At 60.8% G+C, this 49,880-nt stretch carries 50 protein-coding genes, 1 rRNA gene and 1 pseudogene (1 of these 52 only partly in view); 35 read left to right on the top strand and 17 right to left on the bottom strand.

Annotation, left to right across the window (positions count from 1 at the left end):
• The first annotated feature begins 58 nt into the window (after positions 1–58).
• A 5S ribosomal RNA gene (rrf, locus tag B097_RS0110030) occupies positions 59–176 on the top strand.
• Between the two features lie 590 nt (positions 177–766).
• Here the strand turns inward: rrf and B097_RS0110025 are convergent.
• Entirely contained in the window at positions 767–1,753 is a 987-nt protein-coding gene (locus B097_RS0110025) for a pseudouridine synthase (protein WP_018582395.1), read from the bottom strand.
• Between B097_RS0110025 and B097_RS13595 the strand changes: the two genes are divergently transcribed.
• From B097_RS13595 to B097_RS13855, 9 genes and pseudogenes are all read left to right on the top strand, one after another.
• Entirely contained in the window at positions 1,752–1,898 is a 147-nt protein-coding gene (locus tag B097_RS13595) for a hypothetical protein (protein WP_018582394.1), read from the top strand. The genes B097_RS0110025 and B097_RS13595 overlap by 2 nt on opposite strands.
• A gap of 85 nt (positions 1,899–1,983) precedes the next feature.
• The gene (locus tag B097_RS0110015; protein ID WP_018582393.1) at positions 1,984–2,877 is read left to right on the top strand and encodes a universal stress protein; all 894 of its coding nucleotides are present in this window, start codon (positions 1,984–1,986) and stop codon (positions 2,875–2,877) included.
• A gap of 230 nt (positions 2,878–3,107) precedes the next feature.
• Positions 3,108–3,371, top strand: a complete 264-nt coding sequence (locus B097_RS0110010; protein ID WP_018582392.1) for a GlsB/YeaQ/YmgE family stress response membrane protein — start codon at positions 3,108–3,110, stop codon at positions 3,369–3,371.
• 840 nt (positions 3,372–4,211) lie between these two features.
• The gene (locus B097_RS0110005) at positions 4,212–4,547 is read left to right on the top strand and encodes a hypothetical protein (RefSeq protein ID WP_018582391.1); all 336 of its coding nucleotides are present in this window, start codon (positions 4,212–4,214) and stop codon (positions 4,545–4,547) included.
• Complete coding sequence (locus B097_RS0110000) at positions 4,531–4,935, top strand: hypothetical protein (RefSeq protein ID WP_018582390.1); 405 nt, start codon at positions 4,531–4,533, stop codon at positions 4,933–4,935. Before B097_RS0110005 ends, B097_RS0110000 begins: the two co-directional genes overlap by 17 nt.
• Positions 4,936–4,957: 22 nt before the next feature.
• Positions 4,958–5,434 (top strand): hypothetical protein, encoded by a 477-nt coding sequence (locus tag B097_RS0109995; RefSeq protein WP_018582389.1) that lies wholly within the window; start codon positions 4,958–4,960, stop codon positions 5,432–5,434.
• Between the two features lie 302 nt (positions 5,435–5,736).
• Positions 5,737–6,351 (top strand): hypothetical protein, encoded by a 615-nt coding sequence (locus tag B097_RS0109990; protein WP_018582388.1) that lies wholly within the window; start codon positions 5,737–5,739, stop codon positions 6,349–6,351.
• Between the two features lie 688 nt (positions 6,352–7,039).
• Positions 7,040–7,459: pseudogene (locus tag B097_RS13655) on the top strand (recombinase family protein); the annotation flags it as partial.
• 77 nt (positions 7,460–7,536) lie between these two features.
• A complete protein-coding gene (locus B097_RS13855) occupies positions 7,537–7,668 on the top strand; it encodes a helix-turn-helix domain-containing protein (RefSeq protein WP_342352743.1) in 132 nt (43 codons plus the stop codon).
• A gap of 17 nt (positions 7,669–7,685) precedes the next feature.
• Here the strand turns inward: B097_RS13855 and B097_RS12865 are convergent, their stop codons facing one another.
• Positions 7,686–8,660 (bottom strand): SMI1/KNR4 family protein, encoded by a 975-nt coding sequence (locus tag B097_RS12865; protein ID WP_018582386.1) that lies wholly within the window; start codon positions 8,658–8,660, stop codon positions 7,686–7,688.
• A gap of 623 nt (positions 8,661–9,283) precedes the next feature.
• Positions 9,284–9,976 (bottom strand): hypothetical protein, encoded by a 693-nt coding sequence (locus B097_RS13160; RefSeq protein ID WP_018582383.1) that lies wholly within the window; start codon positions 9,974–9,976, stop codon positions 9,284–9,286.
• 197 nt (positions 9,977–10,173) lie between these two features.
• Between B097_RS13160 and B097_RS0109960 the strand changes: the two genes are divergently transcribed.
• Positions 10,174–10,983, top strand: a complete 810-nt coding sequence (locus B097_RS0109960) for a hypothetical protein (protein ID WP_018582382.1) — start codon at positions 10,174–10,176, stop codon at positions 10,981–10,983.
• 26 nt (positions 10,984–11,009) lie between these two features.
• Here B097_RS0109960 and B097_RS12850 read toward each other — a convergent pair whose 3' ends face one another.
• Positions 11,010–11,471, bottom strand: coding sequence for a TM2 domain-containing protein (locus tag B097_RS12850; protein ID WP_018582381.1), 462 nt, complete (start codon positions 11,469–11,471; stop codon positions 11,010–11,012).
• A 146-nt stretch (positions 11,472–11,617) separates the two neighbouring features.
• Between B097_RS12850 and B097_RS0109950 the strand changes: the two genes are divergently transcribed.
• Entirely contained in the window at positions 11,618–12,229 is a 612-nt protein-coding gene (locus B097_RS0109950) for a TetR/AcrR family transcriptional regulator (protein WP_018582380.1), read from the top strand.
• On the opposite strand, the gene yidC is transcribed toward B097_RS0109950, so the two are convergent.
• Positions 12,217–13,344, bottom strand: coding sequence for a membrane protein insertase YidC (gene yidC, locus B097_RS12845; protein WP_018582379.1), 1,128 nt, complete (start codon positions 13,342–13,344; stop codon positions 12,217–12,219). The two genes, B097_RS0109950 and yidC, sit on opposite strands and share 13 nt — an antisense overlap.
• A gap of 77 nt (positions 13,345–13,421) precedes the next feature.
• Between yidC and B097_RS0109940 the strand changes: the two genes are divergently transcribed.
• Together B097_RS0109940 and B097_RS13590 are read left to right on the top strand one after the other, a co-directional pair.
• Entirely contained in the window at positions 13,422–14,210 is a 789-nt protein-coding gene (locus B097_RS0109940) for a class E sortase (RefSeq protein WP_018582378.1), read from the top strand.
• Positions 14,211–14,363 carry a hypothetical protein gene (locus B097_RS13590; protein ID WP_018582377.1) on the top strand — a complete coding sequence of 51 codons (153 nt, stop codon included), beginning with the start codon at positions 14,211–14,213 and terminating at the stop codon, positions 14,361–14,363. It abuts the gene before it with no gap.
• Positions 14,364–14,367: 4 nt separating this feature from the next.
• Here B097_RS13590 and B097_RS0109930 read toward each other — a convergent pair whose 3' ends face one another.
• Positions 14,368–14,928, bottom strand: a complete 561-nt coding sequence (locus B097_RS0109930; RefSeq protein ID WP_115324678.1) for a DUF2020 domain-containing protein — start codon at positions 14,926–14,928, stop codon at positions 14,368–14,370.
• A gap of 46 nt (positions 14,929–14,974) precedes the next feature.
• Here B097_RS0109930 and B097_RS0109925 point away from each other — a divergent pair, with 46 nt between their 5' ends.
• The gene (locus B097_RS0109925) at positions 14,975–16,240 is read left to right on the top strand and encodes a sensor histidine kinase (protein ID WP_018582375.1); all 1,266 of its coding nucleotides are present in this window, start codon (positions 14,975–14,977) and stop codon (positions 16,238–16,240) included.
• Positions 16,237–16,875 carry a LuxR C-terminal-related transcriptional regulator gene (locus B097_RS0109920; RefSeq protein WP_018582374.1) on the top strand — a complete coding sequence of 213 codons (639 nt, stop codon included), beginning with the start codon at positions 16,237–16,239 and terminating at the stop codon, positions 16,873–16,875. Before B097_RS0109925 ends, B097_RS0109920 begins: the two co-directional genes overlap by 4 nt.
• A 31-nt stretch (positions 16,876–16,906) precedes the next feature.
• Here the strand turns inward: B097_RS0109920 and B097_RS0109915 are convergent, their stop codons facing one another.
• A complete protein-coding gene (locus B097_RS0109915) occupies positions 16,907–17,542 on the bottom strand; it encodes a DUF6474 family protein (RefSeq protein WP_018582373.1) in 636 nt (211 codons plus the stop codon).
• An 89-nt stretch (positions 17,543–17,631) separates the two neighbouring features.
• Between B097_RS0109915 and B097_RS0109910 the strand changes: the two genes are divergently transcribed.
• Complete coding sequence (locus B097_RS0109910) at positions 17,632–19,164, top strand: TM0106 family RecB-like putative nuclease (protein ID WP_237559263.1); 1,533 nt, start codon at positions 17,632–17,634, stop codon at positions 19,162–19,164.
• Positions 19,165–19,177: 13 nt separating this feature from the next.
• Here B097_RS0109910 and B097_RS0109905 read toward each other — a convergent pair whose 3' ends face one another.
• Complete coding sequence (locus B097_RS0109905) at positions 19,178–20,350, bottom strand: MFS transporter (RefSeq protein ID WP_040429567.1); 1,173 nt, start codon at positions 20,348–20,350, stop codon at positions 19,178–19,180.
• A 71-nt stretch (positions 20,351–20,421) separates the two neighbouring features.
• On the opposite strand from B097_RS0109905, the gene B097_RS0109900 reads away from it, so the two are divergent.
• Positions 20,422–21,291, top strand: coding sequence for a LysR family transcriptional regulator (locus tag B097_RS0109900; RefSeq protein ID WP_018582370.1), 870 nt, complete (start codon positions 20,422–20,424; stop codon positions 21,289–21,291).
• A 289-nt stretch (positions 21,292–21,580) separates the two neighbouring features.
• Here B097_RS0109900 and B097_RS0109895 read toward each other — a convergent pair whose 3' ends face one another.
• The gene (locus B097_RS0109895) at positions 21,581–22,183 is read right to left on the bottom strand and encodes a superoxide dismutase (protein WP_018582369.1); all 603 of its coding nucleotides are present in this window, start codon (positions 22,181–22,183) and stop codon (positions 21,581–21,583) included.
• A gap of 179 nt (positions 22,184–22,362) precedes the next feature.
• On the opposite strand from B097_RS0109895, the gene msrA reads away from it, so the two are divergent.
• Both msrA and B097_RS0109885 read left to right on the top strand, forming a co-directional pair.
• Positions 22,363–23,004 carry a peptide-methionine (S)-S-oxide reductase MsrA gene (msrA, locus tag B097_RS0109890; RefSeq protein WP_018582368.1) on the top strand — a complete coding sequence of 214 codons (642 nt, stop codon included), beginning with the start codon at positions 22,363–22,365 and terminating at the stop codon, positions 23,002–23,004.
• 87 nt (positions 23,005–23,091) lie between these two features.
• The gene (locus tag B097_RS0109885; protein WP_040429566.1) at positions 23,092–24,726 is read left to right on the top strand and encodes an alkaline phosphatase D family protein; all 1,635 of its coding nucleotides are present in this window, start codon (positions 23,092–23,094) and stop codon (positions 24,724–24,726) included.
• Here B097_RS0109885 and B097_RS0109880 read toward each other — a convergent pair.
• Complete coding sequence (locus B097_RS0109880; RefSeq protein ID WP_115324677.1) at positions 24,692–26,545, bottom strand: alpha/beta-hydrolase family protein; 1,854 nt, start codon at positions 26,543–26,545, stop codon at positions 24,692–24,694. The two genes, B097_RS0109885 and B097_RS0109880, sit on opposite strands and share 35 nt — an antisense overlap.
• A gap of 192 nt (positions 26,546–26,737) precedes the next feature.
• Between B097_RS0109880 and B097_RS0109875 the strand changes: the two genes are divergently transcribed.
• From B097_RS0109875 to B097_RS0109840, 8 genes are all read left to right on the top strand, one after another.
• On the top strand, positions 26,738–27,682 hold the full coding sequence (locus B097_RS0109875; RefSeq protein WP_018582365.1) for an L-lactate dehydrogenase: 945 nt from the start codon (positions 26,738–26,740) through the stop codon (positions 27,680–27,682).
• 90 nt (positions 27,683–27,772) lie between these two features.
• Complete coding sequence (locus tag B097_RS0109870; protein ID WP_018582364.1) at positions 27,773–29,647, top strand: pyruvate kinase; 1,875 nt, start codon at positions 27,773–27,775, stop codon at positions 29,645–29,647.
• A complete protein-coding gene (locus B097_RS0109865) occupies positions 29,647–30,360 on the top strand; it encodes a glycerophosphodiester phosphodiesterase family protein (RefSeq protein ID WP_018582363.1) in 714 nt (237 codons plus the stop codon). Before B097_RS0109870 ends, B097_RS0109865 begins: the two co-directional genes overlap by 1 nt.
• A gap of 34 nt (positions 30,361–30,394) precedes the next feature.
• Positions 30,395–31,309 carry a DUF5926 family protein gene (locus B097_RS0109860; protein ID WP_018582362.1) on the top strand — a complete coding sequence of 305 codons (915 nt, stop codon included), beginning with the start codon at positions 30,395–30,397 and terminating at the stop codon, positions 31,307–31,309.
• Between the two features lie 116 nt (positions 31,310–31,425).
• Positions 31,426–32,379, top strand: a complete 954-nt coding sequence (locus B097_RS0109855) for a carbohydrate ABC transporter permease (RefSeq protein WP_018582361.1) — start codon at positions 31,426–31,428, stop codon at positions 32,377–32,379.
• On the top strand, positions 32,379–33,308 hold the full coding sequence (locus B097_RS0109850; protein ID WP_018582360.1) for a carbohydrate ABC transporter permease: 930 nt from the start codon (positions 32,379–32,381) through the stop codon (positions 33,306–33,308). Before B097_RS0109855 ends, B097_RS0109850 begins: the two co-directional genes overlap by 1 nt.
• An 87-nt stretch (positions 33,309–33,395) precedes the next feature.
• Positions 33,396–34,736, top strand: coding sequence for an ABC transporter substrate-binding protein (locus tag B097_RS0109845; RefSeq protein WP_018582359.1), 1,341 nt, complete (start codon positions 33,396–33,398; stop codon positions 34,734–34,736).
• 39 nt (positions 34,737–34,775) lie between these two features.
• A complete protein-coding gene (locus B097_RS0109840) occupies positions 34,776–35,909 on the top strand; it encodes an ABC transporter ATP-binding protein (RefSeq protein ID WP_018582358.1) in 1,134 nt (377 codons plus the stop codon).
• Between the two features lie 308 nt (positions 35,910–36,217).
• On the opposite strand, the gene B097_RS0109830 is transcribed toward B097_RS0109840, so the two are convergent.
• Positions 36,218–37,444 carry an LCP family protein gene (locus B097_RS0109830; RefSeq protein WP_081618047.1) on the bottom strand — a complete coding sequence of 409 codons (1,227 nt, stop codon included), beginning with the start codon at positions 37,442–37,444 and terminating at the stop codon, positions 36,218–36,220.
• Between the two features lie 38 nt (positions 37,445–37,482).
• Positions 37,483–38,190 (bottom strand): CPBP family intramembrane glutamic endopeptidase, encoded by a 708-nt coding sequence (locus B097_RS0109820; RefSeq protein ID WP_018582354.1) that lies wholly within the window; start codon positions 38,188–38,190, stop codon positions 37,483–37,485.
• 15 nt (positions 38,191–38,205) lie between these two features.
• Between B097_RS0109820 and pheA the strand changes: the two genes are divergently transcribed.
• A complete protein-coding gene (gene pheA / locus B097_RS0109815) occupies positions 38,206–39,129 on the top strand; it encodes a prephenate dehydratase (RefSeq protein WP_018582353.1) in 924 nt (307 codons plus the stop codon).
• On the top strand, positions 39,130–39,726 hold the full coding sequence (locus tag B097_RS0109810; protein WP_018582352.1) for a histidine phosphatase family protein: 597 nt from the start codon (positions 39,130–39,132) through the stop codon (positions 39,724–39,726). It abuts the gene before it with no gap.
• On the opposite strand, the gene B097_RS0109805 is transcribed toward B097_RS0109810, so the two are convergent.
• From B097_RS0109805 to B097_RS0109795, 3 genes are read right to left on the bottom strand one after another with little or no spacing between them, the layout of a single operon-like run.
• Positions 39,723–40,070: a metallopeptidase family protein gene (locus B097_RS0109805; RefSeq protein WP_018582351.1), complete on the bottom strand. Its 348-nt coding sequence runs from the start codon at positions 40,068–40,070 to the stop codon at positions 39,723–39,725. The two genes, B097_RS0109810 and B097_RS0109805, sit on opposite strands and share 4 nt — an antisense overlap.
• Complete coding sequence (locus B097_RS0109800) at positions 40,067–41,143, bottom strand: septum formation family protein (protein WP_018582350.1); 1,077 nt, start codon at positions 41,141–41,143, stop codon at positions 40,067–40,069. Before B097_RS0109800 ends, B097_RS0109805 begins: the two co-directional genes overlap by 4 nt.
• Positions 41,144–41,152: 9 nt before the next feature.
• Complete coding sequence (locus tag B097_RS0109795) at positions 41,153–41,905, bottom strand: GntR family transcriptional regulator (RefSeq protein ID WP_018582349.1); 753 nt, start codon at positions 41,903–41,905, stop codon at positions 41,153–41,155.
• A gap of 113 nt (positions 41,906–42,018) precedes the next feature.
• On the opposite strand from B097_RS0109795, the gene serS reads away from it, so the two are divergent.
• Genes serS through glpK form a run of 4 tightly spaced genes read left to right on the top strand, consistent with a single transcriptional unit; the run spans position 42,019 to position 46,464 of the window.
• Positions 42,019–43,278 carry a serine--tRNA ligase gene (serS, locus tag B097_RS0109790; protein WP_018582348.1) on the top strand — a complete coding sequence of 420 codons (1,260 nt, stop codon included), beginning with the start codon at positions 42,019–42,021 and terminating at the stop codon, positions 43,276–43,278.
• Complete coding sequence (locus B097_RS0109785; protein ID WP_018582347.1) at positions 43,279–44,145, top strand: lysophospholipid acyltransferase family protein; 867 nt, start codon at positions 43,279–43,281, stop codon at positions 44,143–44,145.
• A gap of 3 nt (positions 44,146–44,148) precedes the next feature.
• Positions 44,149–44,964 (top strand): HAD family hydrolase, encoded by an 816-nt coding sequence (locus B097_RS0109780; RefSeq protein ID WP_018582346.1) that lies wholly within the window; start codon positions 44,149–44,151, stop codon positions 44,962–44,964.
• A 24-nt stretch (positions 44,965–44,988) separates the two neighbouring features.
• Entirely contained in the window at positions 44,989–46,464 is a 1,476-nt protein-coding gene (gene glpK / locus B097_RS0109775; protein WP_018582345.1) for a glycerol kinase GlpK, read from the top strand.
• On the opposite strand, the gene B097_RS0109770 is transcribed toward glpK, so the two are convergent.
• On the bottom strand, positions 46,461–48,401 hold the full coding sequence (locus tag B097_RS0109770; RefSeq protein ID WP_018582344.1) for an N-acetylmuramoyl-L-alanine amidase: 1,941 nt from the start codon (positions 48,399–48,401) through the stop codon (positions 46,461–46,463). The two genes, glpK and B097_RS0109770, sit on opposite strands and share 4 nt — an antisense overlap.
• Positions 48,402–48,567: 166 nt before the next feature.
• On the opposite strand from B097_RS0109770, the gene glf reads away from it, so the two are divergent.
• Complete coding sequence (glf, locus tag B097_RS0109765; RefSeq protein ID WP_018582343.1) at positions 48,568–49,758, top strand: UDP-galactopyranose mutase; 1,191 nt, start codon at positions 48,568–48,570, stop codon at positions 49,756–49,758.
• Here glf and B097_RS12840 read toward each other — a convergent pair.
• On the bottom strand, positions 49,755–49,880 hold the final stretch of the coding sequence (locus B097_RS12840; protein ID WP_147287088.1) for an HNH endonuclease signature motif containing protein. 1,053 nt of this gene lie beyond the right edge of the window; the window shows 126 of its 1,179 coding nt (coding positions 1,054–1,179); its start codon lies off the right edge, out of view; it ends in the stop codon at positions 49,755–49,757. The genes glf and B097_RS12840 overlap by 4 nt on opposite strands.

Genomic DNA, 49,880 nt, shown 5'->3' with positions numbered 1-49,880 from the left:
GACATGAGTAGATGACCGTTCGTCTGTTTGGTTGTCGACACGTTGCCCCTGTGGGTGTGTCGGTGGTTGATGGCGGCGGGGAAACGCCCGGTCCCATTCCGAACCCGGTAGCTAAGCCCGCCCGCGCTGATGGTACTGCATCCGGGAGGATGTGGGAGAGTAGGTTACCGCCGACCTAAAAAGTAGATAGATAAGTAAATAAGTGGGAGTGCCCGTCACCAGGTGTGGTGGCGGGCACTTTCCTATTTCCTGACTTGTCGTTGCGTCGGTGTTGCGTGGGGTGTCAGGTGGCTGCGCCGGTGTGGGGCCCGGGGCGTGTTTGTCGTCTGTGGCGCAGACTGTTGGAGTTGAACTATTGGAACAGGGGCCTTTTGCCTGTTTGAGCGGTGATACGTGCCTGTTCCCATAGTTGAGATCCAACAGTGTGCCGGGGGAGCGATCTTGATCGCTGTGGTGCTTAGGGGGTGGCGAGGCACGCCATCGAGGGAGGGGCGCCTGGGTGGGCGCTGGAAGCCAGTCTTGTGGTGGTGTGGTGCAGTAGCACTGGAGTACTGGGACGAGGACGGGCCCCGTTGCTATCGTGACTGGGCGAGAAGTGTTGAACCTGAACTATTGGAACAGGAAGCTTTTGGCGTGTGCGGGCCGGAGTAGGTGCCTGATCCAACAGTCGAGAACCAACAGTGTGCGACGGGTGGGCAGTTTGCGCGCCCAAACCGTGTAGGGACGGACGCACTCCTACGCGGCGGTTTCTCCCCGGTGAGGAGATCTACTGGGACTTGTAGCCATCTGTCGTGAATGTCCGAGGTTGGCCTGAGAGAGGGTCTCTAAACGACAACTCCACAGACTTGAGCCGCATCGGCACCTCAAAGTCATCCTGTCCAAAGGGGACCCGAGTGTGATAAATCGGGTCGCCCAGAATCGGCACGCCCGCTGCCTTCATCTGGACCCGCAGCTGGTGTGTTCGCCCAGTGATCGGCTCTAGAACGTAACGAGCCAGCGGCGCGGTAACTCCATGCACCGCGAAGGGGGCGGGATCGATCGGCTCGACGTCAAGAAGGTTTGTGAACGAGTTCGGCGGCTCGTCGAGAAGCTGTGCCTCGTCGATCCCATGCTCCTTGTAAATGTGATGCTCCCAGCTGGTTGGGACAGAGATCGGGCGATACTCCGCTACTGCTTCATAGAGTTTGTGTACCTCCCGACGGGCGAACAGTTCTTGGTAGGCCCCGCGGATCTCACGGCGTTTGGTAAACAACAGCAGACCACTGGTCATACGGTCCAGACGGTGTGCAGGCGTCAGCTCTTCGTTGCCGGTGGCTCGGCGCAGCCGCACCGTCGCGGTTTCGGTGATGTGGGCGGCACGGGGCATCGTCGCAAGAAATGGTGGCTTGTCGACGACAAGGATGTACTCGTCTTCGTAGGCCGTTTTGATCTCGTAGGGGACTGGTCTTTCGGGCGCTGGGTGCCGGTAAAAGAACACGTCTGTGTTCTCAGAAAGTACACTTTCGGGGGTAAGAGGAGTGCCGTCTCGAAGCACCACTTTGCCGCGTTCGAAACGCTCAAGAATGGCGTTTTCGTCGTCGTCTGGGTGGCGATATCGCTGCGAATTTATCACTTCAGTCACAAGCGCCACAGCGGTTACAGAAGTGTTCGTCGGAACGCGAACCCGGGAGGCACCAAGGCCGTCCCGTGGGGGTAAGGGAATGCTCTTCCCAGACTTTTTCCTACTCATGGTGTGTACTAACTTATTCGTCATGAACTTTGACGCAATCATTGACTCCGCAGTTGCCTTCTCCTCCAACGGTATCGGCAAGTTGCTGCTGGACTTCTTCACCATGATCTACGACTTCCTCTACCCATCCAATGCGGAGGCTGCTCGGCCGGTAGAAATTCCTGCATAACTGGTACTAACCAGCTGACTGAGGGGTCATGACGTTGTACACTGGAAAGTGAACAAGAAACGAGCCACATGAAAGGGCGATCGTGATGACCCAGGAAGATATTGTCGTTGTAGCCGTTGATGGCTCCGACGCCTCCAACAACGCCGTACGCTGGGCGGCCAACACCGCGATGAAGCGTGGAATCCCGCTTCGTCTGGCCTCTAGCTACACCATGCCCCAGTTCCTGTACGCAGAGGGCATGGTTCCGCCGCAGGAGCTTTTCGATGACCTGCAGCGCGAGACCCTCGACAAGATTGAGGCGGCTCGCGCGGTAGCGCATGAGGTCGCGCCAGATATCAAGATCGGTCACACGATCGCCGAGGGCTCTCCCATCGATATGCTGCTGGAGATGTCTAAGGACGTCACCATGATCGTGATGGGCTCCCGTGGCCTCGGCGGCCTGTCCGGCATGGTGCTGGGGTCCGTCTCTGCGGCAGTAGTTTCTCACGCTGAGTGCCCAGTCGTGGTGGTCCGCGAGGATAACCAAGTGAACGAGACCACCAAGTATGGTCCTATCGTCGTTGGTGTTGATGGTTCCGAGGTCTCCCAGCGCGCTACCGAGGTGGCTTTCGCGGAAGCGGATGCTCGTGGTGCTGAGCTGCTGGCTGTCCACACCTGGATGGATATGCAGGTGCAGGCCTCCATGGCTGGCCTGGCTGCCGCCCAGGAGCAGTGGGAGATGGTGGAGCGCGAGCAGACAGAGATGCTTACTGAGCGCCTTGCTCCGCTCGTCGAAAAGTACCCCAACGTGCAGGTGAAGAAGATCATCTCACGCGACCGTCCGGTACGTACCTTGGTTGAGCAGTCTGAGGGCGCCCAGCTTCTGGTCACTGGTTCTCACGGACGCGGTGGCTTCAAGGGGATGCTGCTTGGCTCCACCTCGCGTGCGCTGTTGCAGTCCGCACCCTGCCCGATGATGGTTGTTCGTCCAGTCGAGTAGATAATGGCTGCGTTGCACGCCACTTTCCGCCCTAGCAAGCTGCTAGGGCGGCTTTTTCGTTTGAAAACTCCTGCGCCACCAGCGCATAAGCCAATCGTTATTGAACGTTGCAATTTTGTTATCGAAATTTCCCGAATACATAAGCACAATGGAATATGTAAGGAAAATCCGCGAGGTTTTGGCTTTCACCGGCCGCGCCGCGCGGGACTATAACGAAAAGGATATTAACTATGTGGGCTTTCATTGTTTGGCTGATTATTGGTGGACTTGCAGGCTGGGTCGCTTCCATGATTATGGGCCGCAACGCTCAGATGGGCATGGTAGCTAATATCGTCGTCGGTATTGTCGGCGCGCTTATCGGTGGCTTTATCGTGCAGCTCTTTGGCTTCAACGCGGAGGGCGGTTGGATCTGGTCCTTCCTGGTCGCGCTGCTCGGCGCGGTGATCCTCCTGTGGATCATTAACCTGTTCACTAAGAACAGCGCGAAGAAGTAAAACTATCACTCAAGAGGATCGCCCCGAGGAACTGAGGTTCTTCGGGGCGATTTTCATTTCTAACCCGCCGCCAAAGCAACCGCGAACGCCGACCAGGCCACCAGCTACGCGATCGACGCCCACGCCTCAGCCAACGCGGCAGCCGACTCCGCCATATCCGCCCGCGCCTCCGCCGCAGCCGCAGGACAAGACGCGGCACTTACCGCCCAAGCAGCAGACGACGCATTCCGCATCGCGGTGGAAAAAGAACTCGCCGAGCAAGCCGAGCTTCAAGCCGGTCTGGATGCGCAAGCAGTAGACGGGGCCGACCCGGAAAACCAGCCTTGCTTCTCGACATCATCAAAGAACGCTTCGGGCCGGCAGCCCTCAGTCTTCTCCTCGACCTTGTCGGAATCACCGACCTGGTCAACTGCTTCAAGGGACAAATCTCCGGGTGCCTCTGGACATTGGTCGGAGTGATTCCAGCAGGAAAAATCGCCAAAGCAGCCCCATCGTGCGCCGACTCATCTCCAAATCAGACGAAATCGTCGACGCGCTGCACTCCCGAAAAGCCCTCAAGGCCGCCAACTCGACGAAATCCGCAACCTGCCGGCGTGCACAGCATTCCGACCTGCTTCATACTCATCTGCGGCTACCTTCCGACCTGCTTTGCAAATACGAGGGGCAGCAGATCTTTCCCTCCAAACGGCCGCCAGCAACAAAGCTTGTAAAATCCCCTCTACTCCTGAGAAAGTATTTCGCGGTGGCCCCTACAGGGATCTCGGAACCCAAACCGCGAATAACATAGGGGTACAGCGCCATCACATACTGGCCAAGAAAGTTATCCTTGATAATCCTGACGTGGCGGCGAAGTTTGGGATAGACCAGTGGAACCCACCGGCTCTCACATTAATTCCAGCGGACCATATCAAGACCAAAAGTTGGGGAAGCTTCTCCTATTTCAATCCCTACCGAAAGGAGCAGGAGCGTCTTCTAAGGGCAGGGAACATCAACGAAATTTTCCAAATTGAGTACGATTTTCTTACTTCACCTCAATTCGAAGGCAGATATGATCAGGCCATCCAAGAGGCCATAGACTACGCTTTTGACCAAGGAATGATCACTAAGAAGCCCATCCCGCGCGCGGCTGGACTTGAAGCTAATGTGAAGGATACTCAAAATGGATTTTGCGTATAGCTTGCCAGCCCCTTTATCTTGGGATGCTGCGACAAAACAGTATCCTTCCCTTGAGGTCGTTCCCTTTAGTATTGGCGATATCACTTACTGGACCGCTCAAGGCGAACTCGAGATCGGTGGTAGCCGACGGTCGCTGAGGGGGTCTCTCGAAGAAGAGGTTTTTACTAGTCTCGAGATTTCGACGCTCTTCCCCAGTGACACGTTCCTGGGCGTCTCTATGGCACTATGCCCCATCCGATTTCAAAACCAGTTGCACGACATGGGCATTGAGTCCCTCAACGACGGTTCTTCTCTCACGCTGCCTGAACACAACATGAGTTTCTATATTTTCGAAAACGAGCTGGCATCAATCTGTTGGACGCTGCCCCAATCCCCAGTCCGGGCCTAACCAAAAAGGAAAGGCGAAACCAGTGAATTTCACTACCACGCTCGGCTTACCTTTTCACTTGGGAAAGACCATCGAGGAAAACTCTGCCCTACTTGACGACTTCTTCTTTAACGAAAAAAATTCCGGTACCGACTTAGAGGGATTCCTCACCCTCACAGGCACCGACGGAGAAGAAGATACGTGGAAAATCGTGTCTACCGTCGAGGACGGTAAGTGCGTGACCGCGCGCGTGGACTTCGACAATGATAACGTCACTTTCCTCGACGTGCCCATCAAACCCGACAACAGCCTAGACGTCGCGGAGACGGCCGTAGCCCTGCAATCCAGGGGTCAACGGGTTATCGCTCAGACATATGACTTAGTCCTGCCCGAGCACTTCATCACCATCGAGCCGCGCAGTAGCATCTGCTACTGGGATAGAACCTACTGGACGCCGGAGGAGTTCCTCAAGGAGACCGTCCAGCCCCGGCGGAATGCCGACCTCCAAGATCAGCGTTAGTGCCGGGTAGCACTCTCGCCTAGATTCTCAAAAGAGAAGTACTTGGCGGCTGCAGCGACATTACCGTGGAATCATATCGCAATCGGACATGGGGATCCGACGGTAAATCAAAGCGGGTTGGAAGAAACTCGCAACTATTATTTTCTCGCCGAGAAGTACGCTGACCTCCCCGAACGGGTCCGGAAGGAGAAAATAGTTGTTAAACGGGGGGCAGGTCCATTTCCCCGCTGGATGCCGGAGCCTATTACACGCCCCAAAACGTCAGCGAAGCTCCCGTCATTGTCACCGACGATGCCCGCCTCTTGGTTCTGGGGGACGCGGAGAAGGTGTGCGCCCAGATCGGAGACTCCTGCCACGGGGTTGTCTACTGGAAGCCCTCGGATATCACTTATTCGGGTTCCGAGTCCGCCTCGCGCGAGGTCGCCAACGATTACACGATCGCCGGGTCAAGTCCTCAAACCATTGACGAGTTCCTCTCCGGGGCCGAGGCCCCGGCCAAGGAAGACCTCTTCCACCTCGACTACATGCAACTTTCTGCCGCGGTGTCGGAGAACCCCCCGGTTGATCCTGACTGGGCTCTCGTTGTCACCGACTCCTCCGCACAGGCCCCGGAGGACTACTTGGTTATGCCGGCGAAAAAGTGGGCGGAAGGATCCGGGAAGGACACGCAGCTATTCCACGGTCCCAGTGGCGACGGCACCGCCGGTTTCATCCCTGGCCGCCTACACGCTGCTGGCAATCTGCGTCATCCTCATCGTCGCCACGATCGGCAAACACTCGAGCCTGCAGCGCTTCTTCTCCCCGCTGCGCCTGCTGGGCAAGACGCGATCGGGTATCCAGGCCACCGCTTTTTGGGCGGTACTGTTTCCTTACCTGACGGCCACTCTCGCGGCTGTGGTGGTCAGGCTTGTGGCTGACCACCGTTGCCCACATTGTCACCACGGGCAGAGTTGGAGCGTGGACACCGTTCATGCCGCTGGGGTTGTGGATCCTGTTCCGGGTCGTGTTTTTGGCAACCAGTGCCGTTTCCTACATACCGGTGTCTCAGCCTGCAGGGGCAGTAGCGGAGGAGTAACGCCGTCTGCACCGTGCACGGGTCCGGCAAGGGGTACCGGCAGCCCCAGATGTATTTCGCCTACCTCGGAGGCTGGTGCCAGGCGGGGGCTGGAGTGCGGGTTAACTCCGGGGCTCACCGACTTTTGAGTTACCGGGTATGTGCTCGTCCTCGCCCTTATTGGAAGTGGGCGAATATTTGCCTAGCGCACCCATGATGAAAACAAAAACTACCGCCGCTAAAACCGCCGCGCCGATTGCTATCAGCCACGTCAACGGGGTCGACAATTCAGTGTGCGCTCTGAGGATATTGATTGAGATTAAAGCGACGACAATTCCGATAACGGAGGTGGTGGGCATTGTGTTTCTCAAGGGTCCTTGCTCTTTTGGCATTTGTTGGTCGGGGTGCGGCCTATCGACCTGACTTGTTTCCAGGTTGCCAGATGAGGAGTGCGGCTTCAGCTAGACGACGGGGCACACACTGCCCTTTTGAGTACACCCTAAGTGAACGATTTTGAATTACAACTTCTCCCTGTTCGGTAGGGTTAGATCATGCCTAATGGAACAGAACCGTCACTACCTCTAGAACTTGACGAACACCAGGACGTTGTTCTGGGGCAGAAAGTCGGTTACGCCCGGGTGAGCTCTTTGGAGCAGAACCTGGACCGCCAACTCGATCAACTCCGCGCGGCGGGGGCGTCGCAGATATATAAGGAGAAGATCAGCGGCTCGACCCGGCATCGTCCCCAGCTGGAGGAAGTGCTGCGGTATCTGCGGAAAGGGGATCAGCTCATTGTCACGAGCATGGATCGCCTCGCCCGCTCACTGGTAGACCTGCACACGATCGTCGAGGACCTTGTAGGCCGCGGGGTCTCGGTGAGGTTTCTGCGCGAGGGGCAGTCCTATTCCGCGAAGGCGGACCCGATCGCCAAACTCATGCTGGGGCTTATGGGTAGTGTCGCCGAGTTTGAGCGCTCCATCATCAAGGAGCGCCAGGCCGAGGGGATCGCCCGTGCCAAGGCGCTAGGGGTCTACAGGGCCGGGCGAAGGTGCTCACCGATGCCCAGGTGGGCCAGGCCCGGGGGTGGGTGGCTGACGGCGTGTCCAAGGCTGAGGTGGCCCGCCGGCTCGGCATAGGGCGCACAACGCTCTACAAATATCTCGCGGGAGGCACTGGGTGATGTGCCCCGCCTGCCCGTTATTTTTCTTCTTCCCGCATTTCTTCAAGGACACCGGTGATGAAGTCCTCATCGAGGACATAACCGCCGGCGGTTTCCTTTAACACGCCTTCGTTCACCCGCCTCTCCCACCAGAGCTCGATTGCGGCGCGGTTCCAAACGAAGCTGTAGCGCTGTCCTACCACCATGAAGGTGGGCGCACCCAGGAGGGTGGGTAGATTCGGCTCCAAGAGTTGCTCACTTTCGGCGAGGTAGGACCAGGTGTCTGGGTGGGGTTGGATATGTTGGGTCGCCCAGTACAGGAGATCCTGGAAACGCCGCCCCTCAGGACTGTTGTACGTCATGCCGGGGCTAAATGAGCGGGTTAATGGAACCGCAGCTTTGCGTAGCAGGTATTCAAGATCGGGGGTGGGGGTCGCGGCGATCGCGCGGGTGAGATCGTCGGAGAGACCCCCGTGCCATACTCCTTTGATGCCCATTCCCTCCTGCCCTGCGCTGGGATGATATTCCTCGGTATCTTCTCCGCTATAAGGTTCGAGTTTGCTGAGGAAGTCGGTGACGGAGTCAGCGACGCGGGTCATGGCTCCACCGGGGTCGGTGTCGAGGTGGAGTACGGCTCCTGCGGGGTGGTCGGGGAGGTCGTAGTTGATGACGAAGCAGTTGTGCATGCCGTCTTCGGTGGTGGCGAACAGGAGGACTTCGTCGGGGATCTCCCATTCCTCCATGAGGAAGGTGGCGTAGGTGGCCAGGTCGAAAGTGCGGGTATCTTCAGTGGTGCCGTTGCCGAAGATGTCCTCGGCGGCTAGGCCTTCCGCCTCACCAGGGAGACCGGGTATTACGCAGTTGTCCAGTTTGAGGGTACCGCCACCGGTTTCCCGGATGAGTGCCCGGTGGTCGGCGGGCAATCGCCTGCCGAGGGCATGCTCGATTTCGGTAAGTCGGGCCTCGTCGGCGGGATCTCCGGTTTTAGTGAACATGTCGAGGTAAACAGTCATAGGTTTTCTCCTTAAAGGCAGTCGGGCAGTGTGGGCCAGCGGGCGACCCCTTTGAAAGGCTCGGGCGGGGTGATCTCAAATTTCATGAAGCTGCCCTACGTGTTAGTTGCCTGTGCTGCTAATCTGCCAGTAGGTCTCTTAGTGATGAAGCCCTTTTCGAGAGCATAATCAATAGTTTCCTCTAGAGCCTGATTGTACCGCCCCCCGGATTCAGAGCCAGTCAAAAAGTCATATTCAATCTGAAATACTTCATCGATCTTCCCCTCCCGGAGAAGCTGACCTTGCATCGCGCGGTACTCGTCGGCCCCTTTAAGGTTACGAAAGCTCCAAGTTTTAGCGTGGTCTTGCGGCAACATTTGAATTGAAGGTGCGTTGTCTGGATTTAATCCAATCTTGTCTGCGGCGTCTCTATTTTTTCGAATTTCCGATGCGGCAAGGAGATGATGCCTTTCATAATCGAAACGATTGTCGTGACTATGGGTGCCAAGATTCCCATAATGGCCACCGCGGAAGGGTTTTTCCGGTATAGAGGGAATTCTGCAGGTCGTGCCACGGGCGGCCGTTTGGAGGGAAAGATCCGCTGCCCCTCGTATTTGCAAAGCAGGGCGGAAGGTAGCCGCAGGTTAGTATGAAGCAGGTCTGAATGCTGGGCACGCCGGTAGGTTGCGGATTTCGTCGAGTTGGCGGCCTTTGAGGGCTTTTCGGGAGTGCAGCGCGTCGACGTTTTCGTCTGATTTGGAGATGAGCCGGCGCACGATGGGGGCTGATTTGGCGATTTTTCCTGCTGGAATCACTCCGACCAATGTCCATAGGCACCCGGAGATTTGTCCCTTGAAGCAGTTGACCAGGTCGGTGATTCCGACAAGGTCGAGGAGAAGGCTGAGGGCTGCCGGCCCGATGCGTTCTTTGAGGATGTCGAGAAGCGGGGCTGGTTTTTCCAGGTCGGCCCCGTCTACTGCCTGCGCATCCAGACCGGCTTGAAGCTCGGCTTGCTCGGCGAGTTCTTTTTCCACCGCGATGCGGAATGCGTCGTCTGCTGCTTGGGCGGCAAGTGCCGCGTCTTGTCCTGCGGCTGCGGCTGAGGCGCGGGCGGATATGGCGGAGTTGGTTGCCGCGTTGGCTGAGGCGCGGGCGTCGATCGCGTAGCTGGTGGCCTGGTCGGCGTTCGCGGTTGCTTCGGAGGCGTCGGCTTCCGCGGAGGCGTCGGCTTGATGTGCTCTTGCCTGCTGCTGCTTGGCGAAGTCGAGTGACTGCTGGGCGGAGGCGGCGAATTCCTGGGGTCGGCCCCCAAGTTCAGTGCATGACGGTAATGACACCCCACCGTGCGGGCAGCTGATCGCACACTACGACCATCACCTACCAACACGGTCAACCTGGCGCGATCAGATACAGATAACGAATGGAATGGGCTACAATGTTCAGCCATTGCCACACCCTCCTTAAAGGGGAAAGTGTTGCAACGACCCTCTGAACTTAAGTTTCTAGTCCTATAACCTAGGTAGACTGAGACACCATGAATGCAGCATCGTATCGTCACCAGCTCAGAATTGCCGAAGTATGTCGCAGCTCAGGAGATATTACGGGCTGTGAACAAGCGCTCCTCGCATTTCTTGACGGCACCATACCGGTGGCGGATTCTTTTTACCTAGCGGAGCAAGAGGATGTGTACACCGATGTTGCGCGGGCTTTGCGGGACCTGATGGTGCTACTGCGAGAGAAAAACGACTACCGTGCGGCTACCACTGTCGCTTTTCGGGCAGTCGAATTCTTCGGGGGGCAGGGCTCGCGTATTTCCGCTGTAACCCCGCGTGCGCGGGCGGACATGTTTTCCGTGGCCGCTCAGTCCTTGCCGGACCACACGCTGCGGAGCCAATTTTTTGCAATGGCTGCCGACGATTATCTCCAGATCGGAGAGATTACTCAGGCCGCCTCTGCATTGATCGGACAATCGCAAGCTCTGGCCCAGGGGCGAAACTTCAGTCAAGCGCATGATGTAGCGTTGGCAGCCCGCGACGTGGCACTTACCGCAGATAGCCTGGTAGCGGAAACATGGGCGGTCCGCCAACTCTCAGAGCTGTTTTTGATCGGGGGTGACCTGCAGGCTTCCGTCGGCGTGATCGCGAATTTTCTAGACTCCTCACGGTCACCATTGGCGCCACGCGATGTGTTGCAGGCTCGCGCTCAATTAACCGAAGTATTAATGCGACGCTACATGAGCACCGGAAATGAAGAAGCAGCCCTTGCGGCACGAAATGATGCTGCAGGGCTGTATCGTTCAATCGGCGCACCAGACGAGGCGGCCCGGTTGGAGGGCTACCACTAAGTCGCTACTCGGCACCGTGTCGGCAATTAATCGAGTGGGACGCCACGGGCGTCAGTGCGGAACTGGCCTGAGGCCACCAGGATTGAAATGAAATCTACAATCACCCAGATACCCAGGATGATGTAGAGGAAAGCACCAACCAGAAGCAACAGGGTGACGAAAGAGACCAAATTCAGAACCAGCTGCGCGATGCCGCGGTTGGTGTAGCCCAAGTAAAAGTTGTGGATACCGAGCGTGCCGAAGAAAAAGGCCAGCAAAGCAGCTACGACCTTGGACTTTGGGGCAGCAGGCATGCCGTTGTGGTCATAAGCACCGTAGGCCTGGCCCTGGTGCTGCGGGGCAGGCATGTTGCTGTACTGTTGCGGGGCAGCGAAGTTCTGGTACTGCGGCTGGTTAGCCTGCCATTGGTTGGAAGAATTCTGCTGCGGGTTCGGGTTGCTGAACGGGTTGTAGTTGTAGTCGTTGTTTGGGCCTTGAGGCGTAGTCATTGCTCTCCTTCTGAGTTTCCGCTTCATTTAACCATTGTTTGTCACTATTCGCGAGTGTTTGCAGAAATTGATTGCCCCCATTGGAATGAACGTACCGGTTTGTCTATATTGTTGGGTGAGGTCTAGTTGGAGAAAGGACACCCCTCATGAGCAAGCCTGCATCGAAGCGCCGCAACCGCCCGAGCCCGCGGCAGCGCCTCCTCGAATCTGCCACGCGTCTTTTCTCCACGGAGGGGATCCGCGTCATCGGCATCGACCGCATCCTGCGCGAGGCAGACGTGGCCAAGGCATCGCTTTACTCCCTGTTCGGCTCCAAGGACAACCTGGTCATTGCGTATATCCAGAACTTGGATCGTGAAGCGCGCGAGAAGTGGAGTGAGCGCACCGCGGACATGAAAGACACTGATGAGAAGATCCTCTCCTTTTTCGATATCGCTATCGAGGAGGCGCCGGATCGGGATTTTCGTGGCTCGCACTTCCTGAACGCGGCTACCGAGTACCCCCGGCCAGAGACGGAGTCAGAGGAGGGGATCGTGCAGGCCTGTCTGGAGCACCGTCGCTGGATGCGCCAGACCATGACAGATCTACTGACTAAGAAGAATGGATACCCGTCAGGCACCCAGGCAGACCAGCTGCTCATCTTCCTCGACGGTGGCCTGTCCGGAGCGCGTTTCGTGCGTTCCACCACGCCCATCGAAACCGGCCGCGACCTGGCCAAGCAGATGCTCAGCGCCCCGCCTGCTGATTACTCGATCTGATCGGCCTCACTGGCTGCTTTCTTTTCGGCCTGGGCTTTCCTGCGCGCTTCGAGGCGGGCCCGGGAGCGCTGTTTTTCTAACGCTTTACGACGATCCTTCTCATCCTTCTTAGCTTGGCGCTCAGCCTGTTTTTCGTCGGCAAGCTCACGCCTTACCTGCCCGATCGTGCTGGGGCGAGCAAGCGCGCGGACTTTCCGGGAGCGGCGGTCGCGCTTCTTCTGCTTCTTCTCGGCCAGTTCGGCCTTGGTGTCATCGCGGACGGCGGCGTTGAATTCGCGGTGGGTGTCATCGAGTGGGTAGCGGCGGACCAGCGCGATCCAGAAAATGACGGTTTGGGCGGTGGTCCACAGGTTATTGCCCACCCAGTACATCAACAGGGCAACCGGCAGCGCACCGCTGAAGCCGAGCAGAATAATGAAAAATGGCATGATAAACGCGGTCCACACCATGAACTTCATCAGACCGCGCGATGCCTTCGAGTCCCATTCAAGGGTGGAGTAACCGCGGGCCACACTAATTGCCATGTTGGAAGTGGTGAAGATGGCGGCAAGGATGACTAGCGGGATGATCACTCCGCGCACCTGCTCAGTAGTGGTGCCTAGGGCGGCAAGATCCGCTTCTGCCATGGTGAAGTAGGCGGGCAGCGGGGCGCCGAAGAAATCGGCGGCGCGGAAAGAGGCAATGTCTTCGGCGTTGAGCAGCCCGATATTGTCGGAATGTTCCAGCTGTGGACGGGAGAGCCAGAGCAGCAGTCGATATAGGCCCAGGATCGCCGGGATCTGGATCAGGGGTGGGACACAGCCCGCGGCGGGATGGTAGTCGTACCGCTTGTGCAGCTCCTTGGTTTCGTCCTGTTGCGCTTGAAGTTCTTCCGCCGTCGTTGCTTCTGCGTATTTGCGCGCAATCTTCGCTTTGGCGGGGCGCATTAGTTGGCCCATGCGGCCGGATTTGTACAGCGTCCACGTAAACGGTGCGATCAGGCTGCGGATGGTGATGACCAGGAGGATGATGGAGACCACCCATGCCGTGGAATTGTCCAAGGAAAAGACATCAGCCATGATCCAATGCCAGAACTTCATCACGGCGGAGATGGGGAAGACGAATACCTCAAGCATGGGGTGTGAGCTCCTCCTTGGGGGCAGCTAGGGTAGTGGGCCCGCGCGGTGTCGGGCACGTGGGTTAATGTTAAGCCATGAGCTCCACCCGCAACGACGCACGCCCCCAGCGTCCGACGATCAGCCAGGTCACCGGGGAACTGCTGGTGACTTTTGGCGTAGTTCTGCTCCTCTTTGCCTTCTATGAAGCCTTTTGGACAAACGTGGAAGCAGGGAAACTGCAGGACGAGGCGGCCAGCGACTTGAACGACAAATGGGACCGTACAAACCCGCGCCAACACCACAGGCCGGAGCTGGGCGAGGCGTTTGCGCAGATGTATATTCCGACTTTCGGCTCTGACTATGCCTTTGCCATCATCGAGGGGACGAATGAAGACTCACTGTTGGCCGGGCCAGGCCACTATGAGGAGACACAGATGCCCGCAGAGCCCGGCAACTTCGCGGTGGCGGGGCACCGCGTGGGCAAGGGGGCCCCGTTTAATGATCTTGGCCAGCTGGAATCCTGCGATGCCATCGTGGTGGAGACGGCCACGCAGTGGGTCACCTACAGGGTGTTGCCCATGGGCACAGACCCCGCCGCGCGCGAAGGGGAGGCGTCCGACTGCCTCTCGCCTGACCAGGTCCAGCGGGTGGCCGGCGGCGACTATTCCCATGTCATGGGACGCCACATCACGTTGCCCGGCGATGTCTCGGTGCTGGAGCCACTGCCGGGGGCAAGCAACGCTGAAAACCCGGAACCCGTCATTACGTTGACCACCTGCCATCCCCAGTTCTCTAACGCGGAGCGCATGATTGTGCACGCGATGCAGACTGAGGTGCAGGATAAGTCTGCGGGCACTCCTTCGGCATTCGAGGAGGTGGCCTAGATGTACCAGGCCTTCTGGCGCGCCCTTCCCGGCCCGTGGCCGGTGAAGCTGATCATCACCCTGATTATCCTGGCGGCGGTGTTCTGGCTGCTCATGGATATCGTGTTCCCCTGGGTATCGGCCCAGATGCCCTACACCGATGTAGCGGTCTAACGCCCTAGAGCCCCAGGTTGTTGATGACCTCTTGGGCGACAGTTTCCGCCTTGACGGACTGTTCTTGGTTGGTTGTCACCACGACGGCGGTGGAATCCTTGGACACCGCAAACAGCGCGCCCTCAAGGCCAGGCACCACGCCCTGACCTGCGCGCCCACCCATCCAGTCTCCCGGCAGCTCCGCCGGGTTTGTGATGTCCACCGGCGCGAAGTGATCCACCACGGCGGTGGCCTGCTCCGGGCTGGGCATGTGGCGCACCAGCACCGTCAGCTGCGGCTGCTCGGGGTAGGACCAGTACACGCACGCCGGGGGATCGAAACGCGGGTCCAGCGCCACGCCCGTGATCTTCTGCCCGTTGGTCTGGGCGACCCATTCGTCGTCAAGATAAGGGCAGCTGTCCCAGCTGGTGCGGTCCCCGGCCGGCTGCACAGTTGTGTCCGGCGGCAGAACGTCCTCCTGGGGTGCGCTCGGGGCCGGGGCCGCCTCTTCGCTTGTCGACGATTCCGGCGCGGCAGGAGCCTCGTCGTTAAGCGAGGAACAGGCGGTCAACGTGGCAAAACTCATGCCCGCGATGAGGAGCTTGCGGGTCAGGCTGGGTAGGCTCACAGTCATGAGCACTACTCTAGTTACCCTGGAACGCTCGGCGGTGACCATGTCGAACCGGAAGGCGCTGGATACGGGGATTCATGCACTCACGGTCTCGTTGCTGCTGGTGGCGGTGCTGGCGGCGGTGAGTTATCCGCTGGATCGGGCGGCGATTCACCTTGTGATGACGTTCGTGTTCGGTTTCCTCTACTTCTATGGCTCGTACTATCGCCAGAGTTGGCCGGAGTGGGCGCAGATTTTGTGGCTGTTCGGGATGACGGGGGTGTGGATTATTGAACTCTTTGTCTCCCCGGTGGCCATGTACTGGGTGTTTATCCTGTTTTTCCTGTATCTGCAGGTGATGGATGACTGGCGTGGCATCGCGGCGGTGGTGTTCTCGCTGGCGGTGTCGATCGTGGTCCAGATCCCCCACGGGCTCACTCTGGGAGGGGTGATGGGCCCGGCGGTTTCCGCGGGCGTGGTGCTTGCGATCCACTATTCTTTCCGCACCATCACCCGGATCAGCGCGGAGCGTGAGGCGCTTATCGACGAGCTGGTGGCCACGCGTGAACAGCTGGCAGATACCGAGCGTGCTGCGGGCGTTGCGCAGGAGAGGCAGCGGCTGGCGCACGAGATCCATGACACGGTGGCCCAGGGGCTGTCGAGTATTCAGATGTTGCTGCACGCCGCTGAGCGCGACCTGAAAACGAGCCGCCTGACGGAGGAGGAGCTGGAGCCGCCGCTGCTGAAGATGGAAACGGCGCGCAAATCGGCGGCGGATAATTTGGCTGAGACTCGGGCCATGATCGCGGCGCTTACGCCCGCTAGTCTGGATTCACACTCACTGATCCAGGCGCTGCAGCGCGTGGCCGACAGCTTCAGCACCACCGGCAATATTGACATCTCGGTGGAGACTGACGGGGAGGACAAGATGTTGCCCATGCGCGTGGAGGCGGGGCTGCTGCGTATCGCGCAGGGGGCGACGGGCAACGTGGTCAAGCACGCCGAGGCGAGCAAAGCACGCATCACGCTTACGTTTGGGCAGCAGGAGGTGCGCCTCGACGTGGTGGATAATGGCAAGGGCTTTGACCCGGATGAGGTGCAGGGCCAGCCAGCGGGGCTGGGGCACGTGGGCCTGGCAGCGATGCGCCGCCGAGCAGAGGAATTGGGTGGTGAGTTGGTGGTGGAGTCTACCCCGGGTGGGCCCACTGCGCTGTCTGTAGCCCTGCCGATATCAACTATTGAGGTCGAACCAGGTAGGATCAACCGAAAGATGGAGGAAGATTTATGATCCGTGTTTTGCTTGCCGACGACCACGAAATCGTTCGGCTCGGTCTTCGCGCAGTGCTCGAAGAAGCTGATGACATCATGGTTGTCGGCGAAGTTGCTACCGCTGAAGGGGCTATCGCTACCGCCCAGGCCGGTGGCATTGATGTGATCCTGATGGACCTGCGTTTCGGCGCTGGCGTGGAAGGTACCCGTGTTACCACTGGCGCTGAGGCAACTGCCGAAATTCGTGCCACCATGGATAACCCGCCAAAGGTGTTGGTGGTGACAAACTATGACACCGATGCCGATATTTTGGGCGCCATCGAGGCGGGCGCTGTCGGCTACTTGCTCAAGGACGCTCCGCCAGAGCAGCTGCAGGCCGCGGTGCGCTCTGCGGCGCGCGGCGATCAGGCGATGAGCCCGATTGTGCAGGAGCGCCTAGAGATGCGCGACAAGGCACCGCGCTCCTCGTTGACCCCGCGTGAGCTTGAGGTATTGCAGCTGGTGGCTGGTGGCGCGTCGAACCGCGAGATCGGCCGGGAGCTCATGCTGTCTGAGGCCACCGTGAAGTCCCACTTGGTCCATATCTATGACAAGTTGGGTGTGCGCTCACGGACCTCCGCCGTGGCGTCTGCCCGCGAGCAGGGCGTGCTCTAAATAGCCTTGCCCTCGCTGCGGCAGCGGCGCTTTAGTTCCTGATCTTGGACTGGATCTGCGCTTGCACGCTCTCTAGATCGCTGGCAATGGCGACATGGGAGCGGCGGCGCTGCTCCGGAACCATGTATTCGGCGTTCTCTAGAGCCTTATCCAGGTCGTCGAGACGGTCGTTGACATCCTGCTTGAAGCCGGAGCCCAGCGACGCGGTGGTGTCCACCGTGTTGCGCACACCCTCAAGGCGCGCCTTGAGCTCCGCGCCGTGGCCGGCGTACTGCGCCAGCTGGTCAGAGGTGATGCCTACTTGGTTCGCCTTCTTCTCCAGGTCGCGCTCGCGCAGCGCCGTGATGCCACGGTAGATCAGTGGTAGCACCACCGGGATGGCCACACGCAGTGCGCCCACGTAGCGGTTGGCGGTCTTGCGGTTGAACTTACCCTCGCGGATCTTGTCCAATTCCTGCTGCGCGCGCTTCTGCTCGTGCTTGCGCTTATTCTTTAGCGCCTTCTTCTCCTCCTTCATCAGGCGTTTTTCCGCCTTGTCTAGCAGCTTGTCGCGCTTGTACTGCAGCTTGGCCTCTTCCTTGGCCTCCTGCTTTGCGCGCTTCTTGGCGGCAGCGATCTCGGCCTTGGTCTTGGCGCGGGATTTCCGGATGGTCTCGAACAGGCCCATATAGTTGCTCCTTGAAACGGTTGAGAACTTTCGCTAAGTTTTTCTGTTTCAACCTTACCTGCCAATTGCGATTAGGCTTAGTGCCCGACGTGACACAACACAAGAAAGAACCTCCGCACCACGCCCTCGGCGCCCCTGAGGCCCAGGCCGTGCGCGCTTCTGACCTCGTCGGATGCCGGTACCGGCTGCGGCAGCGCCTAGAGTATCCGGAAGTTGGGCCCACGGATTCGGGTATCGCGCGTGCCGAACGCCTGCAGGCGGCCCGCGATGTCGTGTATGCCGCCCTTCCGACCGCGCCCGCATTGGGCGATGGCCGCCGGCGCCGCTTCCAGCGCGTCGACATCCCTGCGGATCTTCCCGCCGATCCCGCCGACGTCGAGGATCAGACCCGCCAGGCTCTCCGCACCCGCGCCCACTTGATCACTAACGCGCGGCTGTCTGGGCGTATCGACGACCACCCTGTTACCGTCCACATCGATGTTCTGGTGCGGACGCCCGCCAATACGTACCGGCCAGTGATGGTGTCCAACCATAGAGTGGCGCGCCCCGCCGAGAAGGCCACGATGCAGGCGGTCAGCACCGCGCGACTGGGGTTGGGGTCGCTGATCACGGTGAACGCTAAGCAGCGACACCACACCGTGGACGGGTACCGCGTGGCCCTAGCCGCCCTGCTGCTCGACCAGCTGGGTCTTGCGGATCCCCTCGCCGGAGTGATCGGCCAAGACCGCAGCCTGGCATATTTTGCCCCAGTCGTTCCTTATGCAGAAGCCGTGCGCGAAGCCCTTGCTCAACCTACGCCGCAGGAACCCGTGCGACTGAAACAATGCGCCTCCTGCCGGTTCTGGGAGTTGTGTGAGCCTGAGTTGGTGGCGGCCGATGAGATCTCCCTGGTCTTCCCCGGCGAGCGCGCCCGAGTCTTCCGCGATCGCGGTATCCACACGATTGAAGGGGCCATCGAAGCAAACCTGGGCGAGCCCTCTGCGGTGGCCCGCGCATGGCGCGACGGCATCCCGGTACTGTCCCGCCATGACCGGCCCGAGGTGCCACGCGCAGACGTGGAGATTGACATTGATATGGAGGCTTACCTTGACCAAGGCGCCTACCTGTGGGGAGCTTTCGACGGCAGCACGTACCGCTGTTTTGTTACCTGGGAGGACGTGGGCGGCTCGGCAGAAGCTCACAATTTCACTCAATTCTGGCAGTGGCTGATGGGTGTTCGTCGTCAAGCACACGCGGAGGGCAAGACGTTCCGCGCCTACTGCTACGCGGCCGGCGGCGAAAATCATTGGCTGCGGGCGTCTGCGCGCCGCTTCGCCGAGGTGGACGTGGGCGAGGTCAACGCGTTTATCGCTTCCGAGGAGTGGGTCGACGTGTTCGCGCATGTGCGCCGTCACCTCGTCGGTGTGGACGGGCTGGGACTGAAGGTGGTTGCGCCCCTTGCCGGTTATGACTGGGAGGATGATGTCGACGGTGAAGCGTCGATAGCTTTGAGGCGATTGGCCCGCCAAGGCGACGCTGAGGCACAGGCGATGCTGCTGCGCTATAACGAGGACGATTGCCGCGCCACCCGCGCCGTCCGCGAATTTCTGGACGCCGGCGCGCCGGGCGTGCCGCGGGTGTAACTTAGCGCTGGTTTTAGCGCTTGGCCCGCGCCGCCGTCACCGCGAGGACAGCGAGCAGTACGACGAGGATCGCAGCGAGCGTGCCCACGAATTCTGGCCAGCTCGCGCGTTCAAACACCCAGCCGGTGGCTGCGCCCACCAGCGATGAGCCCGCGTAATAGGAGAAGGTGTACATGCTGGAGGCCTCGGCACGATTAGTCGTTGCTGTGGCTCCCACCCATCCCGATGCTGTGGAGTGCATCGCGAAGAAGCTGGCAGTGAACACGAAGAGGCCGGCGATGGCCACCCACAAGCTGTTCGAGATGCACGCCAGCGCACCGCACAACATCAAGGCGGCGCTGGCGAGGATCACCGCCGAGCGCCCATAGCGGTTGATCAGGTTGCCGGCCTGCGCGCTGGAAACCGTGCCGGACAAATACATGACGAACACCAGCCCTACCAGTGAAGGGGCCAGCCCGAAGTGGTCCACCATGCGGAAGCCGAAGAAGTTATATAGCGACACGAAGGTACCCATGCCCAAAAACGCGGTGAGGAACAGGGTGACCAGGAGAGGGTTGCGTAGGTGGCCGACCATCGCGCGCAGCTCGCCCAACAGGCTGATGCTTTTCGGGGTGAAGTTGCGCTGCCGGGGCAAAAGCAGCGCCATGATGATGGCGAAGACCAGCGCGACGATGCCGGTGCCCATCAACGCCCAGCGCCAGGTGGTGAACTCGAGCAGTCCGGCGGGGATCAGGCGGCCGGTCAGCCCGCCAACTGTGTTGCCGGCGATATAGAGGCCCATCGCGCCGGGCAGGTCGTCGGCGTGGATCTCTTCGCTCAGCCACGCCATGGCGACTGCCGGGGTGCCGGCCACCAAGGCGCCTTGGAGTGCGCGCAGCGCGATCAGTTGGCTGGCGTCCTGAGCAAGCGGCAGCACGAGGCCAAGCGCGGTGGCTGCGAGCGCGGAAATGATCAGGACTCGCCCGCGGCCGAATCTTTCGGAGAGGATGGAGGCCGGTACCACGCAGATGGCAAGTGCTCCCGTGGCGGCGGAGATGGTCCAGGCGGCCTCGGTGGGGGTGATGCCCATGTCGTCGACAAGCGTGGGCAGCAGGGCCTGGGTGGCGTAGAGCGTGTTGAAGATGGCCAGGCCCACGGTGAGCATCGCCAGTGTTGCTCGTCTGTAGGCCGTGGTTCCTTTGCGCATGAGCACTATTGTGGTCCGGCAGGAACGATTCGTACAATGCCGATCTTGGTCATTTGTGATTCACTTTTAGCATGAAGCCAGAAGACATCGAGGGGTTCCTTGCCGTCGCGCGGACCGGGCACCTCAGCGCGGCGGCAGACGCGCTGGGGATCCCGCAGCCCACCCTGACCCGCCGCGTTCGCCGCGTAGAGGACTTTGCGGGCGCCGCTCTTTTTGATCGTTCACACGGGATGGCCCTCAACGGGCGCGGCCGGGCCTTCTTCGGCTACGCGGAACAGGCGCTAGGGCAGCTGCGCAGCGGCCGCATGCAGGTCGCCCGCCTCATGGACCCAGAGCGCGGCACCGTCCGGCTGGACTTCATGCATTCCCTAGGCACGTGGATGGTGCCGGACCTCCTCCGCGAGTATCGCGCCGACCATCCGGACGTGGAGTTCATCTTGCATCAGGGCCCCGCGAATGAGTTGGTCGCGCGTGTGCTTAACGACGACACCGACGTGGCTCTCGTCGGCCCGCAGCCTATCGATGACGGACTGTGCTGGCAGCAGCTCACCCGTCAGCGGTTGGCGGTGGCCTTTCCTGCCGGCACGGTTGAGGAGGGGCCGGTCTACCTAAGCGAGGTCGCCGATATGCCGTGGGTGGGAATGCTGCCCGGCTACGGCACCCGCACGCTGCTTGATGGTTTGGCGGGTGAGGCCGGATTCGTTCCGCGCCTGGTGTTTGAGTCCATGGAACTAACCACCGTTGCGGGGCTGGTCTCTGCGGGTCTGGGGGTTGCGCTGTTGCCGATGGATGACCCATACCTGGCGGTCTCTGGTGTCACGTTGCGTGAGATTAGCCCGCCTGCATTTCGTGATCTGGGCGTGGTGTGGCGTGAAGGTGCCTCGCCTGCGCCGCCGGTGGATCAGTTCCGAGAATTCGTCCTGAGCTGCAACGATGGGTGATCCACGATTTAAGGCACAAAAATGTTTCAAAAATCCTTGACTTAGGGTTACCTAACTTCGTATACTCGTTTTCAGCGCTGATTTTCGAATCGCGTGATCCAGATGGGTAGGGCCCAGGCACCTCCAGAGGCCGGGCTATTGGTAGGGAAATCGCCGTCTGATGCACCTTGACGTGGTAGCGGGGTACATCGGGCGGCGATTTCTTTAGCTTGAAACTTAAAAAGGGCTGGGGACGGGAAGACCCCCAAACCCGAAAGGGTTCAGGGGTTGATCCTAAAGGGGAGAAGGTTTACTTCTTTGCCTCTGCGTAACGCTCTGCAACGTCGTCCCAGTTGAAGACGTTCCAGACAGCCTTTACGTAGTCAGCCTTGACGTTCTTGTACTGCAGGTAGAACGCGTGCTCCCACATGTCCAGCATCAGCAGTGGGGTGAAGTTAACAGAGATATTGCCCTGCTGGTCGGTCAGCTGCTCAATGATCAGGCGGCCAGCAATGTGGTCGTAGCCCAGAACAGCCCAGCCGGAGCCCTGCAGGCCAGTAGCTGCTGCGGAGAAGTGAGCCTTGAACTTCTCGAAGGAGCTGAAGTCCTTGTTGATAGCCTCTGCAAGCTCACCGGTTGGCTCGCCGCCACCGTTTGGAGAGAGGTTCTTCCAGAAAATGGTGTGGTTGGTGTGGCCACCCAGGTTGAACGCGAGGTTCTTGGACAGTGCGCGGATCTTGTCAGCGTTTGCCTCACCGTTGCGCTCTTCCTCGAGTGCCTCGAGTGCAGCGTTAGCGCCAGCAACGTAGGTTGCGTGGTGCTTGGAGTGGTGCAGCTCCATGATCTCTGCGGAAATGTGTGGCTCAAGTGCGTCATATGCGTAATCGAGCTCTGGTAGTTCGTAAACAGCCATTCTAAAAATCCTTTCGTAGAATTGTTCGTCCTCGTTAGCACAAGTAGGAACTTGGCTAGAAATAAGGTCGTGACACCCATGATAGGCAAGTTTGAAAATTTCGCCACCATTTTTTGGTAATACCTAAATTCGGGGCTGTGAGCTGGAACAAAAGCCGACTAACAGGCGTTGAATACAGTATGTTCGATATCTTCCGTCCTACTCCCGAACTCGTCGCACCCGAGCGCACCCTCCCAGGCCGTGAGCGGCCGGTTCTGCCACAGCCGAAGCCACACGCTGTGTTGGGAACCCCCATCACCGGCCCGTGGCGCGAAGGCCAAAGGAGGCTGATCATTGGCATCGGCTGCTTCTGGGGCGTGGAAAGAATGTATTGGCAGACAGAAGGCGTGGAAGGTACGTCGGCGGGCTACGCCGGCGGCCAGACCCCGAACCCCACGTACCGCGAAGTCTGTTCTGGCATGACCAACCACACTGAAGTCGTCGAAGTCGTCTACGATCCCGAACGCGTGAGCCTCAAGGAGCTGGTGCGCATGGCGATGGAGGCGCACGACCCCACCCAGGGCTACCGTCAGGGCAATGACGTGGGCACCCAGTACCGCTCCGCCTTCTACACGGATACAGAAGAGGAAGCAGAGCAGATCCGCGAGTGGATCAGCCAGTACCAGAGCGCGCTTAACGACGAAGGCTTCGGCGCCATCACCACTGAGGTCGAGGCCCGCGTGCCGTATTACTTGGCAGAAGATGAGCACCAGCAGTACCTGCACAAGGTGCCCAATGGCTACTGCCCGCACCACTCCACCGGTGTTGCCTGCACGATCTAGGCCAGCGGCTGGTAACCACGCGTTTACCTGCATGAACTTTGGCTAACCAGCGCTGCGGAATCTGCCCCGGCGGGCCACAATGCAGCTGTGCGTTGGTTGCAGCGAAAGAAGATCTCGCGTCGCCACCTCCTGCGGGGCATCACCGGCACAAGTGTCGTGGCGGGCGCGGCCGTTGCGCTACCCATTTCAGAGCGGAAGTCCCAACTAGTCGGGCGGGCGTCGGCAAGCCCTCCCGCCCCGCACTACACCTTCATGCATGGGGTGGCCTCGGGCGACCCGCTGCCCACCAGCGTAATTCTCTGGACGCGCGTAACGCCTGAGCCGGGCGCGTACCCAGGCTCGAACCTTGGACCTGCGACGGAGGTGGCGTGGGAGGTCGCCACCGATCCAGACTTTCACACGATCGTCCGCGCGGGATCACTGATGACCAGCGTGACCGCGGACCACACCGTTCACGTGGACCCCTTCGGCCTGGAGCCGGCGACCACCTACTTTTATCGTTTTCACGCGCTGGGCGAGACCTCTCCCGTCGGCACCACGCGCACCGCTCCCGCCGCGGACGCAACGCCTGAGCAACTGAGCTTGGCCGTGTGTAGCTGCGCGAATATGGAGTCCGGCTATTTTCAGGCCTACCAGGACATCGCGGACAACGCCGCCCACTTCGACGCCGTGGTGCACATGGGCGATTACCTCTACGAGTTCGCCTCAGGCGAGTACACCGGCAAGCATGGCATCACCCGCCCGCACGAGCCCCGCAACGCACTGGTCACCCTGTCTGATTACCGCCAGCGCTACGGCGCTTATCGACGAGACCCCTCCCTCCAAGCAGCGCACGCCGCACTGCCGTGGGTGGTGACATGGGATGACCACGAGATCGCCGATAACGCCTGGTCAGGCGGCGCCTCCAACCACGGTGAAGGCCAAGGCGACTGGGCTGCCCGCCGCGCCGCCGCAATGCAGGCCTATCTGGAATGGCTGCCGGTGCGAGGAGGAGCCCCAAGCGAAGGCGGCCTCATCTACCGCACGCTGTCCTTTGGCCAGCTGGCTGATCTGCACATGCTGGACCTGCGTTCCTACCGTTCCGCGCCGGGCGTGTTCCACCCGGCCCAGCGCGGGGACACGGAACGCACCATCATGGGGGCTGAGCAGTTTCAGTGGCTGCGGCAGCGGCTGGAGTCCTCGACCGCACGGTGGGATGTGATCGGTACCAGCGTGATGATGGCCCCACTCAACCTCAACCCGCTGGACATCGGGATCGCCGGGGTGGTCGCTGACATGGTGGGGATGGATGCGGCCGGAACCCCCGTCAATCTTGACCAGTGGGATGGCTACGAAGCGGACCGCCTGAAACTCCTGTCCGCGTTGGAAGGGCACACCCTTTTTCTCACCGGCGATATCCACTCGGAGTGGGCTAACGAAATTCACCACGCCGGCCGCACCGTGGCTGCAGAGCTGGTGTGTTCGTCGATAAGCGCTGCGAACGTAGACGACGTTCTGGGGCTACCGCAGGGATCGCCGGTGTCGCGCGCGGCCGAACGCGTTGTGTGTGGGCATAATCCGCACGTCAAGCATGTAAATTTGGATGTGCATGGCTATGCGTCGGTGCGCATCGACGAGCACTCTTGCCAAATGACGTGGTGGCGGGTGGAGGATGTGGAAAGGTCAGGGGCCGCCGTCCACCAGGGGCCTACGCTTTCTTACGACGGAGCATCTCTGGGATAGGTACTGTCTCATTGCGCACGCGGTGCATGTCGCGGCGGATCCAGCGCCCCATCCGGCGGAACTGGGTAGCGCTGATCTCCACGTCGAGGACCGCGCACCAGTACGCGATCACCTCGTCGCGATACACATGCCCGTGCCCGGGCTGGAAATGCAGCGAATTCACCTGGTCAAGACCCACCTGCCACCCGGTGATGAAGGGCACCCAGCGCAACCCCTCGAACACGTCGAGCTCCTGGGCATCCGGGGCGGGCACACCACGCGAACCGGGCTCACGCAGCCAATCCGGCTGGCGCCACAGCAGTTCCCAGTCCCACCACACCACTGGGTCGGAGGCGTGCTGGGCAAACACCACGCGCGGGAACTCCCACTGATTCGCGTAGTCGTGGCCAGCGAAGTCGTGCTCGAGGTGGCTCGGGGTGGCGGTGAAACGGATGTGCTTTCCGCCATCGATGACGGGAAGCCGCTCGATCGACTCGGGGTCGCGCCGTCTCGTCAGCTCCGCGTGCATCTGGGTAAAGCCGGGGGCGCCGGTGAATATGGCACCGTCGACAGCGCTGAGCAGCTCCACGTCGTCGGCGAAGGAATCCGCGATGCCATAGGCTCCCAAGGACTCACCGGCGACGTAGAAGGTTGGGCGCTGGGCCTCGTCGATAAGCGACAGGCGCTCCCTGAGTGCCGAAATGAGCACGCGTGACGACGATACCGGCGTGGTTCTATCCGCGATATAGGAGACGGCCGATGGCATGAAGGAATACTGCATGGAGACGACGGCGCAGTCGCCACGGTGGAGAAATTCGAAAGGGCTGGTGACGAAGTCGTTGAGCCAGCCGGTGCCGGCGGAGGTCATCATCACGATCGCGGAGCGTTCGAAAGCGCCGGTCCGGTCCATTTCGGCGAGCAGAAGCTCGATTTGCTGTTCGGGGCTGCGGCCGTCGCCGAGCCCGATGTAGATGCGGATTGGTTCTTGGGCCTGGCCGCCCATGACCAAGGTGATATCGCGGGCGCGTGGACCCCCGGAGACAGCAGCGCGGCCCTGTCGGCCCAGGTTGGACCAGCGTTCTAGAGAGGAGCGGGAACCGGAGCGTTCCCCCTCCGATGGGCGGGAAGAGCCGGGCATGACCTGCAGATTGAGTTCTTGGGCGCGTTTATATGCTCGCGAGAGCCAGCGGCGCAGGAACAGTTTGTCCACCATGTAGTAGCTGGCGAGCGTCACAGCAATGAGCGCCATTGGCCAGCTGACCACCGGGGGCAGGAAACGGCGGAGCTGGTGGTCGGTGCGGTCGATGGAATTTTGAATGGTCTCGCCGACGAGCAGGAGTACTCCGTAGCCGATCGTGCCGACGACGATCCCGGCGATGGAGCTGCGTACCGTGAGTGGTTGGGTCGAACGGGCGAGGCGGACTTGCGTGCGGTGGCGTTGCGGGGCGCGCAGGGCGACGATCGCCGTGGTCACGCCCATGCCGACGTGTAGGACGGCGTTGATATTTCTCAAGGATTTCAGCGTGGGGCCACGCCCGATGCGGCGGCGCACGCGGCGTGAGAGGAAGCGGAACCCGGTGGCCACCGCATGGCCGAAGCCCTGGCTGATGGCCACGTTGGCGGCGGTGACCCACCACTTGCGCGGTAAGAGGGAAGGGGAGAGGGCCCACCATGTGGCGGCCTCTGCTCCCAGCAGGCCGGAGCCCATGTTCTCGGGGAGGCGGCGGGTGCCTCGCATGCGGAACCCCGGGGTGAGATCGATATAGATTTCCAGGCCGAATTGTGCGGCTTTCACCGCGCCTAGTGCGATGCGTGTTGCCACCCGCGAGGTCATGCTCATGGTAGCCATTGTGGCAGAACTTTCTGTGGAGCGCTTCGCGCATAAACACACAATCAAAAGTCCGGTTTTGTCCAAGTGTGTCCGAACAGACATTCTTTCGCGCTGCCCGAGAATGAGAATTGGTCCATAATGGAAGGTGTAAGGCATTAATCGGATCAATCCGGCCATTGGTCGGAGAAAGTCGAACCTCATATGAAGCAGATTGTTGGCAACAAGGTAGTTTTGATCGGCGCAGGCGACGTGGGCGTCGCTTACGCATATGCACTGGTAAACCAGGGCACCGTGGACCACTTGGCCATCATCGACATCGATGAGAAGAAAACCGAAGGCAACGTGATGGACCTCAACCACGGCGTGGTCTGGGCCCCATCCGCAACCAAAGTCACCGCCGGCACCTACGCAGACTGCGCAGATGCATCCCTGGTGGTCATCTGTGCCGGCCGCGGCCAGCGCCCAGGCGAGACCCGCCTTGAGCTGGTCGAGGGCAACCTGAAAATCATGGAGAGCATCGTGGATGAGGTGCTGGCCAATGATTTCGAAGGCATCTTCTTGGTGGCCTCCAACCCGGTGGACATCCTCACCTATGGCGTGTGGAAGTACTCCGGTTTCCCTTCGGACCGCGTGATCGGTTCGGGCACCATCTTGGACTCCGCCCGCTACCGCTTCATGCTGGGTGAGATGAAGGATGTCTCCCCGATGTCGGTGCACGCCTACATCATTGGTGAGCACGGCGACACCGAGCTCCCCGTGGTCTCCACGGCGACCGTCGGCGGTATCCAGCTGCGTCGCCAGGTGGAGGAAGAGCCCGGCTACGCGGAGAAGATTGAGAAGATTTTCGAGGAAACCCGCGACGCTGCCTACACCATTATCGATGCGAAGGGGTCCACCTCCTACGGCATCGGCATGGGGCTTGCGCGCATCACCCGCGCCATCGTGCAGAACCAGGGTGTGGCCCTGCCAGTCTCCGTGATGCTGGATGGCGAATATGGCGAAGAGGACATTTACATCGGCACCACCGCCATCATCGACGGCAATGGTGTACGCCGCGTGGTGGAGCTGGACCTGAACGATCACGAGCGCGAGCTGTTCAAGCACTCGGTGGACACTCTGCGTGAGATCAAGGACGCCAACTTCTAATCTCCTCGGGCAACCTCGCATACCCTGCGAGGTTGCCGTTTGCAGTGCACAATAGGTGGTGATCTTTCTTCTCAAAGGAGCGCCACCTTCATGCAAAATTTCGTCAATGAACTGATCCCGCAGCTTGATCACGTGATCGAAGATCTGCACCATGAAGCCGAGGAACAACAGGGGGCCATCGCCCGCGTTGCTGAGACCCACAAGCACGGTGCGACGAACTTGGTGCACTACACCAAGCTGCGCGGCCACGACGTGCGAAAGCTGCAGGCAGAACTGTCGTCTTTAGGTGCAACACGCTTAACGACGACGGAGCCTGCCGTGATGGCGCGCCTCTACGCCGCGCACAACGTCTTAGACGCATACTCCGGCAACGAACTGACCTATCCCGCTGAGGCGATGGCTGACGCTTTTGCGCGTGCTGACGACATCCTTGAGGAACACGCCGAAAGACTGTTTGGCCCCACCAATGAGAGCACGCACTCCCGCATCATGGTCACTCTGCCTGCGGAGGCGGCCGATGATCCAGACATGGTGCGCGAATTCGCCGAGGCCGGCATGGAGCTCGCCCGCATCAACTGTGCGCATGACGATGCTGAAGCGTGGCGCAAGATGATCGACAATGTCCACGCAGCAGCGGAGGCCGTCGGGCGAGAGATCCGCGTCTCCATGGACCTGGCCGGCCCGAAGGTGCGCACCGGCGACATCGAGCCGGGGCCTGCTGTGATCCGGGCACGCGTGACGCGCGATGACGCTGGCCAGGTGGCCACCCCGGCCCACATTTTCCTCTCCGCGCACGGCTCCCCGATCCCGCCCGCACCAGAGGTGGAGGGCCGCCCCGGTGTGAGCCTGCAGGTAGAGCCCGGATGGTTGAGTGACCTAGAAATCGGCTCCGTGATCACGTTCCGGGATTCGCGCAACTCCAAGCGCCGCTTCACCGTGCGCGAGATCCGCGAGGACGGCCTGGTCATCGCGCGTGGCAACAAGAACGCTTATATCGCCGCCAATACATTGATGCAGCACAACTGGGAGCGCACCCGCGTGTGGGGCGTACCGCCCGTGGAGCAGAAGATCCGCCTTTACCCAGGCGATACCTTGGTGCTGACCACGTCGCAGGAACCCGCGGTTGTGCGGGAAGGGGAGCCCACCACCATTGGCTGTACCGCGCCTGAGGTCGTGGAGGCTCTTGATGTGGGCCACGAAGTCCTCTTTGATGACGGTGCAATTGCGGCAGAGGTCGTCGGCAAGCGAACGCACGATGCGCACACCGAGGCTGTACTGCGCATCACGAGGGCCAAGGAAAATGGCACAAACCTGCGCGCCTACAAGGGGATCAACCTCCCGGACACGGATATTCCGCTGCCGAGCCTGACCGAGGAAGACATTGCGGCGTTTAAGTTTGTGGCGCACAACGCGGAGATCGCTGCGGTGTCTTTCATTCGCACGCCGGAGGATGTGCAGAACGCGCTGGATATCCTGGAAGGTTTCGCTGTGGAAGCGGAAGAGGCGAACGACGAGGCGCTGGCTGAGCGGATCCGCAACCTGGGCATTGTGCTGAAGATTGAGACCATTCCCGCCTATGAGCAGCTGGCCAGCGTGCTGCTGGAAGGGATGCGTCACCCGAACCTGGGCATCATGATCGCGCGCGGCGATCTGGCCGTGGAGTTGGGTTTTGAGCGTATGGTGGAGGTCCCGCGCCTGATTGCCTCTCTGGCGGAGGCGGCACACGTGCCGGTGATCATGGCCACCCAGATCTTGGAGAACCTGGCGAAGGACGGGTTGCCGTCGCGCGCCGAGATGACCGACGTGATGTACGCCCTGCGCTCTGAGTGCGTCATGCTGAACAAGGGGCCGCATATTACGGAGGCGATCCGGATTCTGGAGCGCGCTTCGCACAAGCTGGGCCATTCGCAGCGCAAGAACCGCCAGTTGCTGCGCCGTATTTCTAGTTGGGAGAATGCACTTTAATGAAAATCGTTGCTCACCGTGGCTATTCGGGAAAGTATCCGGAGCTGTCCTTCCGCGCTTTTGAGGAGGCGCTGAAGCTACCGATCGACGGCATCGAGTGTGACGTGCGCCTGACGCGTGACGGCAAGGTCGTCGTCCAGCACGATAAGACGATCGACCGCACCTCCGACGGCACTGGGCTGGTGGCAAAGATGGATTTCGCGGAGTTGCGCAAGGTGAACATCGGTACGCCGGAAGATCCGCAGCAGATCATGCTTCTCGACGAGCTCCTCGAACTCCTTCAGGACTATCCCGACAAGGAGCTGTACCTAGAGACGAAGCACCCGACCCGTTTCGGCAGTGAGATTGAGGAGCAGGTGGCGCTGCGTCTGCGCTATGCGGGGTTGCACGAGGACCCGCGCGTGTCTCTGATTTCTTTCGCGCGCGCCGCGATCCGCCGGTTCACTGCGCTGCTGCCCGCGCTGGACAGTTATTACTTGATTGATCCGCGCGACCGTATTTTCAGGTCCACCCGCCGATTGTTCTGCGCCCCGGTTGGCGTGGGGCCGTCTGTTGCCCAGGCGAAGAGCGAGCAGGACGTGGTGGGACTGGGCGGGTTGCCCACCTATATTTGGACGGTCGACGAGCCGGAAGACATGGTGTGGTGCCGCGATGCGGGCGTGGATGTTCTAGCCACGAACCTTCCGGAGTTGGCCCTGGAGACGTTGCGCTAGGAGCGCTGCCAATGCGTGCTGTAGATTAGGGCGCATGGCGAAAAAGAATCGTAAGAAGAAGGACCAGCTGCCTGAGGGCATGAGCCGCCGTCAGGCAAAGCTGGCCGCACGCGCCGCTGAGCGCGAAGCCCTGCAGAAAGACCCACGCCCTTATAAGGGACTAGCTGCCGAGGCAGACCTGGTTGCCCTGCAGGAATTCGTTCCTTCCGCGGAGGCGAAGCTTGAGGTGAAGGGCACCCCGGTCACGATCGCGACCGTCCTGCCTGGCGCTGGGGCCGCAATGGTGCGTAGCGACGAAGAAGGTGGCGAGCGCCTCGTCGCCCTGCAGGCCCAGAAGCGTTCCCACAACCCGGGCCGCGACTTGGCCTATGCGCTGAACTGGGTGCTGGAAGCAGCCAGCGGCGACTCTTTGGAGTCTGCCGTTGCAGACGGCAGCCAGCCTGCGATCACCGACCTGATCGCTGCCGACGCCACGCTGGACATCACCGAGCACGACGATTTCAACTGGTGGTTCAGCAACGCCAGCGGTGTACCACTAGAGATTCAGCAGGCGCTGCAGCGCGCTAATGAGGCAATCATCCCTTCGCGCCAGGTGGCCAAGGATCTGCCCGGTTCCATCTGGTGGGTTAACCCCGGTGGCGGCAAGGCGCACATTCGTTGGGTCCGCACCGAGGACAACGAAAACCAGATGCTTAATGCGTTGGCACGTATCGCGGCGCGCGAGGAATTGAACCTCGGCGAGGGCTCCAAGTTCGCCGGTGCTTTCCGCACGCACGGTTTGGTGGTGCCAGTGTTCGACCTTGATCCTGAGAAGGATGCTGATTCCTACGACGACGCTCTTGCGGCGCTGGATAAGGCGATCACCACCGAGTATGACAACGACGCGCAGCTTAACGCCGACGAGCGTAAGCAGCTGGACAACATTAAATCCCGCCAGGTGACCATCTAGTTAGTGCGTTATGTAGCGAAAGTAAACTTTATGCGCGATTTAATTCGTCATATGTTTCCTTTTCGCACCCCGGAATTTAACCGCTAGGACACTTGGGATCCTTAGGGTTCCAATTCATGTCCAGTATGATTCCCGCCGTGACCGAGGCGCCACGGGTCAACGAGGAATACGCGCAGACTCACACGAAGAAGCGCTCCTCAGTTGACTGGCGTCAGGTCGCTCTTGCTGCGTTGTTGGTAGGGCCAAACTTGGTCCTGCTGTTGATCTTTACCTACCGTCCCCTGATCGATAACATCAGGCTGTCTTTTTACCATTGGAATATTTCTTCCTACAACCAAACATTCGTTGGGTTCGATAACTACATCGAGTGGTTCACTTCCGATGACACGGCACGAGTGGTGTTTAACACCGTCGTGTTCACCTTCTTCGCTGTGGTTGGGTCCATGGTCATCGGCCTGGCGCTTGCGCTCCTGCTTGACCAGAAGCTTTTCGGTCGCGGGGCAGCGCGCGCAATCGTGTTCGCGCCCTACGTCATCTCGGGCGCGGCTATTGGTGTGGCCTTCCAGTTTGTGTTCGACCCACGCTACGGCCTGATCCAGTACTTCCTGAACCTCCTTGGCCTCGACGTGCCAAACTTCTACCAGAACTCCAACTGGGCACTGTTCATGATCACGGTGACCTACATCTGGAAGAACGTCGGCTACGTCTTCGTCATTTACTTGGCCGCCCTGCAGGGCCGTCGCGATGACCTGGACGAGGCCGCAGAAATCGACGGTACTTCGGCGACGCGCCGTTTCTTCCGCGTGCTGATGCCTCAGCTGCGTGGCACCACTTTCTTCCTCTCCATCACGGTGCTGCTGAACTCTTTCCAGGTCTTCGACATCATCAACGCTATGACCAAGGGCGGCCCGTACGAGTACGGCACCTCCACCATGGTGTACCAGGTGTACCAGGAGACCTTCGTTAATGGTCGTGCAGGCTACGGTGCCGCGGTTGCGACCATCATGTTCCTGGTGGTTCTGGTGATTACCGCCATCCAGGTCCGAGCACAGGAGAAGGGGAACGACTAATGACTGCTCCAGAACGCTCTCTTCCACCAGTACCTGGCTCCCAAGGCCAGGGCGACCCCGTGATCACCGAAAAGCAGCGCCACCGCAAGGGCGTAGGCGTTGATAACTCGTCGACAGCAGGCAAGATCATCGGCTACATCGCCTTGATCCTGACTATTCTGGTCATCCTCGTACCTCTGTACTTCATCGTGATTACCTCGCTGAAGTCATACGAAGATGTCTATGCCGACCCGATCACGTGGTGGCCAAACCCAATCGAATTCTCCAACTACACCCGCGTCCTCCAGGTGTCTGGTTTCCTCGACTACCTGCGTAACTCGGTGATCATCACCTCCATCCTGACCATCGTGGAGGTGGCACTGGGTGTACTCAGTGCCTACGGTTTCGCGTTCCTGCGTTTCCCGGGCCGCAACCTGCTCTTCCTCGCAGTGATTGCGACCTTGATGGTCCCGAACCAGATCACCATTATTTCCAACTATGCGCTGATCGCTGAGATGGGCCTGCGCAATACCTATATGGGTGTGATCCTGCCGCTGGCCGCCGTGGCCTTCGGCACGTACCTGATGCGTAACCACTTCCTCAGCCTGCCGAAGGAAATCATGGAAGCCGCGGCAATGGACGGTGCAGGTTTCTTCACCACGCTGTTCAAGGTGGTCCTGCCCATGTCCTGGCCAACGCTTTCTGCGTTCATTCTCATCACGGTGGTGGGCGAGTGGAACCAGTACCTGTGGCCATTCCTGATCACTGACACCGCGGCCACCGCGCCGCTGCCAGTTGGTCTGACGCGACTGCAAGACCAAGAGGGCCTCACCAACTGGGGTCCAGTGATGGCAGGCACGGTGCTTACCACGCTGCCAATGCTCGTGGTCTTCCTCATCCTGCAAAAGAACATGATCAAGGGCCTGACCGCCGGTGCGGTGAAGGGATAAGGCGCCCACGCGCCAAACACCGGGGAGACCCGGGCCCACTACTCAACCCCCTCTTAAATTCTTGACCTGATCTAAAAGGAGATCATCATGAACCCGTTGAACATCAACCTGTCTCGTCGTGCAGCCCTCGGCCTTGGTGCTGTCACCGCTTCCTCCCTCGCTCTGACCGCCTGCGCAGGCACCGGCGGCGGTGGCGGCAATGGCGGCGGTGGCGGTAATGGTGGCGGTGGCCAGGATTCCGGTGGCCCACTGCAGTTCTGGTCCAACCACCCAGGCTCCTCCCAGGACATGGAGCGCGAGATTATCGACGAGTGGAACGCTGCAAACCCGGACATCCAGGTCGAACTGGTCACCGGTGGCTCCAACTACGAAGAGCTGGGCCAGAAGTTCAACGCCGCACTGTCTGGCGGCCAGCTGCCTGACATCATTGTTGCGTCCGACGTGACCTGGTTCAACTTCGCGCTCAACGGCCAGACCACCAACCTGGACGAATACTGGGACAAGGCCGGCGTGGACAAGGATTCCTTCGTGACCACCCTGGTGGAGGACTACGCCTACGACGGCAAGCACTTCGGCGTTCCATACTGCCGCTCGACCTGCCTGATGTACTGGAACACTGAGATGCTGGCTGAGGCTAGCCTGCCATCCGACCGTGGCCCAGAGACCTGGGAAGAGTTCGCAGAGTGGGCGCCACAGCTCAAGGAAATCACCGGCGACAACCCAGTCGTGGTTGTTCCTGATGGCTCCAACTACCTGGACTGGTACTTCCAGGGCATGGTGTGGGCATTCGGTGGCGCATACTCCCAGGAGTGGGAGCCAACCTTCACCGCACCAGAGACCATCGAGGCTGGCGAGTTCCTGAAAGAGCAGGTTGAGCTGGGCCACATCGAGATCTCGACCGACCCAACCGTCGCATTCGGCAACGGCAACTCCGCAGCACTGCTGCAGTCCACCGGCTCCCTGGGTGGCCTGACGGAGACCGCGTCCATCGAATTCATCACCACCTACCTGCCTGGCCCTGGCCCATCCTGCCCAACCGGCGGCGCTGGCGTGGCAATCCCATCCGGAATCGCTGAGGAGCGCAAGGTCAACGCACTGAAGTTCATCGACTTCCTCACCAACACCGAGAACACCATTAAGTTCTCCCAGGCAACCGGCTACATGCCAGTGCGCGAGGACGCTATTGAGCACCCAGACGAGGTGGCTTACCTGGAGGAGAACCCGAACGCGAAGACCGCGATCGAGCAGCTGAACGAAAACACCCAGCCACAGGACTACGCTCGCGTGTTCGTCCCAGGCGGCGGCGCACGTATCGGCGGCGTCCTCGACGAGATCACCCTGCAGGGCAAGGACGTCACTGAGGCATTCACCCAGCTGGGCGAGGAAACTCAGAAGGTCATCGAGCGCGACATCGAGCCACTGCTGTAATCGTCGTTAAGTACAACCCACTGAAAGGAGGGAGCCTTTATGGCGACTGTTGAATTCCGCCAGGCTTCCCGCATTTATGATCCGGCCCGCCCACCAGCTGTGAGCCGAGTCAACCTGGATATCGCCGATGGCGAATTCTTAGTGCTCGTCGGCCCATCCGGCTGCGGCAAGTCCACCACCCTGCGCATGCTCGCAGGCCTGGAGCCGGTTGATGAAGGCCAGATCTTCATCGATGGCGAGGACGTGACCGAGCTGCGCGCCCGCGACCGTGACGTTGCCATGGTGTTCCAGTCCTACGCGCTGTACCCCAACATGACGGCGCGGCAGAACATGTCTTTCGCGCTGGAGAACCAGAAGATAGACAAGGCGACTATCGACGAGCGCGTGGCGTTTGCCACCAAGATGCTGGAGCTGGAAGACCTCATCGATAAGAAACCGTCGGCGATGTCCGGTGGTCAGCGCCAGCGTGTGGCCATGGGGCGTGCGATCGTACGTCAGCCGAAGGTGTTCCTCATGGATGAGCCGCTGTCCAACCTGGACGCGAAGCTCCGCGTGTCTACCCGCGCGCAGATTGCGGCTTTGCAGCGTGAGCTGGGCACGACCACGGTGTACGTCACCCACGACCAGACCGAGGCCATGACCCTGGGCGACCGGGTGTGCGTGTTGAAGAACGGCATCCTCCAGCAGGTAGATGCCCCCGGCGTCCTCTACGAGAACCCTGGCAACACCTTCGTGGCAACCTTCATCGGCTCTCCAGCAATGACCCTGCTGGACGGCGTGACCGTCAGCAATGGCCGCGCAGTGCTTGGTGAGGGCCACAAGATGGATCTGGGAATGACCGCAGAGCAGGCCTCCAAGGTCGTTGCCGGCAAGGTCATTCTGGGTGTGCGCCCAGAAAACTGGGAGATCGCTTCCATCGGGGCCGATGCCCCAGCAGGTGAGCCGACGGTACCTCTCGAGGTGGCCATCGTGGAGCACCTCGGTGGCGAGCAGTTCGCTTACTGCTCTCCGATCATGACTGCGAACTCGCCAGTGTCGGTTCGTGGCGATCGCGTCACGGTCCGTGCGCCGAAAGGCACCCTGGATCAGGGCGACATCATTCACGTTCGCCCGGTTCCTGGTGGTTGTGTCTTCTTCGATCCGGAGACGGAAATCAACCTGAACTACCTCTAGTAGCCGCAGACCTTTAGATCCCGCGCTGTCCTCGTCGACAAGCGCGGGATTTCTGCGTTTACGGCAAGTTCATCTGAAAATCACCAGATGTACCTCGTGTTTGCACGTTTCACACAGAAAGTATCTCTACGGTAGGCGTTAAGAAACGAGGGAAAGGGGCAGAAGCCATGGCCTCCACATTTTTACAACGCGTCCGCGACCGCCAGGTGCGGCCTGCGGACACGCCGCCGACGCGCGAGCAGACTGTGCGCCGCCTCCGCGAAGATATGGCCGTGCTGGATCAGCAGCACGACCAGCTTCGGCAAGCGTCAGCGCAGCGGGGCAAATAGTTCCTCTGCGGCGTACCCGTCCCAGATGACGACGTTGCCCACGTAGGTATCCATGAAGCCGCCGATCGGCACGGTCTCTGCGTTCACGCCGCGGCTCATCGCCCACGCCATGCGGCCCAAGTGCCAGAGGTGGTCACCCTCGCCGACAAGCACCGCACCCGTGCCACTGAACAGTAGCGATGTCATCCGGATCGGGTTGAGCAGCGTGCCAGGCGATGCGACCTTATCGACGAGCGCCCCGAAGAACTGACGCTGACGAGCAACGCGGTCTATATCACCTTGGGCGGTAGCGCGGGTACGCACATAGCCCAGCGCGGTAGCGCCATCCATCTTCTGGCAGCCGGGCTGCACATCGAGAGCCGCCAACGGGTCCTGAATGGGCTGGTCCACGCAGATTTCTACGCCGCCGATGGCATCGACAACCCCGGCCAGGCCACCCATACCAATTTCCATGTAGTGGTCGATGCGCAGGCCAGTGGCTTGCTCGACGGTTTCAGATAGCAGTTTCGGGCCACCATAGGCGAAGGCAGCGTTGATCTTGTCCTCGCCATAACCAGGAATATTCATCAGCGAGTCGCGCGGGATACTGATCAGGGTGGACTCGCCCATATTAGGGATGTGTAGCACCATGATGGTGTCGGTGCGGCTGGGGCCCACGTCGCCGCCGGTGCCCAGCCGTTCAATATCGTTTTCGCTCAGGCCCTGGCGGGAGTCCGAACCTACGAGTAGCCAGTTCGTGCCCGACGTATTGGCGATCGGTTGGTCGGGGAAGGCGTCGACACGCGTGAGCCTGCTGTCGCCCCACAAAACGAGGACGACCGCGAGCACCAGCACAATGGCTAGCAGGGAACTGCAGCCGGAGAAGCAGCCGATGCGGCGCCGTGGCCTGCGTCGGGGGCGGGGTGCGCGTGTCGACGAGCGACTGGGCCGTTGAGAGACTTGGAGGGGAACATCGTCGTAAGGCGCGCGGCGGGGTTCATAATGTGGGCGCGGTTCATAGCTCTGGCGCGGCGCGTAGTCTTGGCGCGGCCGTTCCGGCGGAAGCTGCTGTTGGGGCCTCTCTTGCGGGCGCGGGCGACGACGCACGGGGCGACCGTAGCGGTCAAGCAGCGGTTTCCCGTCGCGGCCAATCACAAAGTCCTCAGAGTCCCCATGGTCTCCGTTGGCCCCGTGGTTGGCGCCTTGGTTGTAGAAGTCCCTCGACATGGTGCTTATCGTAGCGCTTGCACCGATGACCTCCCTAGTTAAAGGCCAAGCCAACTCAGATCCAACAGGAGGTAGCCAACAAACGCTACGGCATCAATCAGGAAGTGGGCGATAATCAGCGGCCAGACCCTGCCGGTGCGGTAATAGAAGTAGCCGTAGACAAGCCCCATGACAATATTGCCCAGGCCAGCGGATACCCCTTGGTAGAGGTGGTAGGAGCCGCGCAGTACACTCGACGCGCCGATCGCGGCCCACGCCGGCCAGCGCAGCTGTTTCAGCCGCGTGATCAGCCACATCACCACCACGACTTCCTCGCCGAAGGCGTTGGCCGCGCTCCACAACAGCAGGAGGGGGATCTCGACGGCGTCGGTCGTCGGCACGACCTCCTTGCTTAACCCAAGGTTCAGCGCCACGACGTACAGCACAAGGCCGGGGATGCCGATCACCGCCGCGAGGATGGCTGCCCAGCCCACGTCGCCCCAGCGGGGCCGGGGCAGGCGCTCACCCAGCAGGAAGAGGGCCAGCCCGCCCCACGCAAAGAGGGTGGCGGCGCTGGCGAGCTGCAGCCCAACATCCAACCAGGCTGTCTGGCTGGCCGCGTCATTGAGGACTACTTGTTGGTCGTTGAGTGCTTCGGGGGCGGTCAGCGCGTCGATTAGCCGGAGGACGGACCGCAGCCCACTCATACCAAAAGTGATGGTGAGAACCAGGAGGATCTCGGTGGAAATGCGCTTCACCTGCACCACTGTAGGCTAGATCGCATGACAACCGTTGCTTTCCTTGGTCCCGCAGGCACGTTTACCGAAGAAGCTTTGTGGAAGTTTCACGATCGCGGGGTCTTTGGCCCAGGTGATGTGGAATTACTTCCTGTTGATTCGCCTTCGGCGGCGCTGCACGCGGTACGTGACGACGAGGCCGACTGGGCCGTGGTGGCCATCGAAAATTCGGTGGACGGTGCCGTCACCTCCACTACCGATGCGTTGATCGAGGCTCCTGGAGTGCAGATTTACCATGAGTTGGAGCTGCCGATCAGTTTCGCGATCATGACGCGCCCGGGCACCTCGCTTGCCGACGCCAAGATCTTCTCCACCCATCCCGTCGCCCAGCGCCAGGTCCGCGACTGGGTGACAAAGAATATGCCGCACGTCACCTATACGGGTGCCACCTCGAATGCGGCGGCCGCCCAGGCGGTGGCGGAGGGCTCTGCCGATGTCGCCGCGGCGCCGCTGCGGGCCGCGAACCTGTTCGGGCTGGAGGTGCACGCGGAGGGGATCGCGGATATGGCGACGGCCCAGACCCGCTTCATCGCCGTGGGGCACACGGGCAAGCCGACGGCGCGCACGGGTGCGGACCGTACGTTCGTTGTCTTTGACCTGCCGAATGAGCCCGGCACGCTCGTCGGCGCGCTGCAGGAATTCGCGTACCGCGGGGTGAATATGTCGCGCATTGAGTCTCGCCCGACGCGAAAAGAGGCCAGGACCTATAATTTCTATGTCGACTTGGTGGGACATATCGACGATGCGCCCCTGGCCGAAGCGCTGCGCAACCTGTGGCTGCGCGCCAACACCGTGACTTTCCTCGGTTCGTGGCCCGCTGCCAGCCAGAGCCAGAGTTCGCTTATCGACGATGAGGCCCGCCTTGCAGAAGCAACTGATTGGGTCCGGAAGGCCCGGGAAGGACACTAAATGCTCATCCTGCTGCGCCACGGCCAAACCACTTCCAATGTGGCACGTGCGCTAGATACCGCTCTGCCGGGTGCGCCGTTGACGGAGTTAGGCCAGCAGCAGGCCCGCGAGGTCGGGCCCGAGCTGATGGATCTGTACGGCCCGAACGCGGTGGTCACCTCGGAGGCGCTGCGTGCGCGCCAGACCGGGCAGCTCGCTTTCGATCCCTTCTTCGATCACATTCCCGCCGTGTCCGGTCTGCAGGAAATTACTGCGGGCGAGCATGAGATGCAGAATTCTTTCGAGGCGCACGAGTCCTATCACGGCATCGTGCATTCGTGGTTCGACGGCAGCTCTGACCAGGCTATTCCCGGTGGTGAGGACGCGCACCAGTTTTTGCACCGCTACCAAGGTGGGGTGGCAGAGGCGCTGCGGGGTGAGGATAGCTCGGCTGTCGTGGTCTCCCACGGCGCGGCGATCAGAATGTTTGCGGTGCGTGCAGCCGGCATCGATCCGAAATTCGCCGTCCGCAACCCGCTGCCGAACTGCCGCTTCGTGGTGCTCAACCCCACGGACACGTTTGGTCAGTGGGAGCTGGTGCGCTGGGGCGATAACTAGCTGTAGCCCAAGCGGTGCAGGTCCTCTTCCTCGAGTCCGAAATAGTGGCCCACCTCGTGCAACACGGTGACGCGGACCTCGCGGCGCAGCTCCTCGAGATCACGCGAGTACCGTTCGAGGGGCTCTTTATAGATGAAGATGGCGTTAGGTAAGAAGCCCGTGTGGTTGGCGTGCTGCTGCGGTAGCGGCACGCCCTCGAAGAGCCCTAGGAGGTGCGGCCGCTCCTCGTTATAGGGCCGGGCTAAGACGACGACATTGCGCATCCGCTGGGCGAACTCTTCGGGCAGTTCGTCCAGGGCGTCGTCGATAAGCGATTCAAAGACTTCGTCGCTGACCTTCGTCACTGTGCGGGTGCTTCCTCTGATGCTGGGGTCTGTGGCTCACGGATCGGGTCGCGTGGCGGCTGCTCGGCTGGCGGTTGGCCGTCGATGGTGAAGCCCTCGCGGCCCCCAGTCGCTGAACCCTTCAGGGTGGAGAACCCGCCCTCTTCGTTCGCGTGGACCAAGCTACAGTTCACGGAGCGCGAACCCCCATCCCAGCTGGCCGCGGGCAGTGTGCCCCAGTAGGGCTGCAGCGTGGATTGGTAGAGCTGCTCCTCGCCGCCCAAGTAATCCATGGCGGCTTGGGTGCACACTTCCTTCAGGTGGTCGTCCTGCTCCTCCAGGGTGGGGGTGTGATCGGGGAAGACTGGGTTGAGGTCTTCGATGTGTGTGACCTCGAGCTGATGGTCCTCGCCACAATCGACGATGTGCAGCACGTTGGAGTTATCCGCGCTCATGCACTGGCCGGGATCGGCGACGCGCGCCTGGTCCTGGTCTGCGGCGCGGCCCTCGGTGAGTTGGGGGACACCATCGGCGTCGGTGACTTGCAGGCCGCACAGCATGGTGCGGTCGCCACGCTCCCAGGCTTCCGCGGACGGCAGGATCGGGGCGATGGAGTACTTCCCGACGGGATCGTAACGGCCATCAAGATAGCGGATCGTCGGAGTGTGGCACAGCTCTTCGCGCAGCTGGGCCTGTCGGGTCTGGCTAGGCATCTCCGCCTCGCTGCCGAACTCGCTGGTGGGGTAGGTGGCTAGGTCCTCACGTACTGATACCTCGAAGCGGTGCGGGGTATCGCAACTGGTCTGTTCGAAGGCGGTGATCTCCCCCTGGTCGTCTACTTCCCACGTCAGGCAGGCGCCCTGGTTCGCGGTGGTGAATGGGGCGACGGATTCTTGAGTGTCGCTGCCTTCGGCACCCCCGTTTGCTCCGCCGTTGGCGCTGTCGACTCCGCCCCCTTCAGCCTGGTTGGACACTGGGTCTGCGTTGCGGTCCGCGACTACGGAGTACGAACCGGCGCCGACGACGCCGACCAGTATGGCAAAAAGTAAGCCCGTTACACCGGCTCGCGAACGCCAGGTAGAAGAAGTAGCCATGCCCCAACCCTACTCAAGCCCGCGCCCTACGCGAGTATTCAGCCGGTACCTATCTGTCCGGTACACAGACGAACACAGCTCGACGGGGTGCTCGCCGGAGCGCGCAAAGCGCACGATGCGGAGCAACGGGCTGCCGGGAGAGACGTCGAGGAGGGCGGCTGCCTGGTCGTCGGCGGCCACGGCGGTGACGGTTTGGTCGGCTTCGGTTACGGGGAGGCCGTAGTTTTCGTCGAGAAGCGTGTAGACGGAGTTATAGACGTCATTTTCTAGCAGGTCGGGCGTGAGTTGGCCGTTGTACCAGGCGTCGTCGATGGCGTAGGGTTCGCCGTCGCCAAGCCGCAGGCGGCGCAGGTGAATGTGCTCTTGACTAGGTTCCGTGTTGAAAAATGCGCCCACGTTATCCGGGGCGGTGGCGCGTGCGGAGAGCAAGATTTTCGACGAGGCCGCGACCTTCTGCGCGCGCATCTCCTCAGAGAAAGAGGCAAGTTGCAGCTTGCTGACCAGGGGGTTCGGCGCGACGAAGGTGCCTTTCCCGCGGACGCGACGCAGCTTGCCGGCCGCCACCAGGTCACCAATTGCGCGCCGTACGGTGATGCGGGAGACACCGTAGGTTTCTTCGAGGACGCGTTCGCCTGGCAGGAGATCGCCCGGTGAGAGTTCCCGTTCGCAGAGTTGCTCGAGGATTGCGCGCAGCTGGGCGTGCTTCGGCACGGGTCCATCGGTGATGGTCCGTTTCGGAAGTTCGGGTGCGGCGCGATCCATACACACCATCATACGCCACTGGTTATTACCAGCTCAACCGTTTGTATGACAGGTAGGTCACGTCGGCGGGGGCAGGCGGAAAATGGGAGGCGTTGGCGGTAGGGTTAGTCACTGTGATTGATCTGAAAATGCTCCGTGAGAACCCCGACCGCGTCCGCGATTCGCAGAAGAACCGCGGGGAGGACCCTGCGCTTGTCGACGAGCTGCTCTCCGCCGACGAGGCGCGCCGCGCCGCCATCGCCAACGCCGACACACTGCGTGGTGAGCAAAAGGCGTTTGGCAAGAAGATCGGGCAGGCCGCGCCCGAGGACCGCCCAGCCCTGCTGGAAGGCTCTAATGAGCTCAAGGCCAAGGTCAAGCAGGCCGAGGAGGAGCAGAAGGCCGCCGAAGAGCGCGTGGTGGAGCTGCAGTACAAGCTCTCCAATGTCGTCGAAGGAGCACCCGCTGGTGGCGAGGATGACTTCGTGGTGCTGGAACACATCGGCGAGATCCCGGAGTTTGATTTTGAGCCAAAGGACCACCTTGAGCTGGGCGAGTCTTTGGGCATGATCGACATGGCGCGCGGCACGAAGGTCGGCGGCGCCCGCTTCTACTACCTCACCGGCGACGGCGCCTGGATGCAGCTGGCTATGTTGCAGCTGGCTGCGGCCAAGGCCCGCGAGGCCGGATTTAAGCTGATGATCCCACCTGTGCTGGTGCGCCCGGAGATCATGCAGGGCACCGGCTTTTTGGGTGACCACTCGGACGAGATTTACTACCTCGAGCGCGATGACCTCTACCTTGTGGGCACCTCTGAGGTGGCGCTGGCTGGTTACCATCAGGACGAGATCATCGACCTGTCCGACGGCCCCATCCTGTACGCAGGCTGGTCGTCCTGCTTCCGCCGCGAGGCCGGGTCCTACGGCAAGGACACCCGCGGCATCTTGCGCGTGCACCAGTTCGACAAGCTGGAAATGTTTGTGTACTGCAAGCCGGAAGATGCCGAAGAGATGCACCAGAAGCTGCTGCAGCTGGAAAAGGAAATGCTGGCAGCAGTCGAGGTTCCCTACCGCGTCATCGATGTTGCCGGTGGTGACCTTGGCGCGTCGGCAGCCCGCAAGTTCGATACCGAGGCGTGGGTGCCCACCCAGGGCACCTACCGCGAGCTCACGTCCACCTCTAACTGCACCACGTTCCAGGGCCGCCGCCTGAACACCCGCTACCGCGACGCAGAGGGCAAGACTCAGATCGTTGCCACGCTCAACGGCACGCTGGCCACCACGCGCTGGCTGGTCGCCATCCTGGAAAATAACCAGCAGGCCGACGGCTCCGTCGTCGTGCCTGAGGCTCTGCGCCCACTTATGGGCAAAGACGTGATCACTCCGGTTAAGTAAATGGAGTACCGCTTAGTAGATGGACTGTTCGAGGTTCTGGCAACGCTGGAACCGGTCGCTGACCACCCCACGGAAGCCTCAGAGCCTTTTTACCAGTGGGTGATCCGCCGCTTGAAGAATCTGATGCGGGCGCAGGGCATCCGCATCACGGTGTATGGGACAGAGAACTTGCCGACGACCGGTGGCGCCATCATCGCGATCAACCACACCGGCTACTACGACTTCATTTTTGGCGGCATTGCGGGCTTTTTGCGCGGCAAGCGCATGGTCCGGTTCATGGCGAAGAAGGAAGTCTTCGACATCCCCATCATCGGGCATGCGATGCGCGGGATGAAACACGTGTCGGTGGACCGCTCCAACGGTGGCTCCAGCGTGGACGAAGCCGTCGAGCGCATTGAGGATGGCCAGCTGGTGGGTATCTTCCCTGAGTCGACGATTTCACGTTCTTTCGAGCTGTCAGATTTCAAAAATGGTGCCGCCCGCATCGCCCAGCAGGCCGACGCGCCCCTGATCCCCATGGTGATTTGGGGCAGCCAAAGGCTGTGGACCAAGGGTCGAAAGAAGCAGCTCGGACGCAATCACTTCCCGATCATTATTCGCCTGGGCGCCCCCATTGACACTTCCGGAGAGCCCGATGCGGTCGTCGATAAGCTCAAAGCGTCGATGCAGGAGCTTCTCGACGAATCACGCGCCGAATACTCGCGCCGGTTTGGCCCCTTCGAAGACGGTGAGGACTGGTTACCCGCGTCGATGGGTGGGTCCGCGCCCACGTTGGAGGAGGCGCGCGAGATCGATGCGAAGATCAAGGCCGAAAAGAAGGCGAAGCGTGCGCGTAAGCTAGGAAGAGACGCGCAAACAAAGGAGTAAAAAATGACACCCCGCCTGATCGTGAGTGACATCGACGGGACCTTCTTGGACTCGCACGACCGAGTCAGCCCCCGCTTACGTGACGCCGTGATGCGCGCCGTGCACGCAGGGGCAGAGGTTGCGCTGGCGACAGGCAGGCCGCACCGCTGGATATTCCCCGTGATCGACCAGTTGCCGATCCGCCCGGTCTGCGTGTGTTCCAACGGCGCAGTCCTCTACGACCCGGCTGAGGATAAGATCGTCGCCGCGCACAGCCTCGACCCCGATGCCCTGGCCACGGTGATGGCGGTTGCCCAGGATGTGTTCGGCAGCGATGTCGCCTTCGGCGTGGAGCGCGTAGGCCAATCCGCCTTCGACAGCGAGGAAGAATCCTTCCTCACCAGCCCCGGCTACGTCACCGACCTGTGGAGCGAGGCCCACGGCGTGGCACCCATCCACGAGCTTTCCGCCGAACCTGCCGTGAAGCTGATCATGCGCAACGTGAACATGACATCGGCGGAGATGTTTGACAAGGTCGCGCCACATATCGATCCCGAGACCGCCCACGTGACCTACTCAATGAATGAGGGCCTGCTGGAGCTGGCCGCGCCGGGCGTGAACAAGGCAACCGGCGTATCCACGCTGGCCGCGATGCACGGCGTTGAGCAGAAGGATGTCGCCGCCTTTGGTGACATGCCGAACGATATTGAGATGCTGGCCTGGGCCGGCACCGGGGTGGCCATGGCGAATGCCGCGCCCGTCGTGCACGACGCTGCCGACATGGTGACCACCAGCAACAATGATTTTGGCGTGGCACTGGTTTTGGAGAAGTGGTTCTAGCCGCCTCAGTGCCACAATAGATCCATGACACTGATCGCCGCCATTGACCAAGGCACGACCTCGACGCGCTGCATCATCACCGCTACCGACGGGGAGGTGGTGGCCAGCGCCCAGTATGAGCACGAGCAGATCATGCCGCGCGAGGGCTGGGTGGAACATGACCCGCTTGAACTGTGGCGTAACGTGCGCCGCGCGGTCTCAGCTGCGATGGTGGAGGTGGACGTTCCGGCCTCCCAGATCAGCGCGCTCGGGGTGACGAACCAGCGTGAAACGGCCGTGGTGTGGGATAAAACCACAGGTCAACCTGTTTATAACGCGATCGTGTGGCAGGACACACGCACGGGAAGCGATGACCAGAACCGTTATATGTCGCGCACCGGCCTGCTGGCGAATTCCTATCCCGCCGGGCCGAAGTGGGCCTGGATCCTCGACAACGTGGAGGGCGCCCGCGAACGCGCCGAGCGCGGGGAACTTCTCGCCGGCACCATCGACACGTGGCTGATCTGGCAGTTGACCGGCGGTGCGCGTGGCGACGAGAGCCGCGACGCCATGCACGTCACCGACGTGACCAACGCCTCCCGCACGCTGCTGATGGACATCGCAACCTGCCAGTGGGACGAGGACATCTGCGCGGAGCTGGGCGTTCCGACGACAATGCTGCCAACTATCGTGCCCAGCATCGGGGAGGTGGCCCGCGTACGCAAGCGCGGGACTCTGTCCGGGGTGCCGATCACCGGGGTGCTCGGCGACCAGCAGGCCGCCTTGTTTGGGCAGAACTGCCTGCGCGAAGGCGAGGGCAAAATGACCTACGGCACCGGTTTGTTCATGCTGCTCAACACCGGTGCTGTGCCGCATTTTTCAGAACACGGTTTGCTGACCACGGTGGCGTACCAGCGCGCCGGCGAAGCACCCGTGTACGCGATCGAGGGCTCGGTTGCCGTCGGCGGTTCATTGATCCAGTGGCTGCGTGACCAGATGGGCATGCTGCGTACCGCGGCCGAATCCGAAACCTTGGCAGCCCAGGTACCAGATTCCGCCGGGGTGACCATCGTCCCGGCATTTTCTGGGCTGTTCGCTCCGCGGTGGCGCGCCGACGCTCGCGGCGTGATCACTGGTCTGACCCGCTTCGTCGATAAGCGACACATCGCCCGCGCCGCACTTGAGGCAACCTGCCTGCAGACTCTCGAGGTCGCGCGCGCCATGGAGGCCGATAGCGGGGCGCGTGTCGACGAGCTGCGCGTGGACGGCGGCATGACGGACAATGCGCTGCTGATGCAGATGCAGGCCGATGTGCTCGACGCGCGTGTGATCCGGCCCGGCAATATCGAAACCACGGTGATGGGCGCGGCGTCGGCGGCGGGGATCGGGGCTGGGCTTATCGACGAGCCACTGTCCCTCGGTGCGACGCGGGCCTGGGAAAGCGAAATGGCCGGCCCCGATCGGGACCGGCTTATCGCTCAGTGGGAGGACGCCGTGGGGCGGTCCTACAACCTCAGTTAGTTGACGTTGATGTCCACTGTGTTGGTTTCAGGGTCATAGCTGATCGAGCCACCCTGGAAATCGACGCGCAGTTCGCCGTTATCGGCGGAGTATTGGTCGGTCGTCGGCAAGCCGAGTGGGCCAAGGTCCAGGCCTTGCTGCAGCCACGCGTCGGCGATCTTGCCGATCAGAGCGTGGATATCGCCCTGCTCTGGGTTGAACACGCCGATGCCGTCGTTGTAGAAGGTGTACTTCGCGCCACCCACGCCGGCCGCGGTGCCCTGGGAAGAGCCCAGCATTGGCTCGAGGGAGGCCCACGACTTCGCTAGGTCGTCGTTGCCGGTGAACTGCAAGACTGTGCCGATGTATGGGGTGATTTTGTTCAGCGTCAGGCCGGGCAGCAGTTCGATCTCGCCGACCGTCGACACGCCACCCGGCAGTGCGCCGTTAGCCGCTGCGACGACGAGAACCACGGACGCGATGGTGCCCACGGTGGCAGCGATCGCGTTCGGGTCGCCGTTGAGCAGGTCGCTGATGGAGCTGGTGGCGGCGTTGTTGTTGCCGTTGTTGTTGACGTTAGTGTTCGTACCGCCGCCGGTCGTCGTGGAATCATTGCCGGAGTCAGGGGTGCTTGGCGTGGTCGGTGTGGTTGGCGTTGACGTGGCTGGCGTCTCCGCGGTGCCGTTCATGATGGAGTCATACCGCTGCTTCGCAATGTTGCGAATGGTGCCCATCTGGCTATACAGGTGGGTACCCGGGCATTGGTTGTGGTGGAAGTCTCGGTGCGCGTTAATGTTCGGGAACATTGCGCCCTGCCCATTGGCGTACTTCGAGCCTCTGAAGCTGCCGGACATGGTCAGCCACGAGCGGCCAGTCGGATCCTGGTTTTCCTGTGCCAAACGCCAGCCGGCCATCTGGCCGACGGCCTGAAGTGCGGCCTGAGAAGGGTCCTCTGTTTCGTAGTTGCCCAGGACGGAAATGCCCCAGGTGTTGTAGTTGAAGCCACCGACGTGCGCGCCCATCACGTCGCGGTCCAAGCCACCGTAGCGGCCTTCGTAAATATTGCCGTACTTATCGACGAGGGCGTTGTAGCCCACATCGCCCCAGCCCAAGGTGGCACCGTGGTAATCCTGGATACCGCGCACAATGCCAGGTGCCTGGGCTTCGGAGTAGTTGTTTGAACCGGCGGTGTGGTGCACCGTGACGGTCTTGACCGGGGAGACGATGGTCGGGTTGCGCTGCAGGTCAGTGCGGGCACCCCAGCCTGCGCGGCTGACTACCTTTGGCATGCCGTCATAGCTGGCAGGAGCAATGTCCTGGTTCATGCCCGTGCCGCCGTCGATCATGACAACCTCAAAGTCATCAGCCTGATTTGCCACACCTGCAGAATCAGCCACTGGCTGGATCTCGCCGTGGTTGGTCGTCAGGGTAGGTTCCTCGGCGGGTTCTTCAGAAGTCTCTTCTGTAGTCTCTTCGGTGCCGACGATGTCCACGTTGGTCATGTTGACCTGGACGCGTTTGGTTGGCTCGATATAAATCAGCTCAGTGCCGTTTTTGGTTGAGCCCTCAACTTCATACATGTGGTCCAAGTCGTACCACTCCGACCATTCGCCGTTTTCGCGCTCTGCACGGACGAAGGCGGCAGTATCGGTTTCGCCTTCCCAGGTCAGGGCAAACATGGAGAATGGGACGTCGCTGGTGAATTCCTTCACGGTGCGCTGAGTTTCAGGGTCTTCGCCCTGGGTCGGCACCGCGGGATCATCGACGACGACGGATTCGCCCTCTGCGAGCGACTCCGTCATGTTCACAACTTCGGTGTCGGCGCCGCCGATGGATTGGGTTTTCATCACGTAATTACCGCCGAACACGGCAGTGATAGCCAGTGCGGCGGTAGTAAGAACGGCCAACACGGGGTTGGTCGCTGACGTGGACTTGGACAGTCTGCGTCGTTGAATCACGGTAAAGCTCCTGGAAAATTGTTACTGGTGTTATTGCAATAGACCAAAATGAATTGTAAGGCACGAAAGTGAATAATGATAGTCCTGGGGCAAAGATAGTGCTTTGTTGGCACCCTCGCGGCCGTGTTGGCCGGTGAAAAAGGCTTTGATTCGCTAGCCTTAAGGCATGACTTATGACCTCATTGTTGTTGGATCTGGTTTCTTTGGGCTCACCGTCGCGGAGCAGGCTGCTAGCGAGCTGGGGAAGCGCGTGTTGGTCGTCGAAAAGCGATCGCACCTGGGCGGAAACGCATACTCTGAGGCAGAGCCGACGACGGGCATCGAGGTGCATAAGTATGGCGCGCACCTCTTCCACACCTCGAATGATCGCGTGTGGGAGTACGTGAACCGGTTTACCGATTTCACCGATTACCAGCACCGCGTATTCGCCATGCATGATGGTTCCGCCTACCAGTTCCCGATGGGCTTGGGCCTGATCAACCAGTTCTTTGGTAAGTACTATTCGCCGGATGAGGCCCGTCAGCTGATCAAGGATCAGACCGAGGGGATGGACCCGGCCGATGCGAAGAACCTGGAGGAGCGCGGTATTGCCTTGATCGGTAAGCCGCTGTATGAGGCGTTTGTGAAGCACTACACGGCGAAGCAGTGGCAGACCGATCCGACGGAGCTGCCGGCGTCCATCATTTCGCGTTTGCCGGTGCGGTACACCTTCAATAACCGGTACTTCAACGACAAGTATGAGGGCCTGCCGGTGGATGGGTACACGGCGTGGCTGGAGAACATGGTGGCCAGCGATTTGATCGATGTGAAGCTGGATACGGACTGGTTCGAGGTGCGCGATGAGGTTCGTGCGGCTTCGCCTGACGCGCCGGTCGTGTACACGGGGCCCTTGGACCGCTACTTTGATTATGCCGAGGGGCACCTGGGGTGGCGCACGCTGGACTTTGAGATGGAGGTCCTGGAGGATACCGGCGATTTCCAGGGCACCCCGGTGATGAACTACAACGACGCTGATGTGCCGTACACCCGCATTCACGAGTTCCGCCATTTCCACCCGGAGCGCGATTACCCGAACGATAAGACGGTGATTGTGAAGGAGTACTCCCGCTTCGCCGAGGGCGATGATGAGGTGTACTACCCGATCAATACCCCGGAGGACCGGGAGAAGTTGCTTGCTTATCGACGATTGGCTGCGGCCGAGTCGGCTGAGAACAAGGTGTTGTTCGGTGGCCGTTTGGGCACGTACCAGTACTTGGATATGCACATGGCTATCGGTGCGGCGTTGAGCTTGTTTGATAATCATCTGCGTCCATACTTTGAGGATGGCGAACCGATTAACCAGGAGCGCGGCCACTAGAACGGTGGCATCTCCGGCCAGGAGGTAGCTTGTGCCTTCTTCCTGGGACCCGGTTTGCTGCGTCGCCTTTGTGCTCTTTGGGCAAAGGTTCGTGCCCATTTCTTCGCTTTCGGGGAGAGGGG

The organism is Corynebacterium pilosum DSM 20521 = CIP 103422, from assembly GCF_000373805.1.
GTDB classification, from domain to species: Bacteria; Actinomycetota; Actinomycetes; order Mycobacteriales; family Mycobacteriaceae; genus Corynebacterium; species Corynebacterium pilosum.
The sequence above is the reverse complement of the archived record's forward strand: the minus strand, read 5'-3'. Positions and strand labels throughout refer to the sequence as shown.

What these genes read in the sequence shown, in the direction of transcription:
- B097_RS13595 (WP_018582394.1), top strand. Translation starts at nt 1,752, where the DNA reads ATGAACTTTGACGCAATCATTGACTCCGCAGTTGCCTTCTCCTCCAAC.
- B097_RS0110025 (WP_018582395.1), bottom strand. Translation starts at nt 1,753, where the DNA reads ATGACGAATAAGTTAGTACACACCATGAGTAGGAAAAAGTCTGGGAAG.
- B097_RS0110015 (WP_018582393.1), top strand. Translation starts at nt 1,984, where the DNA reads ATGACCCAGGAAGATATTGTCGTTGTAGCCGTTGATGGCTCCGACGCC.
- B097_RS0110010 (WP_018582392.1), top strand. Translation starts at nt 3,108, where the DNA reads ATGTGGGCTTTCATTGTTTGGCTGATTATTGGTGGACTTGCAGGCTGG.
- B097_RS0110000 (WP_018582390.1), top strand. Translation starts at nt 4,531, where the DNA reads ATGGATTTTGCGTATAGCTTGCCAGCCCCTTTATCTTGGGATGCTGCG.
- B097_RS12865 (WP_018582386.1), bottom strand. Translation starts at nt 8,660, where the DNA reads ATGACTGTTTACCTCGACATGTTCACTAAAACCGGAGATCCCGCCGAC.
- B097_RS0109960 (WP_018582382.1), top strand. Translation starts at nt 10,174, where the DNA reads ATGAATGCAGCATCGTATCGTCACCAGCTCAGAATTGCCGAAGTATGT.
- B097_RS12850 (WP_018582381.1), bottom strand. Translation starts at nt 11,471, where the DNA reads ATGACTACGCCTCAAGGCCCAAACAACGACTACAACTACAACCCGTTC.
- B097_RS0109950 (WP_018582380.1), top strand. Translation starts at nt 11,618, where the DNA reads ATGAGCAAGCCTGCATCGAAGCGCCGCAACCGCCCGAGCCCGCGGCAG.
- yidC (WP_018582379.1), bottom strand. Translation starts at nt 13,344, where the DNA reads ATGCTTGAGGTATTCGTCTTCCCCATCTCCGCCGTGATGAAGTTCTGG.
- B097_RS0109940 (WP_018582378.1), top strand. Translation starts at nt 13,422, where the DNA reads ATGAGCTCCACCCGCAACGACGCACGCCCCCAGCGTCCGACGATCAGC.
- B097_RS13590 (WP_018582377.1), top strand. Translation starts at nt 14,211, where the DNA reads ATGTACCAGGCCTTCTGGCGCGCCCTTCCCGGCCCGTGGCCGGTGAAG.
- B097_RS0109930 (WP_115324678.1), bottom strand. Translation starts at nt 14,928, where the DNA reads ATGAGTTTTGCCACGTTGACCGCCTGTTCCTCGCTTAACGACGAGGCT.
- B097_RS0109925 (WP_018582375.1), top strand. Translation starts at nt 14,975, where the DNA reads ATGAGCACTACTCTAGTTACCCTGGAACGCTCGGCGGTGACCATGTCG.
- B097_RS0109920 (WP_018582374.1), top strand. Translation starts at nt 16,237, where the DNA reads ATGATCCGTGTTTTGCTTGCCGACGACCACGAAATCGTTCGGCTCGGT.
- B097_RS0109915 (WP_018582373.1), bottom strand. Translation starts at nt 17,542, where the DNA reads ATGGGCCTGTTCGAGACCATCCGGAAATCCCGCGCCAAGACCAAGGCC.
- B097_RS0109905 (WP_040429567.1), bottom strand. Translation starts at nt 20,350, where the DNA reads ATGCGCAAAGGAACCACGGCCTACAGACGAGCAACACTGGCGATGCTC.
- B097_RS0109900 (WP_018582370.1), top strand. Translation starts at nt 20,422, where the DNA reads ATGAAGCCAGAAGACATCGAGGGGTTCCTTGCCGTCGCGCGGACCGGG.
- B097_RS0109895 (WP_018582369.1), bottom strand. Translation starts at nt 22,183, where the DNA reads ATGGCTGTTTACGAACTACCAGAGCTCGATTACGCATATGACGCACTT.
- msrA (WP_018582368.1), top strand. Translation starts at nt 22,363, where the DNA reads ATGTTCGATATCTTCCGTCCTACTCCCGAACTCGTCGCACCCGAGCGC.
- B097_RS0109880 (WP_115324677.1), bottom strand. Translation starts at nt 26,545, where the DNA reads ATGAGCATGACCTCGCGGGTGGCAACACGCATCGCACTAGGCGCGGTG.
- B097_RS0109875 (WP_018582365.1), top strand. Translation starts at nt 26,738, where the DNA reads ATGAAGCAGATTGTTGGCAACAAGGTAGTTTTGATCGGCGCAGGCGAC.
- B097_RS0109870 (WP_018582364.1), top strand. Translation starts at nt 27,773, where the DNA reads ATGCAAAATTTCGTCAATGAACTGATCCCGCAGCTTGATCACGTGATC.
- B097_RS0109865 (WP_018582363.1), top strand. Translation starts at nt 29,647, where the DNA reads ATGAAAATCGTTGCTCACCGTGGCTATTCGGGAAAGTATCCGGAGCTG.
- B097_RS0109860 (WP_018582362.1), top strand. Translation starts at nt 30,395, where the DNA reads ATGGCGAAAAAGAATCGTAAGAAGAAGGACCAGCTGCCTGAGGGCATG.
- B097_RS0109855 (WP_018582361.1), top strand. Translation starts at nt 31,426, where the DNA reads ATGTCCAGTATGATTCCCGCCGTGACCGAGGCGCCACGGGTCAACGAG.
- B097_RS0109850 (WP_018582360.1), top strand. Translation starts at nt 32,379, where the DNA reads ATGACTGCTCCAGAACGCTCTCTTCCACCAGTACCTGGCTCCCAAGGC.
- B097_RS0109845 (WP_018582359.1), top strand. Translation starts at nt 33,396, where the DNA reads ATGAACCCGTTGAACATCAACCTGTCTCGTCGTGCAGCCCTCGGCCTT.
- B097_RS0109840 (WP_018582358.1), top strand. Translation starts at nt 34,776, where the DNA reads ATGGCGACTGTTGAATTCCGCCAGGCTTCCCGCATTTATGATCCGGCC.
- B097_RS0109830 (WP_081618047.1), bottom strand. Translation starts at nt 37,444, where the DNA reads ATGTCGAGGGACTTCTACAACCAAGGCGCCAACCACGGGGCCAACGGA.
- pheA (WP_018582353.1), top strand. Translation starts at nt 38,206, where the DNA reads ATGACAACCGTTGCTTTCCTTGGTCCCGCAGGCACGTTTACCGAAGAA.
- B097_RS0109810 (WP_018582352.1), top strand. Translation starts at nt 39,130, where the DNA reads ATGCTCATCCTGCTGCGCCACGGCCAAACCACTTCCAATGTGGCACGT.
- B097_RS0109800 (WP_018582350.1), bottom strand. Translation starts at nt 41,143, where the DNA reads ATGGCTACTTCTTCTACCTGGCGTTCGCGAGCCGGTGTAACGGGCTTA.
- B097_RS0109795 (WP_018582349.1), bottom strand. Translation starts at nt 41,905, where the DNA reads ATGGATCGCGCCGCACCCGAACTTCCGAAACGGACCATCACCGATGGA.
- B097_RS0109785 (WP_018582347.1), top strand. Translation starts at nt 43,279, where the DNA reads ATGGAGTACCGCTTAGTAGATGGACTGTTCGAGGTTCTGGCAACGCTG.
- B097_RS0109780 (WP_018582346.1), top strand. Translation starts at nt 44,149, where the DNA reads ATGACACCCCGCCTGATCGTGAGTGACATCGACGGGACCTTCTTGGAC.
- glpK (WP_018582345.1), top strand. Translation starts at nt 44,989, where the DNA reads ATGACACTGATCGCCGCCATTGACCAAGGCACGACCTCGACGCGCTGC.
- glf (WP_018582343.1), top strand. Translation starts at nt 48,568, where the DNA reads ATGACTTATGACCTCATTGTTGTTGGATCTGGTTTCTTTGGGCTCACC.